Annotated in this window: 51 protein-coding genes and 1 pseudogene (2 of these 52 running past the window's edge); 26 read left to right on the plus strand and 26 right to left on the minus strand. The window is 72.1% G+C overall.

The annotated features are described in order from the left end of the window. The 3 genes and pseudogenes from NW895_RS12960 to NW895_RS12970 form a co-directional block, all read left to right on the plus strand. Positions 1-1,101: pseudogene (locus NW895_RS12960) on the plus strand (OB-fold nucleic acid binding domain-containing protein) (its annotated part extends 684 nt beyond the left edge of the window); the annotation flags it as partial. Then, a complete protein-coding gene (locus tag NW895_RS12965) occupies positions 1,098-2,087 on the plus strand; it encodes a hypothetical protein (RefSeq protein ID WP_289935622.1) in 990 nt (329 codons plus the stop codon). The pseudogene NW895_RS12960 and the gene NW895_RS12965, both read left to right, overlap by 4 nt. A 277-nt stretch (positions 2,088-2,364) precedes the next feature. Beyond that, positions 2,365-3,237 carry an alpha/beta fold hydrolase gene (locus NW895_RS12970; RefSeq protein WP_289935623.1) on the plus strand — a complete coding sequence of 291 codons (873 nt, stop codon included), beginning with the start codon at positions 2,365-2,367 and terminating at the stop codon, positions 3,235-3,237. Between the two features lie 41 nt (positions 3,238-3,278). Here the strand turns inward: NW895_RS12970 and NW895_RS12975 are convergent, their stop codons facing one another. Further along, positions 3,279-3,413 carry a hypothetical protein gene (locus NW895_RS12975; protein ID WP_289935624.1) on the minus strand — a complete coding sequence of 45 codons (135 nt, stop codon included), beginning with the start codon at positions 3,411-3,413 and terminating at the stop codon, positions 3,279-3,281. A 138-nt stretch (positions 3,414-3,551) separates the two neighbouring features. Here NW895_RS12975 and NW895_RS12980 point away from each other — a divergent pair, with 138 nt between their 5' ends. After that, the gene (locus NW895_RS12980) at positions 3,552-4,181 is read left to right on the plus strand and encodes a class I SAM-dependent methyltransferase (RefSeq protein ID WP_289935625.1); all 630 of its coding nucleotides are present in this window, start codon (positions 3,552-3,554) and stop codon (positions 4,179-4,181) included. 2 nt (positions 4,182-4,183) lie between these two features. Here the strand turns inward: NW895_RS12980 and NW895_RS12985 are convergent, their stop codons facing one another. Beyond that, positions 4,184-4,684 (minus strand): DUF402 domain-containing protein, encoded by a 501-nt coding sequence (locus NW895_RS12985; RefSeq protein ID WP_289935626.1) that lies wholly within the window; start codon positions 4,682-4,684, stop codon positions 4,184-4,186. After that, entirely contained in the window at positions 4,665-5,591 is a 927-nt protein-coding gene (locus NW895_RS12990; RefSeq protein ID WP_289935627.1) for a GNAT family N-acetyltransferase, read from the minus strand. The genes NW895_RS12985 and NW895_RS12990 overlap by 20 nt, the downstream gene beginning before the upstream one ends. 72 nt (positions 5,592-5,663) lie before the next feature. Here NW895_RS12990 and NW895_RS12995 point away from each other — a divergent pair, with 72 nt between their 5' ends. Then, positions 5,664-6,032 (plus strand): GntR family transcriptional regulator, encoded by a 369-nt coding sequence (locus NW895_RS12995; protein ID WP_289935628.1) that lies wholly within the window; start codon positions 5,664-5,666, stop codon positions 6,030-6,032. Between the two features lie 64 nt (positions 6,033-6,096). On the opposite strand, the gene NW895_RS13000 is transcribed toward NW895_RS12995, so the two are convergent. The 6 genes from NW895_RS13000 to NW895_RS13025 form a co-directional block, all read right to left on the minus strand. Further along, positions 6,097-6,867: a DUF72 domain-containing protein gene (locus tag NW895_RS13000; RefSeq protein WP_289935629.1), complete on the minus strand. Its 771-nt coding sequence runs from the start codon at positions 6,865-6,867 to the stop codon at positions 6,097-6,099. Between the two features lie 30 nt (positions 6,868-6,897). Further along, a complete protein-coding gene (locus NW895_RS13005) occupies positions 6,898-7,992 on the minus strand; it encodes a DUF5925 domain-containing protein (RefSeq protein WP_289935630.1) in 1,095 nt (364 codons plus the stop codon). A gap of 114 nt (positions 7,993-8,106) precedes the next feature. Then, complete coding sequence (locus NW895_RS13010; RefSeq protein ID WP_289935631.1) at positions 8,107-8,907, minus strand: polysaccharide deacetylase family protein; 801 nt, start codon at positions 8,905-8,907, stop codon at positions 8,107-8,109. 291 nt (positions 8,908-9,198) lie between these two features. After that, a complete protein-coding gene (locus tag NW895_RS13015) occupies positions 9,199-10,188 on the minus strand; it encodes a glycosyltransferase family 2 protein (protein ID WP_289935632.1) in 990 nt (329 codons plus the stop codon). Further along, positions 10,185-11,003, minus strand: a complete 819-nt coding sequence (locus NW895_RS13020) for a glycosyltransferase family 2 protein (protein ID WP_289935633.1) — start codon at positions 11,001-11,003, stop codon at positions 10,185-10,187. The genes NW895_RS13015 and NW895_RS13020 overlap by 4 nt, the downstream gene beginning before the upstream one ends. 651 nt (positions 11,004-11,654) lie before the next feature. Then, a complete protein-coding gene (locus NW895_RS13025) occupies positions 11,655-12,863 on the minus strand; it encodes a S8 family peptidase (RefSeq protein ID WP_289935634.1) in 1,209 nt (402 codons plus the stop codon). A 314-nt stretch (positions 12,864-13,177) separates the two neighbouring features. Here NW895_RS13025 and NW895_RS13030 point away from each other — a divergent pair, with 314 nt between their 5' ends. After that, the gene (locus NW895_RS13030; protein WP_289935635.1) at positions 13,178-13,984 is read left to right on the plus strand and encodes an SGNH/GDSL hydrolase family protein; all 807 of its coding nucleotides are present in this window, start codon (positions 13,178-13,180) and stop codon (positions 13,982-13,984) included. Positions 13,985-14,001: 17 nt separating this feature from the next. Here NW895_RS13030 and NW895_RS13035 read toward each other — a convergent pair whose 3' ends face one another. From NW895_RS13035 to NW895_RS13050, 4 genes are all read right to left on the minus strand, one after another. Further along, the gene (locus NW895_RS13035; protein ID WP_289935636.1) at positions 14,002-15,615 is read right to left on the minus strand and encodes a serine/threonine protein kinase; all 1,614 of its coding nucleotides are present in this window, start codon (positions 15,613-15,615) and stop codon (positions 14,002-14,004) included. Positions 15,616-15,666: 51 nt separating this feature from the next. Then, positions 15,667-17,457 (minus strand): nickel transporter, encoded by a 1,791-nt coding sequence (locus tag NW895_RS13040; protein WP_289935637.1) that lies wholly within the window; start codon positions 17,455-17,457, stop codon positions 15,667-15,669. Continuing rightward, positions 17,454-19,313 (minus strand): tetratricopeptide repeat protein, encoded by a 1,860-nt coding sequence (locus NW895_RS13045; RefSeq protein WP_289935638.1) that lies wholly within the window; start codon positions 19,311-19,313, stop codon positions 17,454-17,456. The genes NW895_RS13040 and NW895_RS13045 overlap by 4 nt, the downstream gene beginning before the upstream one ends. Before the next feature lie 178 nt (positions 19,314-19,491). Beyond that, a complete protein-coding gene (locus NW895_RS13050) occupies positions 19,492-21,024 on the minus strand; it encodes a DUF4331 domain-containing protein (protein ID WP_289935639.1) in 1,533 nt (510 codons plus the stop codon). Between the two features lie 226 nt (positions 21,025-21,250). On the opposite strand from NW895_RS13050, the gene NW895_RS13055 reads away from it, so the two are divergent. From NW895_RS13055 to NW895_RS13065, 3 genes are all read left to right on the plus strand, one after another. Further along, on the plus strand, positions 21,251-21,793 hold the full coding sequence (locus NW895_RS13055; RefSeq protein ID WP_289935640.1) for a sigma-70 family RNA polymerase sigma factor: 543 nt from the start codon (positions 21,251-21,253) through the stop codon (positions 21,791-21,793). Continuing rightward, a complete protein-coding gene (locus NW895_RS13060; protein ID WP_289935641.1) occupies positions 21,790-22,611 on the plus strand; it encodes an anti-sigma factor in 822 nt (273 codons plus the stop codon). Before NW895_RS13055 ends, NW895_RS13060 begins: the two co-directional genes overlap by 4 nt. Before the next feature lie 126 nt (positions 22,612-22,737). Next, positions 22,738-23,007 (plus strand): hypothetical protein, encoded by a 270-nt coding sequence (locus NW895_RS13065; protein WP_289935642.1) that lies wholly within the window; start codon positions 22,738-22,740, stop codon positions 23,005-23,007. Positions 23,008-23,166: 159 nt separating this feature from the next. Here NW895_RS13065 and NW895_RS13070 read toward each other — a convergent pair whose 3' ends face one another. Genes NW895_RS13070 through hmgA form a run of 3 tightly spaced genes read right to left on the minus strand, consistent with a single transcriptional unit; the run spans position 23,167 to position 26,454 of the window. Beyond that, on the minus strand, positions 23,167-24,324 hold the full coding sequence (locus NW895_RS13070) for a type ISP restriction/modification enzyme (protein WP_289935643.1): 1,158 nt from the start codon (positions 24,322-24,324) through the stop codon (positions 23,167-23,169). A gap of 26 nt (positions 24,325-24,350) precedes the next feature. After that, the gene (locus NW895_RS13075; protein ID WP_289935644.1) at positions 24,351-25,100 is read right to left on the minus strand and encodes a GntR family transcriptional regulator; all 750 of its coding nucleotides are present in this window, start codon (positions 25,098-25,100) and stop codon (positions 24,351-24,353) included. A gap of 28 nt (positions 25,101-25,128) precedes the next feature. Then, positions 25,129-26,454: a homogentisate 1,2-dioxygenase gene (gene hmgA, locus NW895_RS13080; protein WP_289935645.1), complete on the minus strand. Its 1,326-nt coding sequence runs from the start codon at positions 26,452-26,454 to the stop codon at positions 25,129-25,131. Between the two features lie 173 nt (positions 26,455-26,627). Here hmgA and NW895_RS13085 point away from each other — a divergent pair, with 173 nt between their 5' ends. From NW895_RS13085 to NW895_RS13125, 9 genes are all read left to right on the plus strand, one after another. Beyond that, positions 26,628-27,224: a hypothetical protein gene (locus tag NW895_RS13085; protein ID WP_289935646.1), complete on the plus strand. Its 597-nt coding sequence runs from the start codon at positions 26,628-26,630 to the stop codon at positions 27,222-27,224. Then, a complete protein-coding gene (locus NW895_RS13090) occupies positions 27,221-27,835 on the plus strand; it encodes a TetR/AcrR family transcriptional regulator (RefSeq protein WP_289935647.1) in 615 nt (204 codons plus the stop codon). The genes NW895_RS13085 and NW895_RS13090 overlap by 4 nt, the downstream gene beginning before the upstream one ends. Before the next feature lie 92 nt (positions 27,836-27,927). Then, positions 27,928-30,159 carry a molybdopterin oxidoreductase family protein gene (locus NW895_RS13095; RefSeq protein WP_289935648.1) on the plus strand — a complete coding sequence of 744 codons (2,232 nt, stop codon included), beginning with the start codon at positions 27,928-27,930 and terminating at the stop codon, positions 30,157-30,159. A 144-nt stretch (positions 30,160-30,303) separates the two neighbouring features. Then, the gene (locus NW895_RS13100; protein ID WP_354670086.1) at positions 30,304-31,788 is read left to right on the plus strand and encodes a CitMHS family transporter; all 1,485 of its coding nucleotides are present in this window, start codon (positions 30,304-30,306) and stop codon (positions 31,786-31,788) included. A 29-nt stretch (positions 31,789-31,817) separates the two neighbouring features. Then, positions 31,818-33,053 carry an MFS transporter gene (locus NW895_RS13105; protein ID WP_289935650.1) on the plus strand — a complete coding sequence of 412 codons (1,236 nt, stop codon included), beginning with the start codon at positions 31,818-31,820 and terminating at the stop codon, positions 33,051-33,053. Between the two features lie 251 nt (positions 33,054-33,304). Further along, positions 33,305-34,642, plus strand: coding sequence for an ABC transporter ATP-binding protein (locus tag NW895_RS13110; protein ID WP_289935651.1), 1,338 nt, complete (start codon positions 33,305-33,307; stop codon positions 34,640-34,642). A gap of 135 nt (positions 34,643-34,777) precedes the next feature. Further along, positions 34,778-36,166, plus strand: coding sequence for an aldehyde dehydrogenase family protein (locus NW895_RS13115; RefSeq protein ID WP_289935652.1), 1,389 nt, complete (start codon positions 34,778-34,780; stop codon positions 36,164-36,166). Between the two features lie 16 nt (positions 36,167-36,182). Further along, complete coding sequence (locus NW895_RS13120) at positions 36,183-37,265, plus strand: Zn-dependent alcohol dehydrogenase (RefSeq protein ID WP_289935653.1); 1,083 nt, start codon at positions 36,183-36,185, stop codon at positions 37,263-37,265. A 203-nt stretch (positions 37,266-37,468) separates the two neighbouring features. Further along, complete coding sequence (locus tag NW895_RS13125; RefSeq protein ID WP_289935654.1) at positions 37,469-38,791, plus strand: MFS transporter; 1,323 nt, start codon at positions 37,469-37,471, stop codon at positions 38,789-38,791. Here the strand turns inward: NW895_RS13125 and NW895_RS13130 are convergent. The 3 genes from NW895_RS13130 to NW895_RS13140 all read right to left on the minus strand — a co-directional run bounded on the left by NW895_RS13130 (position 38,783) and on the right by NW895_RS13140 (position 41,279). Beyond that, the gene (locus NW895_RS13130; protein ID WP_289936007.1) at positions 38,783-39,739 is read right to left on the minus strand and encodes a DMT family transporter; all 957 of its coding nucleotides are present in this window, start codon (positions 39,737-39,739) and stop codon (positions 38,783-38,785) included. The genes NW895_RS13125 and NW895_RS13130 overlap by 9 nt on opposite strands. Positions 39,740-39,879: 140 nt before the next feature. Further along, positions 39,880-40,590 (minus strand): winged helix-turn-helix domain-containing protein, encoded by a 711-nt coding sequence (locus tag NW895_RS13135; protein ID WP_289935655.1) that lies wholly within the window; start codon positions 40,588-40,590, stop codon positions 39,880-39,882. 47 nt (positions 40,591-40,637) lie between these two features. Further along, a complete protein-coding gene (locus tag NW895_RS13140) occupies positions 40,638-41,279 on the minus strand; it encodes a TetR/AcrR family transcriptional regulator (RefSeq protein WP_289935656.1) in 642 nt (213 codons plus the stop codon). Positions 41,280-41,370: 91 nt separating this feature from the next. On the opposite strand from NW895_RS13140, the gene NW895_RS13145 reads away from it, so the two are divergent. The 3 genes from NW895_RS13145 to NW895_RS13155 all read left to right on the plus strand — a co-directional run bounded on the left by NW895_RS13145 (position 41,371) and on the right by NW895_RS13155 (position 43,558). Continuing rightward, a complete protein-coding gene (locus NW895_RS13145) occupies positions 41,371-42,522 on the plus strand; it encodes an acyl-CoA dehydrogenase family protein (RefSeq protein ID WP_289935657.1) in 1,152 nt (383 codons plus the stop codon). A gap of 59 nt (positions 42,523-42,581) precedes the next feature. Further along, positions 42,582-42,827 carry a YiaA/YiaB family inner membrane protein gene (locus tag NW895_RS13150; protein ID WP_289935658.1) on the plus strand — a complete coding sequence of 82 codons (246 nt, stop codon included), beginning with the start codon at positions 42,582-42,584 and terminating at the stop codon, positions 42,825-42,827. A 107-nt stretch (positions 42,828-42,934) separates the two neighbouring features. Beyond that, positions 42,935-43,558: a TetR/AcrR family transcriptional regulator gene (locus NW895_RS13155; protein ID WP_289935659.1), complete on the plus strand. Its 624-nt coding sequence runs from the start codon at positions 42,935-42,937 to the stop codon at positions 43,556-43,558. Between the two features lie 19 nt (positions 43,559-43,577). On the opposite strand, the gene NW895_RS13160 is transcribed toward NW895_RS13155, so the two are convergent. Beyond that, a complete protein-coding gene (locus NW895_RS13160; RefSeq protein ID WP_289935660.1) occupies positions 43,578-44,039 on the minus strand; it encodes a MaoC family dehydratase in 462 nt (153 codons plus the stop codon). 140 nt (positions 44,040-44,179) lie between these two features. Here NW895_RS13160 and soxR point away from each other — a divergent pair, with 140 nt between their 5' ends. Continuing rightward, a complete protein-coding gene (soxR, locus tag NW895_RS13165) occupies positions 44,180-44,710 on the plus strand; it encodes a redox-sensitive transcriptional activator SoxR (RefSeq protein WP_289935661.1) in 531 nt (176 codons plus the stop codon). Positions 44,711-44,790: 80 nt separating this feature from the next. On the opposite strand, the gene NW895_RS13170 is transcribed toward soxR, so the two are convergent. After that, positions 44,791-45,393 (minus strand): hypothetical protein, encoded by a 603-nt coding sequence (locus tag NW895_RS13170; RefSeq protein ID WP_289935662.1) that lies wholly within the window; start codon positions 45,391-45,393, stop codon positions 44,791-44,793. Between the two features lie 266 nt (positions 45,394-45,659). On the opposite strand from NW895_RS13170, the gene NW895_RS13175 reads away from it, so the two are divergent. Continuing rightward, complete coding sequence (locus NW895_RS13175; RefSeq protein ID WP_289935663.1) at positions 45,660-48,458, plus strand: penicillin acylase family protein; 2,799 nt, start codon at positions 45,660-45,662, stop codon at positions 48,456-48,458. 28 nt (positions 48,459-48,486) lie between these two features. On the opposite strand, the gene NW895_RS13180 is transcribed toward NW895_RS13175, so the two are convergent. Both NW895_RS13180 and NW895_RS13185 read right to left on the minus strand, forming a co-directional pair. Then, a complete protein-coding gene (locus tag NW895_RS13180) occupies positions 48,487-49,803 on the minus strand; it encodes a serine-threonine protein kinase (protein ID WP_289935664.1) in 1,317 nt (438 codons plus the stop codon). An 87-nt stretch (positions 49,804-49,890) separates the two neighbouring features. After that, a complete protein-coding gene (locus NW895_RS13185; RefSeq protein WP_289936008.1) occupies positions 49,891-51,129 on the minus strand; it encodes a DUF1343 domain-containing protein in 1,239 nt (412 codons plus the stop codon). 164 nt (positions 51,130-51,293) lie between these two features. Here NW895_RS13185 and NW895_RS13190 point away from each other — a divergent pair, with 164 nt between their 5' ends. From NW895_RS13190 to NW895_RS13200, 3 genes are read left to right on the plus strand one after another with little or no spacing between them, the layout of a single operon-like run. After that, positions 51,294-52,067: an SDR family oxidoreductase gene (locus tag NW895_RS13190; protein ID WP_289935666.1), complete on the plus strand. Its 774-nt coding sequence runs from the start codon at positions 51,294-51,296 to the stop codon at positions 52,065-52,067. After that, positions 52,064-53,728, plus strand: coding sequence for an AMP-binding protein (locus NW895_RS13195; protein ID WP_289935667.1), 1,665 nt, complete (start codon positions 52,064-52,066; stop codon positions 53,726-53,728). Before NW895_RS13190 ends, NW895_RS13195 begins: the two co-directional genes overlap by 4 nt. 42 nt (positions 53,729-53,770) lie before the next feature. Further along, positions 53,771-54,364, plus strand: a complete 594-nt coding sequence (locus NW895_RS13200) for a TetR/AcrR family transcriptional regulator (protein ID WP_289935668.1) — start codon at positions 53,771-53,773, stop codon at positions 54,362-54,364. A gap of 3 nt (positions 54,365-54,367) precedes the next feature. Here NW895_RS13200 and NW895_RS13205 read toward each other — a convergent pair whose 3' ends face one another. From NW895_RS13205 to NW895_RS13215, 3 genes are all read right to left on the minus strand, one after another. After that, positions 54,368-54,985 (minus strand): DinB family protein, encoded by a 618-nt coding sequence (locus NW895_RS13205; protein WP_289935669.1) that lies wholly within the window; start codon positions 54,983-54,985, stop codon positions 54,368-54,370. Between the two features lie 40 nt (positions 54,986-55,025). Then, positions 55,026-55,316: a zinc-ribbon domain-containing protein gene (locus NW895_RS13210; protein WP_289935670.1), complete on the minus strand. Its 291-nt coding sequence runs from the start codon at positions 55,314-55,316 to the stop codon at positions 55,026-55,028. Positions 55,317-55,454: 138 nt separating this feature from the next. Beyond that, positions 55,455-56,279, minus strand: partial view of an acyl-CoA dehydrogenase gene (locus NW895_RS13215; protein WP_289935671.1) — the 3' portion only. 390 nt of this gene lie beyond the right edge of the window; only the last 825 of its 1,215 coding nucleotides appear in the window; its start codon lies beyond the right edge, outside the window; it ends in the stop codon at positions 55,455-55,457.

The raw sequence follows: 56,279 nt of genomic DNA on the forward strand, positions 1-56,279 counted from the left end.
GCCGTGCCGACGTACCAGTCGGCGTGGCTGAAGGCGCATCACCCGGCCGCCTTCTACGCGGGGCTGCTCACGCACGACCCCGGGATGTATCCGAAGCGGCTGCTGCTGGCGGACGCGCGGCGGCGTGGGGTGCCGGTCCTGCCGTTGGACGTGAACAAGTCGGGGGTCGCACACAGGATCGAACTGGTGTCTGAATCAGGTGTCTGGGGACTGCGGTTGGCCCTCTCCGACGTGCACGGCATCAGTGAGGCCGAGGCGCAGCGGATCGCCGACGGGCAGCCGTACGCCTCGCTGCTCGACTTCTGGGAGCGGGCCCGCCCCAGCAGGCCGCTCGCACAAAGGCTCGCGCAGGTCGGCGCGCTGGACGACTTCGGCGCCAACCGCCGCGACCTGCAACTGCACCTGACCGAGCTGCACCGGGGCGCGAGGGGTGCCGGTGGCGGCCAGCTCCCGCTCGCCGGCGGGCGGAAGACGGCCCCGGCCGGGCTGCCCGACCTCACCTCGGCGGAGCGGCTCAGCGCCGAGCTGGGCGTGCTGTCCATGGACGCCTCGCGCAACCTCATGGACGACTACCGCGCCTTCCTCGACGAGCTGGGCGTGACCTCGGCGCGACGGCTGCGCGAGGCGCGGCACGGGGAGACGGTGCTGGTCGCGGGCGCCAAGGCGGCCACTCAGACGCCACCGATCCGCTCCGGCAAGCGGGTCATCTTCACCACCCTGGACGACGGCACGGGCCTGGTCGACCTCGCCTTCTTCGACGACTCCCACGACGCCTGCGCCCACACCGTCTTCCACTCCTGGCTGCTGCTGGTGCGCGGGGTGGTGCAGCGCCGCGGCCCGCGCAGCCTCAGCGTGGTGGGCGCCGCCGCCTGGAACCTCGCCGAGCTGGTCGAACTGCGCGTCGAGGGCGGCCTCGACGAGGTGGCGGCGCGCCTGGCGGAGCCGCTGCCGAAGGGCGAGGACAGCGATGCGACCGGAGGCCGGCGCGTCCGGATGCCCACCGGATACGAGATGCATCCGTGGGCCGATCTGCGTCCCGCGGGCGAGGAGCCCGCGAAGGTACGGAAGTTGTGGCACCAGAGTCCGGGGAGTGCGGGATGACCATTCTCTGCGTACGTTTCCAGCTGCCGACGACGGACGAGGCGGCCCTGCCTCGGCTGCTCGGGCTGCTGGAGGAGTTCACCCCGGTCGTGGAGGCGCTGCCCCCGGACGGGGCGCTGGCCGATCTGGGCGGCGCCGAGCGGTACTTCGGGCGCAGCGCCCTGGAGCTGGCCTCGGTGATCCGCGTCCGCGCCCTCGCCCTGCACGGCGTCGACTGTGCGATCGGCGCCGGTCCGGGGCCGATGCTGGCGCGGGTGGCGGTGCGGGACGCCGAGCCGGGAGTGACCTGCGCGGTTCCCGAGGGCGCAGCCCGCGAGTTCCTCGCCGAGAAGCCCGTGTCCGCACTCCCCGGCATCGGTACGGCGACCGCACGCACCCTGGGCGAGTACGGCCTCGACACCCTCGGCCTGGTGGCCGCCGCGCCCCTGTCCACCCTCCAGCGCCTGGTCGGCGCGAAGGCCGGCCGCGAGCTGCACGAGAAGGCGAACGGCGTCGACCGCGGCCGGGTGGTCCCGAACGCCGTGTCGCGTTCTCTGGCCACCGAACGCCCCTTCGGCCGCGACGAGCTGGACCCGGACCGGCACCGCCGCGCCCTGCTCTCGGCCGCCGAAGAACTGGGCACCCGGCTGCGCGCCCTGGACAAGGTCTGCCGCACCCTGACCCTCACCGTGCGCTACGCCGACCGCTCCGCCACCACCCGCAGCCGCACCCTGCGGGAGCCGACCGCGCACTCGGCGGAGCTCACCCGGGCGGCGTACGGCATGTACGAGGCGCTCGGCCTCCAGCGCGCCCGGGTCCGCGCGATCGCCCTGCGCGCCGAGGGCCTCGACCCCGCAGAACAGGCCTCCCACCAGCTCACCTTCGACGACGTCGACGACAAGTCCCGCCGTGTCGAGGAGGCCGCCGACCGGGCACGGGCCAGGTTCGGACCGCGCGCGGTGATGCCGGGCACGCTGGCGATCGGGGTGGCGTGGCTGGCGGCGTAGGCGTCAGTCGGCCACGGGGGTGCGATGCGGGTGCCGTCGGCGAGGTGGTGCTGCGCATCGCACTTGATGGGCCGGTCTGACCTGCCTGGTGACGGTTCGTCACTCTCTTTATCAGCCGCATCCGGCTGTCATCGGCTATCTCTGCAAGTTTTTACTGACGCGTAACTTCACGTGTGCACTACTCACCCGTAACTTCACAAGTGAACAGCATCCTCGTGATCCGGATCACAGGGCGTAGAGCCGTCGCACCTCCCCTGAGCCGCAAGGAGATCACCCGATGCTGCCCTGGAAACGAGTGCTCAGACCGCTGGCCGCGCTCCTGCTGACCGCAGCGGTCGCCGTCGTCCCCGCCGCCGCCACTGCCCAGGCCGCCGACACCGCTGTGACCTCCAGCAGCGGCTGGAACGACTACTCCTGCAAGCCGTCCGCCGCCCATCCCCGCCCCGTCGTCCTGGTCCACGGCACCTTCGCCAACTCCGTCGACAACTGGCCGGCGCTCGCGCCGTACCTGAAGGACCGCGGCTACTGCGTCTACTCCCTGGACTACGGCCAACTGCCCGGCGTCCCCTTCTTCCACGGTCTCGGACCCGTCGACAAGTCGGCGGAGCAGCTGTCCGCATTCGTCGACAAGGTGCTCGCCGCCACCGGCGCCGCCAAGGCCGATCTGGTCGGCCACTCACAGGGCGGCATGATGCCCCGCTACTACCTGAAGTTCCTCGGCGGGGCCGCCAAGGTGAACGCCCTCGTCGGCATAGCCCCCAGCAACCACGGCACCGACCTGAACGGCCTCACCAACCTGTTGCCGTACTTCCCGGGCGCCGCGGACCTGCTGTCCGAGAACACCCCCGCCCTCGCCGACCAGATCGCCGGCTCCGCCCTCCTCACCCGGCTCAACGCGGGCGGCGACACCGTCCCCGGCGTCAGGTACACGGTCCTCGCCACCAAGTACGACGAGGTCGTCACGCCGTACCGCAGCCAGTACCTGAGCGGGGCGAACGTACGCAACGTCCTGCTGCAGGACCTGTGCCCGGCCGACCTGTCCGAGCACGCGGCGATCGGGCTGTTCGACCGCATCGCCTTCCACGAGGTGGCCAACGCCCTCGACCCGGCGCACGCCACCCCCACCACCTGTGCGTCGGTGCTCGGTTGACCAACGCACCTGTTGACGCGCCTGGTGAGCGTGCCGGCCCGTCACCCGTCCGGCCACCACGTACGGGCGATGTCCTTGCGGACCTCCGGGCGGCCCGCGGGACGCTCGTCGGCCTCCTCGCGGAGCCGGCGGGCGTCCGTCTTCTTCAGGGGCTTGTGCACGGTCACTCGGCGCATGGCTGCCTCCTTCGGGTCCACCGGGTTCCGCGTTCTCACGGAGGTAGACCCATTTCGCGAGAGTTCCTTATCGGCGCAGGTCTGTCAGTGGTGGCTGTCACGATTCGACTGTCAGTGGTGGGTGTCACCCTTGGGTGCATGACTGAGCGCACGGCGAACGACAGTGACGGTACGACTGCGGCGGGTGTCGACTGGGACGCGGAGGCCGCCGTCTTCGACGACGAGCCGGACCACGGCCTGCGCGACCCGCAGGTGCGCCGGGCCTGGGCCGACCGGCTGCGCTCCTGGCTGCCCGGCCGGCCGAGCGATGTCCTCGACCTCGGCTGCGGAACCGGCAGCCTGTCCCTGCTCGCGGCCGAGCAGGGACACCGTGTCACCGGCGTGGACCTGTCGCAGGCGATGATCGAGCTGGCGCGGGCGAAGCTCGCCGGGCGTGACGCCGCGTTCCTGGTCGGTGACGCGGCGGCGCCGCCGGTGGGGGAGCAGCGCTTCGACGTCGTGCTCGTCCGGCACGTGCTGTGGACGCTGCCCGACCCCGCCCGTGTCCTGAGGCGCTGGGCGGGGCTGCTGCGCCCGGGAGGGCGGCTCGTCCTGATCGAGGGCGTGTGGGGGACCATCACCCCGGTCGGCATACCCGCCGGTCACCTCACCGACCTCCTCGCACCACTCACCGGGCACGCCCGCGTGGAGCGGCTGTCGGACGACCCGGCGCTGTGGGGGAGGGCCGTGGAGGACGAGCGGTACGCGGTCATCGCGGTGAGGGACTGAGCTCAGGCGAGCAGCGCCTCGAAGTCGCCCCCGAAGGCGAGTGCCTCCAGCTCGTCGAGGGCGGCCACGGCGGCCGTCGCGGCCTCAGGGTCCCGCTCCGCCAGCCCGCTCTCGGCGAACTCGTCCTCGTCCAGGCGCCGTACGTCCGTGCCGTCGGCCGAGCGCCACAGGTCCAGGTCGAGGTCCTCGACGACCAGTTCCGCACCGGAGAGCACGGCCGGGCGGGTGATGTCGCAGTACCAGCCCTTCAACGCGCCCCGGGCGTCGCGGACCTCCTTCACGGCGTACCACCGGTCGCGCCAGTAGTACTCCGTGAAGACGTCACCGGCCTCGAAGCGGACGAAACCGAAGTCGCGGACGCCGGTGCCGGACCAGGGGGCGCGTACGGCGATCCGGGTGCCGTTGTCGTGCAGCAGCGCGCTCTCGTAACGGATCTTCGTCCGGCCCGCCTTGACCAGGACGACGTCCACGCGGCGTTCCCGGTCAGCCCAGTTCGCGGACATACCGCACCTCCGTCGCGCAGATCTCGTAGCCCAGCCACTTGTTGATGGCGAGCATCGGCCCGTTGCCGGTGTCGTTGCCCGTGAACGCCTCCGTGTACCCGGCGGCACGGGCGCGGTGCAGGGAGGCGTTCTTGGCCAGCTTGGCCAGGCCCCGGCCGCGGTGGGCGCGGGCGGTGCCGGTCATGGCGGTGCCGTAGCGGGTGCCGTCCGTGTACGCCACGCTGAAGGCGGCGGGGCGGCCGCCGACGACCGCGACGGTGGTCAGGTCCAGATCGAGGAGCGGGCGCTTCCAGGTCTCCTCGATCCAGGCCTCGTAGTCGGTGAACTCGGTGTCGATGTCGCTCGGTTCGTCCGACGCCGTCTCCGCGTCCAGCTCGAACAACGGCCGCGGGTCATCCGCGAAGTCGGCCGCCGTGCGCAGCTCGACGCCCGGGGGCAGGTCCTGGAGCGGCGGCAGGGTGCCGTCCGCCAGGTCCAGACGGAGGAAGTGGGCGGAGCGAGCGCCCTTGTAACCACGCCGTTCGGCGAAGGCGCGGTTGGCGGGTTCGTCCAGGACCCAGCTGAACAGCCTGGTCGCGTCGTTGGCGGCCAGATGCTCCTCGGCGGCACGGACCAGCAGCGAGCCGGCGCCGCGACCCGTCCGCTCCGGGTGGACGTACACGTTGACGTTGCCCTGGCCGGGCTCAGGGCTGTCGTGGGCGAGGTGCACCTGGGCTGTGCCGATCACTTCGCCGTCCTCCACGGCGACCAGGGGACGGTACTGGGCCTCGGGGCGCATGTGGGTGAGGTCGTGGGCGAGGGACTCCGGGGACATCAGAAGGAAGGGAAGGGCGTGGTGCCGGACCCGGACGAAGCCCTCCAGGTCGGCTCGGACTTCGGGGCGGAGTTCGCGCACGGTGATGGTCATGGAGGCGCAGGCTACGTGGCGGCGGGTGTGGGGTGCCTCTCAATTTTCCGACGGGTACGGGACAATCACCCCGTGACCTTGAAGATCCACATCGATGACGGCGCTCCGCCGTACGAGCAGGTGCGGGCGCAGATCTCCGAGCAGGCGCGGTCGGGCGCCCTGCCGGTGGGGTACCGGCTGCCGACCGTGCGAGGGCTGGCCGAGTCGCTGGGGCTCGCCGCGAACACGGTCGCCAAGGCGTACCGGGCGCTGGAGGCGGACGGGGTGATCGAGACGCGGGGGCGCAACGGAACGTTCGTGGCCGCCGCCGGCTCGGCCGCGGAGCGTGAGCTCGCCTCGGCCGCCCAGGCCTACGTCGAGCGGGCTCGACGGCTCGGACTCGCGGAGGCCGACGCGCTGGCGGCCGTGCGGGACGCCCTGCGGGCGGCCTACGGGGAGTAGGGCCGCGTTGCCGGGCGGGCCGGCGGGAGTACCTCGCCGCCGGCCCGGGCCGGCGTGGCTGTCGCTACGCCCTCGCCAGGTGCCTCGGTGTGCGCGTGACCTCCAGTCCCGCCCTCCTGGCCAGCCCCGCGAACGTCACCGCGTCCTCCACCGCCGCGCCGTGCGGGTCGTTGTTGAAGTAGGCGTACACGTTCTCCCCGTCCGGCCACGCGGTGACGACGCGGCGGATCCAGGTCGCGAGGGACTGGCGGCCGTAGCGCGGCCAGGGCCGGGCGCGGCCCTGGTGGAACCGGACGTAGCCCCAGCCGGTGGTGCGCCACAGCGGTGTAACGGGGCGGGCCAGGACGTCGGCCCAGCACAGGGCGGCGCCGCGGGACACGAGGACCTCACGCACCGCCGGCGTCCACCAGGAGTCGTGGCGGGGCTCCACCGCCACCCGGGTGCCGACCGGGAAGCACGCCAGGCAGGCGTCCAGGAGGTCCGGATCGGCGCGCAGGGTCGGCGGCAGCTGCAGCAGCACCGGGCCCAGGCGGTCGCCGAGACCCGTGGCGTGGGTCATCAGGCGGTGCACCGGCTCCTCCGGCTCCCGCAGCCGCTTGATGTGGGTCAGGTACCGGCTGGCCTTGACCGCGACGACGAAGCCCGGCGGGGTGCGCTCGCGCCACGCCTCGAAGGTCTCCCGGGACGGCAGCCGGTAGAAGGCGTTGTTGTTCTCCACGGTCGCGAAGCGCGCCGCGTACTCCTCCAGCCACAGCCGCATCGGCAGCCCGGAGGGGTACAGCACGTCGCGCCAGTCCTTGTACTGCCACCCCGAGGTCCCGACGAACAGGGTCATACGCCCATCAAAGCACCCCCCGCGCTCCTGTCAGAGGTACAGCCCCGCCTCCGCCCCGCCCCGCGGCTCCGGCAGCGCCGTCGGTGACGTGCCGCGGCGCAGCGCGTACAGCTCCGCGAGCGTCGCGCCCTCGCGGCCGATGCCCTCCTCGCGGCCCAGCCAGTTCACGGCCTCCTGGCGGGTCAGCGCCCCCACCTCGATGCGGGCCAGGCAGCGGCCGGGCCGGACGACGGCCGGGTGGAGGCGTTCCAGGTCCTCGTTGGTCGTTACGCCGACCAGGACGTTGCGGCCCTGGCCGAGCAGTCCGTCCGTCAGGTTCAGCAGCCTCGACAGCGCCTGGCCCGCCGTGTGCTTGGCCTCGCCGCGGATCAGCTCGTCGCAGTCCTCCAGCAACAACAGCCGCCAGCGGCCCTTGCCCGATGTGTCGTCCTCGCCGATGGCGATGTCCATCAGATAGCCGACGTCGGAGAACAGCCGCTCGGGGTCCAGCACGCAGTCCACCTGGCACCAGTCCCGCCAGGACCGGGCGAGCGTGCGCAGCGCCGACGTCTTGCCGGTGCCGGGCGGGCCGTGCAGCAGGAGCAGCCGGCCCGCGATGTCCTCGGGGGTCGTCTTCATCAGGCGGTCCATGGCGTCCGCCACCGGCGCGGTGTAGTTCGCGCGTACCTCGTCCCACGTGCCCGCCGAGATCTGCCGGGTCGTGCGGTGCGGGCCGCGGCGCGGCGAGACGTACCAGAAGCCCATCGTGACGTTCTCCGGCTGCGGCTCGGGCTCGTCCGCCGCGCCGTCCGTCGCCTCGCCGAGCACCTTCTCCGCCAGCTCGGCGCTGGTCGCCGTCACGGTGACGTCGGCGCCCCGGTTCCAGCGGGAGATCAGCAGTGTCCAGCCGTCGCCCTCGGCCAGCGTCGCGCTGCGGTCGTCGTCGCGGGCCATGCGCAGGACGCGGGCGCCGGGCGGCATCAGCGTCGCCCCGGACCGTACCCGGTCGATGTTCGCCGCGTGCGCGTACGGCTGCTCGCCCGTCGCGAAGCGGCCGAGGAACAGCGCGTCGACGACATCGGACGGGGAGTCGGAGTCGTCGACGTTGAGCCGGATCGGCAGAGCGTCGTGTGGGTTCGCAGACATGCCGCCATGATCCGGCACGCGGGCGCCGCGTGCACCCGTTTTCCCGGGTGCGCGCGGCGTCCGCTCACCACGCCGGTGCCGGGCAGCCCGGTCGGCGCCGGCGTGGTCGCCCGGTCAGGCACCGGAACGGAGTATCCGCCCGCGGGCCTGCCGCGCCCTGCGGACCACGGCGTACCCCTTGGTGAGGGCGCGGTCCCGGGCGAAGGTGCGGGCGATCGCGCGCCCCTCGACCAGTCGTTCGAACTCCGCCAGGTGCGTGCTGCGGCGCACGGTGACGCGCCGCAGGGCGTACGGCCCCTGGCGCCGCCGTGCCAGACCGTTGCCGACGGCGAGCGCCTGGGCGTACCCCGCCTCACGCACCGCCTGCCGCACCCGGCGGCTGGAGTAGCCGTACGGGTAGGCGAACGAGGCCGGGGCGGCGCCCAGCTGGTCGGAGACGATCTCCTTGCAGAGGATCAGCTCGGAGCGCAGCCTGCCGTCGTCGAGCTGGTCGAGCTGCGGGTGGCTGTGGCTGTGCCCGCCGATCTCGACGCCCGCGCCGGCCAGCTCGCGCACCTGGTCCCAGTCGAGCATGGTGTCCAGGGCGCCCCCGGTGTCGTACGGGCCCCGCAGCCAGCCCGTCGAGACGAACAGCGTGGCCGCGAAACCGTGCTTGGCGAGCACGGGCAGGGCGTGGCGGTGTACGCCCTCGTAGCCGTCGTCGAAGGTGATCAGCACCGGCCGCAGCGGCAGCGGGCGGCCGGAGCGCCAACAGGCCGCCAGATCGGCCGTGCTGACGGGTGCGAGGCCCCGGTCCGCGATGACCGCCATCTGCTCCGCGAACGCCTCCGGCGTCACCGACAGGGCGCGGGTGGCGTCGTTCGGATCGCTTGCGACGGCGTGGTACATCAGGATGGGCACGGGCACGTCGCTCATGGGCACCCCCGAGCCGTGGACGCGTTGTGGATCAGGGGCGCGCGAGTCGAGCGGGCGTTGTCGGTCGGGCGCGCGCGGATCGTGTACGCGCCCTCGGCCGAAGGCGGCCCAGGAATGTGGGCGCCCTCGGCCAGAGCCGCCCTGCCCACGCAGCGGTCCCCAGTCAGTGGCGTCCCGCGCGGATGCCGGGGTCCAGTCAGAGCCGCCGCGCCCAGGCAGTGGCCTTCAGTCAGAGCCGCCCCGCCCACGCGGTGGCTCCCAGACAGGAGGGCTCCGGTCATGAGTGTGCCCTCACCCATGGGCACCCCGCTCGACCGGTGGCACCGAGAACGTCGCCCCGCCCCTGCGTGCCCGCACGCTCCCCACCACATAGCCGCCCGCCGCCGTGAGCACCCCGGCGACGATCGCAGCCGCCCGGCCCGCACCGCCCGGCCGGGACAGCAGGGCGTCCCGCAGCCCGCGGGCCACCCCGGCCGGCAGGACGCGTGTGGTGTAGCGGCGCTCCGACTCCAGTCCCTTGCCGGCGCCGACACTGCGCGCCACCAGCGCCTTGGACAGGCCCTCGGCGTAGGTGCGGGTGCGGAAGTACCCGAAGTGCTCGCGCGCCTCGGGCACCCGGTGGTGGATGACCGCCCGGTCGTCGATCAGCAGGACCGCGTCCGGCCGGGCGCGGGTGAGCCGGATGCACAGCTCCGTCTCCTCGCAGCCCAGTGGGCGCTTGTCGCCGTCCCGCCCGATGCCGGTGGCGAAGCCGCCCGCCGCGTCGAACGCCGTACGGCGGAACGAGGCGTTGCCGCCGAGTACGTTGCGGACGCGGACGCGGCCCGGTGGCAGACCGCGGTACGTGCAGCCCACCACCCAGTCGAACTCCTCCGGGAACCAGGTGGGCCGGCGGCCCGACGCCCAGATCGGCACCGTACGCCCGCCGACCGCCATGACCTCCGGGTGCGCGTAGCCGGAAGCGAGGTGCTTCAGCCAGTCCCGCTCGGCCACGGCGTCGTCGTCGAGGAAGGCGATGACCTCGCCGCGCGAGGCGGCGACGCCGGTGTTGCGGCCGGCGGACAGGCCGCGGGGGCCCGCGTTGGCGAGCACCCGCACGTCCCCGGCCTCCTTGTACTCCTTGGCCAGCCGGTCCTGGAGCGCCTCGTTGTGGTCGACGACCAGCAGCGTCTCCAGGGCCGGGTGGGACTGCGCCCGCACCGAGGAGACCGCCGCGAGGATGTCCTCCCAGCGGTCCTCGGTGTAGACACAGATCACGACGGAGATGCCGGGACCGCTCAAGACACCTTCCCCCGGACCGTGTCGAGCATCGGTGAGTGCGAACGGCTGCGCAGGGCGCGGCGGTTGGAGCGCTCCTGCAGGATCACTCTCAGCACGCGCAGCCCGTCCCGCACGGCCCGCAGGTTGCTCGTGCCGTGGATGCGCAGGTACTCGTGGCTGGGGATCTCCTGCACCTTGAGCCCGGCCTTGACGACCCGGATGTTCATCAGGGTCTCCACCTCGAAGCCCGTGCAGTCGAGGTCGATCTTGTCCAGGCAGTGCCGCCAGAACGCGTTGTACCCGTAGCAGAGATCGGTGTAGCGGGCGCCGAACTTACGGTTGACCACCGCACACAGGGCCCGGTTGCCGAGCTTGCGGATGAAGGTCATGTCGTCGGTGCCGCCGCCGTTGGCGAAGCGGGAGCCCTTGGCGAAGTCCGCGCCCGAGACGAGGGCGGAGACGTACGACACGATCTCCTGGCCGTCGGCCGAGCCGTCCGCGTCGACCATCACGATGATGTCTCCGGTGCAGGCCTGGAACCCGGTGATCAGCGCGTCCCCCTTGCCCTTGCCGCGCTGCTCGACGACCTTGACGTCCGGCCACAGCTCCCGGGCCACCTCCACGGTGTTGTCGGTGGAGTTGCCGTCCACCAGGACGACCTCGTGTATCCAGTCGGGCAGCGTCTTGAAGACGTACGGGAGATTCTCCGCCTCGTTCATGGCGGGGATGACCACGCTCACCGGTGGCGCGATGGCCAGGTGAGAGGAGATGGGCCGGTAGGCGCCGGCGGTCGATGGGTCTTTCCCCGTACTCGCCGGGGGCAGAACTGAGGTCATGAGTCTGGTCCCTCTCGTCCGGTGGACCGCCCGCCCCTGGGCGGCCCGGTTGTGTGTCCGGTTCGAAAGGGGGGTTCTCACGCACGGCACGACGGGATGGAACTCCGTGCACGCCGGGTGAGCTGGCAAAGCTGGCCGGCCCCTGAGAACGGCAGCCGACCGCGCGGCACGGCTCGGTCACAGTTGCGGTCACCGAGCACGGCACCCCCCTACCGCGCCCCGCCCGGGCCGTCGCGGTCCCTGAGCCCTCCCCTGGAGCCGCTGACCGACGGACCGATGCGGGTAGTTGTATGACGGTATTGACGATTGAACAACTATGGCAAGACCTGACGCCAGGCCTCCCCTTTTTGCTGGTTTGCCCGTCCGGCACCGTTTCTTCGGAGGTCTCGCGCGGGCGTGCCAGGTTCCTCCCCGGTCCTGGCCGCGCCCGCCCGGCGCCGCCCGTTGCGGCTGGCTTGATACGTATGGCGTGCATGGGCGACTTTGCCCCCGAAGCGCCGGATGCCGGGCTTCAATGTGGCGCAGTCGCACGGTAACCGTCAAGACGCTCTCTGTGGTCGTGCCGGTTTCTCGGCCGCTCCCGAACAGATGTGCCCCGGAGGCTCAAGCAGCCTCCGGGGCACCGGAATTCAGGACGAGCTCAGGGCGATGTCACGGCACGATCTTCAGCAGCCGGTTCGGGGAACCGGTGCCCGCGCTGGTGACCTTGCCGGTCGTCGCGCCGTTCACCAGGGCCGTGGCGACCTGGGCCGGCGTGGACGAGGTGTGGTTCGCCAGGTAGACGGCGGCCGCGCCCGCGACGTGCGGAGTCGCCATCGACGTACCGGAGATGGTGTTGGTCGCGGTGTCGCTGGTGTACCAGCCGGCCGTGATCGAGGAACCGGGCGCGAAGAGGTCCAGGGACGAACCGTAGTTCGAGTAGCTGGCCTTGGCGTCGGTGCTGGTGGTGGCGCCGACCGTGATGGCCTCGGAGACGCGCGCCGGGGAGGACGAGGAGGCCGTGGTGCTGCTGTTGCCCGCCGCGACGGCGTAGGTCACACCGCTCGCGATGGAGTTGCGGACCGCCGTGTCCAGCGTCGTGGAGGCGCCGCCGCCGAGCGACATGTTGGCGACCGACGGGCCGGAGTGGTTGGCGGTCACCCAGTCGATGCCCGCGATCACGCCCGCCGTGGTGCCGGAGCCGCTGTTGTTCAGCACCCGGACCGCCACGATCTTCGCCTTCTTGGCGACGCCGTAGGTCGTGCCCGCGACCGTGGTGGCCACGTGGGTGCCGTGACCGTTGCCGTCGGAGGCGGTGGTGTCGCCGTCGACGGCGTCGTAGCCGTAGGAGGCGCGACCGCTGATCTGCTGGTGGGTGATGCGGACGCCGGTGTCGATGACGTACACCGTCACGCCGCTGCCCGCGCTGTCCGGGTAGGTGTAGGTGCCGGAGAGCGGCAGGGAGGTCTGGTCGACGCGGTCCAGGCCCCAGGGGGCGTTGGACTGCGTGGTGTCGGCGAGCTGGACGCGCTGGTTCTGCTCGACGGAGGCCACCGCCGGGTCGGCGGCGAGGCGCCCCGCCTCGGTGGCGGAGAGGGTGGCCGTGTAGCCGTTCAGCGCCTTGCTGAACGTCTTCTTCACCGTGCCGCCGTACTCCTCGACGAGGTCCTTGCCCGCGGCCGAGGAGGCCTTGAGGCCGGCGCTCTTCTTGAGCGTGACGATGTAACTGTCCTTGATCGCCGTGGGGGAGTCGGCGGCGAGCACCCTGCCCTCCGCCGGGGCGGCGTGGGCGGGGAGGGAGGTGAGCCCGCCCGCGAGGGCGACGGTCGCCACGCCGGCTATCGCGGCGATCCGGATTCTCTTGCTACGCAGTTGTGCCATTACGAGGGAGTCCTCCTCTAGGCGGCGCGCGCTGGGTGGTGCGCGCGTCTGTGGGGGTGTGCACGTGATCGCGCACACGCCCGGCAGCGCCGCGTTCCGCTCCCGGGCCGGGGTAAAGCCTGGGCCAACTACAGGGGTAGAACAAGAGAGTTGAGCACTCGTCAACAAATCTGTCATGAGCACGTAACAAAACAAGCGATCAGCGCCTGGTGAGCATCGGGGAAAGGGGCGAAAAGTCTTGGCATGGACACTTCCTGTCAACACGCGTAGCTGCTACGACGGTTACAGCAGAGATCCTGCTAAAGGGAGGTTCCATGAGACGTTCCCGACTTGTCGGCTTCATGAGCTCGCTCCTCCTCGCCGCCGCCACCGCCCTCACCGGGGCCGCGACGGCGCAGGCTTCCCAACTCGCCGCCGCGGGCGGCTACGTGGCGCTCGGCGACTCCTACTCCTCGGGGGTCGGGGCGGGCAGCTACATCAGCTCCAGCGGCGACTGCAAACGCAGCACGAAGGCCTACCCGTACCTCTGGGCCGCCGCCCATTCCCCCTCGTCGTTCGACTTCACGGCCTGCTCGGGCGCCCGAACGGGTGATGTTCTGAGCAGTCAGCTCGGCCCCCTCAGCACCTCCACCGCCCTGGTCTCCCTCACCGTCGGCGGCAACGACGCCGGTTTCGCCGACGTCATGACGACGTGTGTGACCCAGTCCGACAGCGCCTGCCTGTCGCGGATCAACACCGCGAAGGCGTACGTCGACTCGACCCTGCCCGGCAAGCTGGACAGCGTCTACTCGGCGATCCGCTCCAAGGCGCCCAACGCGCACGTCGTCGTCATCGGTTACCCCCGCTTCTACAAGCTCGGCACGTCCTGCCTAGGCCTCTCCGAGACCAAGCGGAAGGCGATCAACGACGCGGCCGACTACCTCGACACCGCCATCGCCAAGCGCGCCGCCGACCACGGCTTCAGCTTCGGCGACGTCCGTCCCACCTTCACCGGCCATGAGATCTGCTCCGGCAGCTCCTGGCTGCACAGCGTCAACTGGCTCAACATCGGCGAGTCCTACCACCCCACCGCGCCCGGCCAGTCGGGCGGCTATCTGCCGGTGCTCGACAGCGCCGCCTGAGCCTGCCGCCCGGTCCCTCACGGGGATCCGGAAACGGAAGGAGAAGGGGAGGCCCCGCCCGTCGGGGTCTCCGTCTCGCACGTCACCGAGAACGGCACCGAGTCGGACGTCGTGCGCACCGGGGAGCGCACCTCGACGCTGATCTCGTCCTCGAACGTCCCGCTGTCGTCGTGCGTCGTCACGACCACCGTGTCCTGCTTCGAGCGGTCACCGCCCTCCGGGAAGGACAGCGTCTTCCATCCCTGGTCGGCGACCGAGCCGTCCTGCGACACCCAGCGATAGCTCACCTGCGTCGGCAACCGTCCCACCGTGAACGTCGCCGTGAAGGCGGGCGCCTGGTCGCGCGGCGGTGGACAGGTGCCGGAGTACTCCGTGTTGCTCCCCGCCAGGTTCACGCTCACCGACTGAGCCGGGGGAGTGCTCGCCGGGCTGCTGCTCCGGGTGGGGGACGGCGTCGGCTCCTCCTCGCTCTGAGACGTCCGGCTCGGGGCGGGCGAACTCACGCTCGCGCCCCGGTCGTTCGCGGTGCCGTTCCCACCGTCACCGCCACCGTCCCGGTTCAGCAGCGCGTACGTCAGTCCCGCCGTGGCCAGCGCCAGGGCTGCCAGGCCGGCGATCAGGACGGCGGCGGCGCGTCGGTTGCGTTCCGGTGGGGTGGTGGCCGTCGGGGCGGCACGCCCGGAAGCGGTCGGTGTGGCGTACGGCGGTGTCGAAGGGTGCCGGCGAGGTGGTGCCGCGGCCGTCGGTGTGTACGGAGCCGTGGGCGCCGTGTCCGCGCGGGGGGTGTCTCTCCCGGAGGGGGTGCCCCCGGCGCCGATGACCCGCAGGTCCCGCTCCGCCTGCTCGGCGGGCAGCCGCTCGGCCGGGTCCTTGCGCAGCAGGCCCTCGATGACCGGAGCGAGCGGGCCCGCCCGGTGCGGCGGCGGAAGCTCCTCGTCGACGATCGCTCGCAGGGTGCTCAGCGGGGTGTTCTGACGGAAGGGGGAGGTGCCCTCGACGGCCGCGTACAGCAGCACGCCCAGCGACCACAGGTCGGACTCGGGACCCGGCGTGCGGCCGAGCGCCCGCTCCGGGGCGAGGAACTCGGGGGAGCCGATGACCTCCCCGGTCATGGTCAGCGCGGAGCTGCCCTCCACCATGGCGATGCCGAAGTCGGTGAGCACCACCCGGCCGTCGTTGGCCAGCAGGACGTTGGCGGGCTTCACGTCCCGGTGCAGCACCCCGGCCGCGTGCGCGGCCCGCAGCGCGCCCAGCACCTCGGCACCGATGTGCCCCGCGTGCTGCGGCGACAGCGGGCCCTCGGCCTCCAGCAGGTCGGCCAGGGACAGGCCGCGGACCAGCTCCATGACGATCCAGGGGCGGCCGCCCTCCATGGCCACGTCGTACACCGTGACCACGTTGTGATGGGCGACCCGGGCAGCGGCCCACGCCTCGCGCTCCAGCCGGGCGTACATGCGCTCGACGTCGGAGTTGGCCAGCCCGGCGGGCGCGCGCACCTCCTTGACGGCGACCTCCCGGTGCAGCACCTCGTCGCGGGCGCGCCACACGGTCCCCATGCCGCCCTCGCCGAGCGGGGACAGCAGACGGTAGCGGCCGGCGATCACACGCTCACGGCCCGGTTCTTCGGACACGGTGCCCCCATTCGCATCCGGGTGATTCTTCCCTTTCCTCATGAAAGTAGCTCAGCCGAGTGCGGATGCCGCCCCCTTGAACACCAGTCCCGCCCCAAGGACGAGGACGGCGAACGCGGATCCCAGCGGGGCGGTCCTGCGGACCAGCCTCGCCATGGGGCCCGTCGTCCAGCGGGGGCCCCGGTCCAGGAGCCGGGTCACTCCGCTGCCCGCCTTGACGACGGCGTAGCCCGCCGCGGTGAGGGTGAGAGCGAGCCCGGCGCCGTACGCCACGACGAGCAGCAGCCCGAACCAGGCCTTGCCCAGCGCCGCGGCGCCGACGAGCACCACGACGGCGGAGGGGCTGGGCACGAGGCCGCCGGCGAAGCCGAGGAGGATCGTGCCGCGGAGGGTGGGGGCGACGGCGTGGGTATGGGTGGAGCCGCCGTGGGTGTGCTCGATGCCGTGGGAGTGCGGGTGGTGGTGCCCGTGGCCGTGCTGGTGGTCGTGGTGGTGACCGTGCTCGTGCTCACCGCTGTCGCCGTGGTCGTGAGCGTGGTGGGGGTGGGGGTGGGGCCGGCCGTCGGGGGACGGGGCGTGGCCGTCTGCTGTGGCAGGGGCATGGCTGTGGGCGGCGACCAGGACGGGGGCGCGGTCGGGGTCGGCCTGCCGCGAGTGCTCGTGTCCGTGCGGGTTCTCGTGTGTGTGGTCGTGTCCGTGCTCGTGGTCGTGCCCATGGCCGTGGTCGTGCCCATGGCCGTGGGTGTGCCCGTGGCCGTGCGCGGGGGAGTGGCCGTGGCTGTGTGCGTGTCCGCGGTTGCGCCAGGCCCGGCGTACGAGGTTCGCCCCCGCCAGGGTCACCAGGACGCCGCTGGCGATACCGAGCCATGCGATCACCGAGGGAGCCGCCGCCGAACCGGCCGTGACCAGGACGCCGAGGGCGACCACGCCCAGGGTGTGGGTGACCGTCACGGAGGCGGCCATCGGCAGCACGTCCTTCAGCCGGGCCCTGCCGCCCCGGGCGGCCGCGGTGGCCGCCATCAGGGTCTTGCCGTGGCCCGGTGCGAGGGCGTGCATCGCGCCGAGCCCGACCGCGATGACGAGGGCCAGGGCGGCGAAGCCGACGGTGAGGTCGTGGCGGGCGACCAGGGAGTCCAGCGCCCTGGTCCAGCGGTCGGCGCCGCGCGGCAGGACGGAGGAGGCGGGAGCGTCCCCCCGGTCCTCCCGCGACCCCTGCGTGTCTGCCAGGGCCGGGCCGCCGGGGCGCACACGCAGGGACGCGGTGGCGGTGTCGGCGGGGGAGGAGAGCAACTCCTCCGGGTAGCGGGTCAGCTCACGGGAGACCGACGTCTTCGGCACGTCCGACGCGGCGAGCGTCATGCGGTCGCCGCGCGCGGTGATCTCCCGCCAGCCGGGACCGGAGTCCGCACCGGCGCCGTGGAAGCCGAGGGCGACCGTGTCGCGCTCGGGCAGCGGAGCCTTCAGCCGGCACTCCACCCGGAGGGTGTCGAGTCCCGCCTGACCGGGCCGCACGCGCGCGTGGCTGCTCTCCACGGTGAGCGCGGCCGTACGCCCGTCGACGGTGACCTCGCTGTCCTCCGCCGCCCTCGCGCACCGCTGCCGGGCCCACATGGTCATGCCCAGCCGCGCGACGTCCGGTTCGGCCTGCGTAGCCGGGATCTCGGCGAGGTCCTCGACGTGGTCCACGCGCAGCTCGCCGGGGGCGGCGACGAGGCCGTCGTAGCGGTTGACCGTGAAGTTGCCGAGGGGGTGCGCGCCGGCGGTGGCGGCGGGGAGCAGCGCGAGTGCGCCGGCGGCCGTGAGGACGGCCGCTCCGGAGGCGAGCAGACGGTGGGGGGTCACTGGGCCGCCTCCAGGTCTTTCAGGGCCGTACGGGCCTCCTGGGCGCCCAGGGTCGAGAAGCCGGAGTTGAGCTTCAGGGCCGCCTTCAGATGGTCGCGTGCGTCCTTCTCGTGGCCGGTGGCGCGTTCGATCATGCCGCGGTGGTAGAGGAAGGCGGCGTTGCGGTAGCCGCCGGCCGTGGCCGTGCGCGCGTACGGCAGGGCCTCCTCGTCGCGGCCGTTGACGTGCAGCGCCCAGGCGAGGGCGTCCGCGGTGTGCACGGTGTGGCGGCGGTCCCATTCGGCGCGGGCCGCGCGCAGGGCGGCCGCCTTGTCGCCGTGGTCGGCGGCGGCGAGCGCGGTGTCGAGGTCGGCGTTGACGCCGTTGGCGCGGGCGAGGGCCGTCCAGGCGTCGACGAGGGCGTACTGGTTCCCGGCCTTCGCCCGGTCGCCCTTCGCGCCGCGGGCCTCGTACAGCTCGCCGAGCTCGACGAGCGGGCCGGGGAGCGGGGAGCGGGCGACGACCGCCTCCATGCCCTCGATGGCGGCCGCCCGGTCGCCGCTCGCGGCCTGTGCGCGGGCCCGGCCCTCCAGGGCGGGGAGGTAGGTGTCGTCGGCGGCGAGGGCCCGGGCGTAGTGGTGGAGCGCGGCCTTGTGGTCGCCCTGGTTCCAGGCGAGCTGGCCCAGCTGGGTGGCGACGTACGCCACGTCTCCCGGGGAGGTCGCGGTGGCGAGCGCCTGCTCCAGCACCCGTCGTGCGGTGGCCACGTCGCCGCGCAGCTCCCGTACGTACGCGTACCGGGTGAAGACCGGGACGCCGGGCCGCCTGGCGTCGGCGGTGTCGGCGGCCTTCGCCGCGTCGTCGTAGCGGCCGAGTTCGACGAGGGCGTCGATCCGGGAGGACAGGGCGCGTTCGCTGTAGGGGTTCTGCTCCAGGGCCTGGTCGGCGTATTTCAGGGCGCCGGGGAAGTCATGGCGGGCGGCCGCGAGGGCGGCGCGGCCTGCGAGGGCCTGGTCGTTGCCGGGCTTCAGGTCGAGGGAGCGGTCGAGGGCGCGCTCGGCCTGCGGGTAGCGGGAGGGGTCACCCTTGGTGCGGGCCTGCTCGACGTAGGCGAGCCCGAGGGTGGCCCAGGCGCCGAAGTCCTTCGGCTGGCTGCGGAGATGGCTCTGCAGGGCGCGGATGCTCGCGTCGAGGTCCCGGCCGGCGAGCAGGGCCGGTGACACGGCAGCGGGCGCGGCGGCCACGGGTGCGCTGCCGCTGTCCCGAGCGCCCCCGAGGGCGATGGCCCCGCCGGTCATCGCGACGGCCAGCAGCGCGGCACACCCGGCGAGTCGAGCGGCCCGCCAGCGCCGCCCGGCGGCAGCGACACGACGAACAGCGGCGACACGCTGCTCGGCGGAGGCGACGCCCGCGGCAGCACGCACACCGGACACTGCGCCGAGGCGCAGCTCTGCGCCGCGGGTTTCCCCGGCTTCGCCGGTCGCCTTCGCGTCGCGTCGGTCCTGTGGCTCGCCGGTCGGCTTCGCGTTGGGTCCTTCTTCGGGTCGGGGGCTGGGTTCCGCGTCGCGGGTTTCCCCGGCTTCGCCGGTCGTTTCCGCGCCGCGCCGACCTCCTGGCTCGCCCGCCTGCTTCGCGCCGCGTCCTTCTTCGGGTCCGCCAACCGGCCCCGCGCCGCGCCGACCTGCAGACTCGCCGGTTGCCTCCGTGCCGCGGGCTTCCCCGGACTCGCCGGCGGACTGTGTGCCCTGCGCTTCTCCGGCTTCGCCGTGCGGTTCCGTGCCCTGCGCTTCCCCGGACCCGTCGTCCGGCTCTGCGCGGCGCGCTTCCCCGGACCCGCCGGTTGCCTCCGGCTCGCTGTCGTTCGTACGCGGGGCCATGCCCTCTCCTCAATCGACGTGCATCGACGTGCATCGACGTGCAGTGAACGCACCTTGTGGTGGTGCGGCGCGGCCCGCGCCGTGGGGGATGGGTGCGCGGGCCGCGCCAGTCGGTGGGGCGGTGGGCCGGAGCCCGGCGGGTCGGGCGCCGTGGCCCGACCCGCCGGCCGGGCCGGGCCTAGTACGCCCGGTTCCGCATCCGGCGCCACCACATCAGGCCGCCGCCGATCAGCAGGATCCCGGCCGCGCCGGCGCCCGCGGAGGCGGCGATCAGGGTGGTGTCGTCGGTACCGGCGGCGCCCGCCGGCTGCAGCGCGTCGCCCAGCTGGCTGCGGACGTCGTTGCCGCCGTCCACGCCCTTGGCGAGCGGGCCGCGCGACCCCTCCGTCGGGTTGGCCAGGTACGGGAAGGACTTGCCGAACTTCTTGTCGTTCTCGTCGACCGCGTCACCCAGGTCGTTCTTGGCGCCCAGCAGCTCACCCTCGACGACCTGCAGCGAGGCGTCGATCACGTCGTCCGTCAGCCGGCGCCCGTTCGGGAAGCCCGCGTTGTCGCCGTCGAGCACACCGAGCCGCTTCGGCTTGGCGGCCGGCTTGATCGAGGTGTTGAGGCGCAGCTGCTCCGACGGCGTCACGTGCGGCGGCTGGTTGAGGCCCTCGACGCCCTTGAGGAAGACGTCGACGAGGTCGTTGCGCGGCTCCTTGGGGGCCGGGATCTTGTAGATCGCCTCGATGAGCTTGGGCAGCTCGGGGTTGGTGACGTTCTCCAGGAACTGCGCGTCGTCCCGCGGCGCGGACGCGTTGAACTTGTCCTTGTCCTTCAGCGGGTTCACGACCTCGTTCACCAGCGGGCTGCCGAGACGCGACACCTGCGAGAAGTAGCCCTGCGCGTTCTTGCGCTGCGTCGTCGACCAGATGCCGACGACGGGCTGGTCGTGCGACTCGGTGATGAAGCTGTTGGGGACCTGCAGGGCGATCGAGTTGACGTTGTAGCCCTTGAGCGTGTCGTTGCCGACCTCGGACAGGTTCCCGCCGTACAGCAGGTCGAAGACGCGCAGGTCCAGGAAGAACGGGTCGTCGGCCTGCCCGGCGAACGTCTGGGCGCCGCCGGCGAGCTTGTGGATCGCCTGCTCGCGCAGCGTGTTGTAGTCCGGCATCGACGCCTTGCCGACGTTCGACGGGGCCACCGGCACATCGTCGGCGACCTTCGTCTTCGACACCGCCTTCAGGTGGCGCAGCTTGATCAGCTCGATGTCGTACGTCTGCGTGATGTTGAGGTCCGGGTCGTCGAGGCTGGTGACCGGGCCCGTGTTGTACAGGAACGTCTTGTCGTTCTTCGTGTGCGTCTTGAACGTGTACCGGAACAGCAGGTCTTCCTGCGCGTCACCGTTGCTGTCGATGCGCAGGTCGTACTGGGCGTCCTCGGCGAACGTGAAGAAGTTCGGTCCGCCGGCCGGATCCTCCATCGGGATCCAGTTCGCGACGATCGTCGTCGTGTCCGGCTTGTCCGGGCTGACGAACGCGTACACGTCCGTGTTGTCGTACTGCGGGGTGCCCGAGATCAGCGGGGCCTCCCGGTGGCTGGAGGCGGAGGCCTCCCCGGGGTCCAGCGCGGTCACGCCGGCGGCTGCGAGCCCCCCGGCGGCCAGCGCACCACAGATCAGGGTCGCGACGCTCCTGCGACCCGTACCGCTCTGGGAGATAGGTGTCATGCCGTCCGTCCTCTGTGCCAACTTGCCTGACACACGCCATTCGGAGCGGTCGGCAGGGTGGATTGGTCGAATCTCAAACGTTCTTACGGAGCAGTTGAAAACTTGTTTCATCGGCTGGGACCCGCGTTTTCGCCACGCTGATCCGTAAGCCCATCCGGAGGTGTGTTCGTTGCGAATGCCTTGCGGGAAGGGACAGGCCCTGTGGGGCCGTGGAGAGGGGGACCGAGTGGAGGCGGACGAGCTGCTCGTGCTCGTGGCAGGCGGCGACCAGAACGCATTCGAGGAGTTGTACGGACTGGTGTCCGGTCCGGTGTACGGGCTCGTACGGCGCGTGGTGCGCGACCCGGCCCAGTCCGAGGAGGTGGCTCAGGAGGTGCTGCTCGAACTGTGGCGGTCGGCCGCGCGGTTCGACCCGGGGCGGGGCAGTGCCCTCTCCTGGATCCTCACCCTCGCCCACCGGCGTGCCGTGGACCGCGTGCGCAGCGCCCGCGCGGCAGGCGAGCGTGAGCAGCGCGAGGCACTGCGCGCCGGAGGGCCCGCCTTCGACCAGGTCGCCGAGGAGGTCGAGGCCGGACTCGAACGGGAGTGGGTACGCCGCTGCCTGGACCGCCTCACCGCGCTCCAGCGGCAGTCCGTCACCCTCGCCTACTACGAGGGCTACACGTACCGTGAGGTGGCCGAGCGGCTCTCCCTGCCGCTGGGCACGGTGAAGACGCGGATGCGCGACGGACTGACCCGGCTGCGCCAGTGCCTGGGAGGCGTCGCATGAACCTCGTCGACCGACTGCTGCGCCGCGAGGACCTGCACTCCCTCGCCGCCCCCTACGCGCTCGACGCCCTGGAGCCCGCGGAACGGGTCCGCTTCGAGAAGCACCTGAAGGACTGTGGCCGCTGCGCCGCCGAGGTACGGGCCCTGTCCGAGGACGCCGTCCGCCTCGCCTGGTCGACGGCCGCCCCGCCGCCGGCCGCCCTGCGCGACCGGGTCCTGGCCGCCGTACGCACCACCCCCCAGGAGCCCGTCCGGCAGGACGAGGGGCGTGTGCGCGCCCCACAGTTGCCGCCGCACGTGTGGGGCACCCGGCCGCCGCCCGCCCGCTCCCACAGGCCTCGGCCGCGCCCCCTGCTGGTGCCGTTCGCCACGGCCACGGCCGCCGCGGCCCTCGTCGTCGCCTCGCTCTTCGCCGTCCAGGCGAACCGGACACAGGACCAGCTGAACGCCGAGCGCGCCCAGGCACGTGAGATCGCCCACGTTCTGTCAGCTCCCGACGCCCGCGCGGCCGGTGACGGGGACGCCCGGGGCCGCAGTATCGGAGTGATCGCCTCCGCATCCGAGAGGCGTGCGGTGGTCACGTTGAGCGGCTACGGCGACCCGCCGAGCGGCCGCGTGCGCCAGCTGTGGCTCATGCGCCCCGATGCGCAACCGCGCTCCCTCGGGCTCTTCGTGGGCGACACGCCGCTGGTCGCGTCCGGTCTCGACATGTCCGCCACATCGCTGGCCGTGACCGTCGAACCTGACGGGGGGTCGGCACAGCCCACCACTCAGCCAATTGTCCAACTCGCCCTGAAATCAGTCGGATTCGGAGAGTGATCGTAGAGTTATCGCCAACCCCCTTACGGGGAAAGTGAATCCTGTGACCGCGATACACGCGTGCCCCATGGGGGCGATAGGGTTACTCTGCCCGGGCCGGGTGGACTCGTACGGGTGGGGAGTGACATGGAACAGATAACAGTGCGCAGCAGGGCCAGGGTCCCTGCGATCACCTGCGGGAGCAGCGCGACCAGCTCGCGTCTCGACCGCCATCTCTCGGTGCTGGGCGGGCCTGCCGTCCCGCAGCGGGAGACCGTCGAGGCGACCTCGCTGATGCGTGAGCTGACCGCGCGTGACACCACGCAGGAGCGCAGCGGCAGGGGCGCACGGGTACGCCGGGTCTCGCTCTTCGCACCACTGCGCCGACTGCGCCGTTCGCTGTTCGGCGGCAACTGAGACCCGCGCTCAGGCGACCACACCGTCCCGGCACGGCGCTGCCCCTCTGTCGTCCGTCATCCCCACGGCACGCGGCAGCGCCCCGGTGTGTTCCCGAGCGCGGGCTTGTCCCCCATCCGTACCGCCTCCCCGCCCGGCGGTGATGGGGGACTTCTGCGTTCACAGGAGCGTCAGCTGTCCCTCGGGGCCCTCTTCGTGGCCGTCCAGCACCGAGGCGGGCCTGCGCGCCGACTCCGGCACCGGAAGCACGCCCGCCTTCCTCAGTTCCGCCGCGGTGATCTGGGCCGTCACCGTCAGCTCCTCCCGCCGCGGCCGCAGTTCGGCCAGCAACGCCAGCACGGTGATCAGCTCCAGCAGCTCCGACGTCCAGGCCTGCGGCCATGTCGCCGGGCGGATCGCCGACAGCGTGCCCGGTTCCGCTCCGGCCGTGCGGGCCGTGAACCACTGCTCCAGGACGCGCACTCCGCCGGCTTCGAAGTCCCACGCCTCCTGCGGCACCGGTGAGATGCGGCCCCCGTCCAGATGCAGGGCCTCCTCGTCGGGGTCGTAGTGGAGGGTGAGCGGGCGGGACGGCAGCGGAGCGCGCACGTACGGGCGGCGGCCGCCCGGGAGTCTGGGGCGTTCGCCGTCGCGGCGCATGAGCCACAGCATGCGACGGCCCAGTTCCACGCCCCGCGCCCACAGTGCGGAGTCCTCGGTGAGGGGGACGGCGTGGCCGGGGCCGACCGTCGCCACGATCCAGGCCAGGACGTCCAGCGGAGCGGGCGCGTGGCCCAGGCGGGTGGCCAGGTGGTCGAGCAGGCCCGGCGCCAGGTTCGGCTCCTCGCCGCCGGGGCGGCGGTACAGCGGGCGGATGCGGCCGGGACGGAGCAGGGGGAGCCGGGACGTGGCGAGGAGGTGGGGCCCGGGCGGACCGTCCGTCTCGACGACGAAGACCTGATGCTCGTCCGCCACCCGCCACAGCTCGGGACGGGCCGCGTCGATCAGCCGGTGGTCGGGGATGAGCCACTGCTCGTCGAAGGGCGCCCGCAGCACGCGCACCGGCTCCGGGCAGGGGCCCGAGGCGCGCGCCAGCTTCTCGGTGCCGGCGGTCCGGCCCGGCAGCCCGCCGACCGCGGTGTGCAGCGTGCGTGAGCGCGTCGGCTCCAGCAAGGCCTCGCGGTCGGGGCCCTCCGCCTTTATGAAGGCGTCCCAGCGGGCTCTGAGGGACACCGCGTCGGGGGCCGCCGGCCACCCCCGGCCGAGCCGCGGCGGTGCGACGGACCACGGCATGAGGTCCGCCAGCAGCGGAGCGTCGTCGTGCGTCACGCTGGGCATCGTACGGCCTGATACGGACAGCGGAGTCAGGTGGCGTCCAGCGTCACCGTGAAGGAGAAGCGGTCCCCGCGGTAGTGGATGACCGCCGCGTCCAGCACCCGCCCGTCCGCGTCGTACGTGACGCCCGTGTAGTGCAGGATCGGGCTGAGCAGCGGGACTTCGAGCAGCCGGGCCGTCTCCGGGTCCGCCAGGCGTGCCTCCACGGTGTCCGTGATGCGGCTGATGTCCGCCCCGAGGACGTCCCGCAGCACCTTGGTCATCGGCCAGCGGGTCAGGTCGTCCAGGTCGATACGGGCGGCCAGCTCGGGACGGACGTAGTTGCGGGCGTGGTTGGTCGGCTCGCCGGTCTTCTCGTCGCTGCGCAGGCGGTGGTACGTCGCGACCTGAGCCAGGTCCGGGAAGTGCTCGGCGAGTTCGGCCGGCACGGGCGCGTGGCCGTGGTCCAGCAGCTCGGTGGTCATGCCGGACTGCTGCGCCACGATCGCGTCCACCGAGCCCAGCAGGCGTACCGGGGTGCCCCTGCGCGCGTGCGGCTCGATGAACGTGCCGCGCCGCCGGTGGCGGGTGATCAGCCCCTCGTCCTCCAGCTCCTTCAACGCCTGCCGCATGGTCAGCACGCTCACCCCGTAGTGCCCGGCCAGCTGCTCCTCCGTGGGCAGGCGCAGCGGGTCCCGCGGCGAGCGGCCGAGTATCGAGGCGCGCAGCGACTGCGACACCTGGTACCACAGGGGGAGCTTGCGGTTCAGGACGATGGAGTCCGGGGCGAAGGAGGTCACGGCTGTCATCCGTACCGGCCGGGACGGATCAGTGCAAGGGGCCGAAATGCCGTTCGAGGCCCTGCCAGACGTCGTCGTACCGCCGCTGCAGGTGCTCCGCCCGCGCCGCGTGCGGTGTCAGCGTCACCGGCCAGCGGGTCTCGAACATGAACGCCAGCCCGTCGTCGATCTTCTGCGGCCTCAGCTCGGCCGCGCTCGCCTTCTCGAACGTCTCCCGGTCCGGTCCGTGCGCCGACATCATGTTGTGCAGCGAGCCGCCGCCCGGCACGAAGCCCCCTGGACCAGCGGCCTTGGCGTCGTAGGCGCCCTCGATCAGGCCCATGTACTCGCTCATCACGTTCCGGTGGAAGTACGGCGGCCGGAAGGTGTCCTCGCCCACCAGCCAGCGCGGCGCGAAGACCACGAAGTCGACGCCCGCCAGGCCCGGGGTGTCCGACGGGGACGTCAGCACCGTGAAGATCGACGGGTCCGGGTGGTCGTACGAGATCGTCCCGATGACGTTGAAGCGGCGCAGGTCGTAGACGTACGGGACGTAGTTGCCGTGCCAGGCGACCACGTCGAGCGGCGAGTGGTCGTAACGGGCCGTCCAGAGGTTGCCGCAGAACTTGTTCACCACCTCCACCGGGCCCTCGACGTCCTCGTACGCGGCCACGGGGGCCTTGAAGTCCCGGGCGCCTGCGAGGCCGTTGGCGCCGATCGGGCCGAGGTCGGGGAGGTGGAAGGGCGCGCCGTAGTTCTCGCAGACGTAACCGCGGGCCGAGGCGTCCAGGAGCTCCACGCGGAAGCGGACCCCGCGCGGGACCAGCGCCACATGGCCCGGCTCCGCGTGCAGCAGCCCGAACTCCGTGCGCAGCAGCAGGCCGCCGCGCTCCGGGACGATCAGCAGCTCGCCGTCGGCGTCGCTGAAGACGCGGTCCATCGACGCCGTGGCGTGGTACAGGTGCACGGCCATGCCGGTGCGCTGGGTGGCGTCGCCGTTGCCGCCGAGGGTCCACAGGCCCTTCACGAAATCCGTGTCCGCCGGCGGTTCGGGCAGCGGGTTCCAGCGCAGCCGGTTCGGGTCGGGCACCGTCTCCGTGAAGGGAGCCGTGCGGATCGCGCCGTTGTGTGTCCTGGTGAACGCCGGGTGCGCGGCCGACGGGCGGATCCGGTACAGCCACGAGCGGCGGTTGTGCGCCCTCGGTTCCGTGAACGCCGTGCCGCTCAGCTGCTCCGCGTACAGCCCCAGCGGGGCCCGCTGGGGTGAGTTGCGGCCCTCGGGCAGTGCGCCCGGTACGGCTTCGGAGCCGTGCTCGTTGCCGAAACCCGAGAGATAGGTCAGTCCCTCCGCGGTCTTCCGCGCGTCGCCGCTCATGATCGCTCCCTCGCCCTCTGATTCCTATGTAACACCGTAGGATTGCGGTTTCCCGCGCGCAAGAGGACGGCCGGAGGATGATCCATGACCTCCGTGACCTCCTCAGGGAGGAGGAGCGGAACCCGACCACAGGGGGATCCGAGGCGCCGGGCCGGTGTCCTACGCTCCCCGGCATGTCGTGGACACGGGGACTTCGGGCCGTGCTCGCGGTCTGTGTCCTGCTGCTGACCGGATCCGCGGGCTGCGGCGCCGGCGATGCGCGGGAGCAGAACATCGGGGCGACGCCTTCGCCGATGGGCAGGCTCCTCGACGACACGGACCAGGACGGGCGGCAGTACCGGGACATGGGCGACCGGGGCGCGCCCGGCGTCGGCATCGAGGTGCAGCCCGGCGCCGACGGCGCCTGGGAGGTGCGGCTGACCGTCCGCGACTTCCGCCTCTCGCCGACCGGTACGAAGGCGGAGGCCGGCCGGGGCGTGGCGTACCTCTACGTGGACGGCGACCTGGTGGCCAGGCTCCGCACCCCCGAGTACCGCCTCGCCGCCCGCCTCGTGCCCCGCGGCACGCACCACGTCACCGCCCGCCTGTACGCCGACGACGGCACGGTGTGGGCCGTCGACGGAAAGCCGGTGGAGTGCACGGCCGACATCACGGCGTCCCGGACGGGGCCGGAACCGGAGGCGACCGGGAGCACCGCCGGAAGTGCTGCGGGTGTGCGGTCCCGTGCAGGGGGTCACCGTTCACCGGACCGCGGCGGAAAGGCATCATGAACACCGTGCCCGACGCGACCTCGCTACGCCGTGCGCCCGTGCAGCGGCGCAGCGCCGAACGCCTGACCAGGATCCTGGACGCCTGTGCCGACCTCCTCGACGAGGTCGGCTACGACGGCCTGAGCACCCGGGCCGTCGCCGAGCGCGCCGGTGTGCCCATCGGCTCCGTCTACCGCTTCTTCGGCAACAAGCGGCAGATGGCGGACGCGCTCGCCCAGCGCAACCTGGAGCGCTACACGGAGCGGGTCACCGAGCGCCTGAGCGAGACCGGCGACGGCTGGCGTGCCGCGCTGGACGCGGTGCTCGACGAGTACCTGGCCATGAAGCGGACCGCGCCCGGCTTCTCCCTCGTCGACTTCGGCAACCAGATCCCGGTCGGCGCCCGCGGCGGCGAACCCAACCACCGGGTCGCCGAGCGTCTCACCGAGCTGCTCTCCGGCTATCTCGACCGCGAGCCCGACGAGGATCTGCGCCGTACCTTCCTCGTCGCCGTGGAGACCGCCGACACCCTCGTCCACCTCGCCTTCCGGGTCGATCCGCAGGGTGACGGCAAGATCATCGAGGAGGCGCGGGAGCTGCTGCGGGCGTATCTGGCGCGGGTGCTGGACTGAGACCTCGGAGGGGCTCCCCACGGTGCATACCGGTCGGTATGCTCGGCCGCACGCTCGCGCGTCACCGTTGCCGCCGTCCCCCGGGAGGACCCGTGTCCCGCACCGCCCTGCGAATCTGCCCCCTGTGCGAGGCCACCTGCGGCCTGACGCTCACCATCGAAGGAACCCGCGTCACCAGCGCCCGCGGCGACCGCGACGACGTCTTCAGCAAGGGGTTCATCTGCCCCAAGGGCGCCTCCTTCGGCGCCGTCGAGAGCGACCCAGACCGGCTGCGCACCCCGCTGGTGCGCAAGGACGGCGACCTGCGCGAGGCCACCTGGGAGGAGGCCTTCGACGCGGTCGCCGCCGGCATCCGGCCCGTCGTGGAGCGGTACGGCGGGGACTCGGTGGGCGTCGTCCTCGGCAATCCCAACGTGCACACCATGGCCGGGGCCCTCTACCCGCCGCTCCTGATCGGCGGCCTGCGCACCCGCAGCCTCTTCACCGCGTCCACCGTCGACCAGATGCCCAAGCACGTCTCCAGCGGCCTGCTGTTCGGCGACGCCAACGCCATCCCGGTGCCGGACCTGGACCACACCGACCACCTGCTCCTCATCGGCGCCAACCCCCTGGAGTCCAACGGGAGCCTGTGCACCGCCCCGGACTTCCCCGGCCGGCTCAAGGCCCTCAAGGCCCGCGGCGGCACCCTCACCGTCATCGACCCCCGCCGCACCCGCACCGCCAAGCTCGCCGACCGGCACATCGCCGTCCGCCCCGGCACCGACGCGCTGCTGCTCGCGGCGATGGCGCAGGTGCTGTTCGCGGAGGACCTGGCCGACCTCGGCGACCTCGCCCCACATGTCCAGGGCGTCGAGGAACTGCAAGCCGCCGTACGGGACTTCACCCCCGAAGCGGTCGCCGCGGCCTGTGACGTGGAGGCCTCCGTCATCCGCACCCTGGCCCGCGAACTCGCCGCCGCCCCCACCGCCGCCGTATACGGCCGCATCGGCAGCTGCACCGTCCCGCACGGGACCCTCGCCAGCTGGCTCGTCGACGTCCTGAACATCCTCACCGGCAACCTCGACCGCCCCGGTGGCGCCCTCTTCCCGCAGGCCGCCACCGACAAGACCCCGCGCCCCGCCGGGCCCGGCCGCGGCTTCGCGCTCGGGCGCTGGCACTCCCGGGTCAGCGAACACCCCGAGGCCAAGGGGGAGTTGCCGCTCTCCGCGCTCGCCGAGGAGATCGACACCGCCACCGACCAGGGCGAGCCGATCCGCGTGGTCATCACCGTCGCCGCCAACCCCGTGCTGTCCGCACCCGACGGCGACCGGCTCGACAAGGCCCTGGGCTCGCTCGACTTCATGGTCTGCGTCGACCCGTACCTCAACGAGACCTCGCGCCACGCCGACGTCGTGCTGCCGCCGCCCCCGCCCTCGCAGAGCCCGCACCACGACTTCGCCTTCAACACCCTCGCCGTACGCAACCAGGTCCGCTACACCCGCCCCGCCGTTCCGTTGGAGCCCGGCCGGATGGCCGAGACCGAGATCCTGGCCCGGCTGATCCTGGCCGTGACCGGTATGCAGGGTGCCGACCCCGCCGCCGTGGACCAGATGGTCATCGACGGCACCCTCGGCAAGGCGGTGACCGAGCCGCACTCCCCGGTGCACGGCCGCGACCCGCGGGAACTCGCCGCGCAGCTCACCGGCGAAAGCGGCCCGGAGCGGCGGCTCGACATGATGCTGCGCCTCGGTCCCTACGGCGACGGCTTCGGCGTACGACCCGACGGGCTGAGCCTGGCCAAGCTGCTCGCGCACCCGCACGGCATCGACCTCGGCCCGCTCCGGCCCCGCCTTCCGCAGCCGCTGAAGACACGGAGCGGCAAGGTGGAGCTGCTGCCGCAGCCGATCGCCGGCGACCTGCCGAGGCTGCGGGAGGCGTTGCGGGAGCGTTCCGACGGGCTGGTCCTCGTCGGCCGCCGGCACCTGCGGTCCAACAACAGCTGGATGCACAACGTGCCCGCTCTCACCGGCGGCTCCAACCGCTGCACCCTGCACATCCACCCCGAGGACGCCGAGCGGCTCGGCGTGCGCGACGGGGCCGCCGTACGCGTCAAGGGCGCAGGGGGCGAGGTGACCGCCCCCGCCGAGGTCACGGACGGCGTGCGTCCGGGCGTGGTGAGCCTGCCCCACGGCTGGGGTCACGACCGGCCCGGCACCCGCCTGAGCCACGCCTCCACCGACCCCGGCGTCAACGTCAACCAGCTCCTCGACGGCAGCCTCCTCGACCCGCTGTCGGGCAACGCCGTCCTCAACGGAGTGCCCGTCGACGTCGCCCCGGCGGAGTGAAAAGAGGGGTCCGGATGACCGAAAAGCTCATGCCTCTGACCTGAGCAAAGCTGTGACCAGCAGTTTTGCGCTTATTGCTCGCACGTCAACGTCTTGTTAACGCTGCTTAAAGGCGCCTAACGTCTCGTCGCACCGCCGGCCCTGGTGGGATGTTCAAGGGCGAACGTTAGGTATCCACTCATGCTGACCATCCTCGGCTTCGCCATGATCGCGACCTTCCTGGTCCTGATCATGATGAAGAAGATGTCGCCGATCGCGGCGCTCGTGCTGATTCCCGCGCTGTTCTGCGTGTTCGTCGGCAAGGGCGCCAAGCTCGGCGACTACGTCATCGACGGCGTGACCAGTCTCGCCCCCACCGCGGCGATGCTCATGTTCGCGATCGTCTACTTCGGTGTGATGATCGACGTCGGTCTCTTCGACCCGATCGTCCGCGGAATCCTCCGCTTCTGCAAAGCCGACCCGATGCGGATCGTAGTCGGCACCGCGGTGCTCGCCGCGATCGTGTCGCTGGACGGCGACGGCTCGACCACCTTCATGATCACGGTCTCGGCGATGTACCCGCTGTACAAGCGCCTGAAGATGAGCCTGGTCGTGATGACCGGTGTGGCCGCCATGGCCAACGGCGTGATGAACACGTTGCCGTGGGGCGGCCCGACCGCCCGCGCCGCCACCGCGCTGAAGGTGGACGCCAGCGAGATCTTCGTCCCGATGATCCCCGCGCTGGGCGTCGGCCTCCTCGCCGTCTTCGTCATGGCGTACTTCCTCGGCCTGCGCGAGCGGAAGCGGCTCGGTGTGCTGACGCTCGACGAGGTCCTGGTGGAGGAGAAGGCCGAGGAGTCGGAGACCGTCCTGGTGGGCGCCGGCTCGAAGCCGGGCAAGGGCGCCGGCAAGGGGACCGGACGCACGGGCGGCGCCGGGTCCGGCACCGACGCCTCGGACGCCTCGGACGGCTCCGAGGGCCCCGAGGACTCCGCCGAGGACAAGGCCATGCAGGTCCTCGACCCGAACCGCGCCACCCTGCGACCCAAGCTGTACTGGTTCAACGCGCTGGTCACGGTGGTGCTGCTCACCGCCATGATCATGGAGTGGCTGCCGATCCCGGTGCTGTTCCTGCTCGGCGCCGCGCTCGTGCTCACCGTCAACTTCCCGCACATCCCGGACCAGAAGGCGCGGCTCGCCGCGCACGCCGACAACGTCCTCAACGTCTCCGGCATGGTCTTCGCCGCGGCCGTCTTCACCGGCGTGCTGCAGGGCACCGGCATGGTCGAGCACATGGCCAAGTGGCTGGTGGACATCATCCCGGGCAGCATGGGCCCGCACATGGCCTTCGTCACCGGCCTGCTGAGCCTGCCGCTGACGTACTTCATGTCGAACGACGGCTTCTACTTCGGCGTCCTGCCGGTCCTCGCCGAGGCGGGCGCCGCGCACGGTGTCTCGCCGCTGGAGATGGCCCGCGCCTCGCTCGTCGGCCAGCCGCTGCACATGTCCAGCCCGCTCGTCCCGGCCGTGTACGTCCTGGTCGGCATGGCCAAGGTCGAGTTCGGCGACCACACCAAGTTCGTCGTGAAGTGGGCCGCGCTCACATGCCTCGTCATCCTCGGGGCAGGAATGCTCTTCGGGATCATCTGACGGCCTTATCCCAACAGGAGGACAGACCCATGGGGCCCGGTGGGAACCGCGGCTGGCTGCTTCGCCTCGTCATCGCCTTCAGCTTCGCGCAGGGGGCGGTGTCGATGGCCCGGCCCGCCGTCTCCTACCGGGCCCTCGCGCTGGGCGCCGACGAGCGGGCCGTCGGCGTCATCGCGGGCGTGTACGCGCTGCTGCCGCTGTTCGCCGCCGTGCCCCTGGGCCGCCGTACCGACCACGGCCGGTGCGCGCCCCTGCTGCCCGTCGGCGTGGTCCTCATCTCCGGCGGCTGCGCGCTGAGCGGCCTCGCGAACTCCCTGTGGGCCATGGCCCTGTGGAGCGGGGTGATGGGCCTCGGCCACCTCTGCTTCGTCATCGGCGCCCAGTCGCTGGTCGCACGCCAGTCCGCGCCGCACGAACAGGACCGCAACTTCGGTCACTTCACCATCGGCGCCTCGCTCGGCCAGCTCGTCGGCCCCATCGCCGCGGGCGCGCTGATCGGCGGCCGGGACATGGCGGGCACCAGCGCGCTGGCCCTGCTCGTCGCGGGCGCGGGCGCCGCGGTGGCGTTCACATCGCTGTGGCGCATAGAGCAGCGTCGTACCACGCACAAGTCCCCTGCGGAACAAGCGGAACGCGTCCCCGTCCGCCGCATCCTGCGGGCCCGGGGCGTTCCCGCGGGCATCTTCATCAGCCTGGCCGTGCTCTCCGCGACCGACATCCTCACCGCCTACCTGCCCGTCGTCGGCGAGGACCGGGGCATCGCCCCGTCCGTGATCGGCCTGCTGCTCAGTCTGCGGGCGGCGGCCACCATCGCCTGCCGCCTGGTGCTCACACCGCTGCTGCGGCTGCTCGGCCGGTCCCTGCTGCTCACCGTGACCTGTCTGCTGGCGGCCCTGCTGTGCGCGGGCATCGCGCTGCCGGTGCCGGTGTGGGCGCTGGCCCTGATCCTCGCCGTCCTCGGCTTCTGCCTCGGCGTGGGCCAGCCGCTGTCCATGACGACCGTCGTCCAGGCCGCCCCCGACGACGCCCGCTCCACGGCCCTCGCGCTCCGCCTGACCGGCAACCGCCTCGGCCAGGTCGCCGCCCCCGCCGCCGCGGGCCTCATCGCCGGCATCGCGGGCGTGGCCGCGCCGTTCGTGATGCTCGGCGCACTGCTGCTGCTGTCGTCAGGCATCGCCCGGCGCTCACCGGGCCGGCCCACCGAGGACCAGCCGGCCCCCGAGGACACCGACCGGACACGGCGGCAGAGGGACAGCGCCCGCTGAGACGCGCAGCCCGCGGAGCAGGGCCGCCGGACATCCTCACGGCCCCTCGGTTGCCCCACGGCCGCCGACCCGCCCCGTGAACCCGGGTGTCCGCCTTCTCACCAGCTGGACCGGATAGCCCGATCTCGCCCGGCATCTTCCCCCACCGCACACATTCCGTTAGTTTCCGTGCCCCACACGCCCCATGCGACCCGCACGAGGCGTTCCACCGCGGAGCACCAGCGCTCAGTGAGCCCCCGGGGGGCACCCTCATGACACGCGCCATCTCGCTGCACGACGTCAGCAAGACCTACACACGCGGCGCCCGCGTGGTGGACCGGCTGTCCCTGGACATCGCGCCCGGCGAGTTCCTCGTGCTGCTGGGGCCCTCCGGCTGCGGCAAGTCCACCGTGCTCAGAATGATCGCCGGCCTGGAGGAGATCACCGAGGGCCGACTGCTGCTGGACGGCGAGTACGCCAACGGCCTGCCCCCCTCGGAACGGCGCATGGCGATGGTCTTCCAGAACTTCGCCCTGTACCCCAACATGACCAGCCGGGGCAACATCGGCTTCCCGCTGCGCCTGGAGGCCCCCGGCGAGGACCCGAGCCCCCGCGTGGACGCCACCGCCCGCATGCTCGGCATCGAGGACCTCCTCGACCGCTTCCCCGGCCAGCTCTCCGGCGGCGAACGCCAGCGCGTCGCCATGGGCCGGGCCATCGCCCGCCACCCCTCCGCCTTCCTGATGGACGAACCGCTGTCCAACCTGGACGCCAAGCTCCGCAACCACCTGCGCGCCGAGATCTCGGGGCTCACCCGCGAGCTGGGCGTCACCACGGTGTACGTCACCCACGACCAGGCCGAGGCCATGTCGCTCGGCGACCGGGTGGCCGTCCTGCGCGGCGGCGTGCTCCAGCAGATCGGCACCCCGCGCGAGGTGTACGGGCTGCCGAGCAACGTCTTCGTCGCCGCCTTCGTCGGCACCCCGCGCATCAACCTGCTGCGCGGCATCGTCCGCGCGCCGCTCGACGGGGCGATGACCATCAGCCTGGGCAAGCAGTTCCTGCGCCTGCCCGAACCGCTGTCCCTGGACCACCAGCTCCTGCGGGTACAGCAGGGCCGCGAGGTCATCGTGGGCCTGCGCTCGGAGGCCGTGCGGATCGCCAAGCCCGCCGCAGCCCGTCCCGGCGAGGTACTGATCACCGGCCTGGTGGAGCACCTGGAGTACCAGGGCCACGAGGTCCTCGTCCACTTCGACACCGGCTCGCGCCCCGCCGTCGTACCGGAGCTGGAGGCCCCGCACGCGGCCTCCCGGGCGGACCGCCGACGGCGCCGCGAGGGCACGGTCCTGAACCGCCTCCGGGAGCGGGCGGGTTCCCTGCGGTCCGGTCCGGTGGCGACCCTTGAGCATCCGGCGGACACGGTCCGGGCGCCCGCGCCGCCCGAGGGGCGTCTCCCCGGCGACCTGATCGTCCGCACCACCCCCGACATCGACCTCCGCCACGGCATGCAGGTCCCGCTCCTCGTCGACCTGGCCCACCTCTTCGTCTTCGACCAGCACGGCGAACGGGTCTGCCCCACCCCGGACCGTCTGCCCGACCTGGAGGAGTGAGGCGCGGCACAGCCCGGGCACACCCGGTTCGTGCTGTGATGTCCGGCGTACGGCGACCGTGATGTCTGGCGCGCAAAAACTAACGCCGCTAGTTTGTGTGCCGGACGACGCAGCTCCGCCCGGAGAGGAAGCACGATGAAGGCACACGACGGCATGTACATCGACGGCGCCTGGCGCCCCGCCGCCGACCGGGACGCGATCGAGGTCGTGAACCCGGCCGACGAGCAGGTGATCGGGCAGGTCCCCGCGGGCACCGCAGAGGACGTCGACGCCGCCGTACGGGCCGCCCGCGCCGCCCTGCCCGGCTGGGCCGCGACCCCGCCGTCCGAGCGGGCCGCGCGCATCGCCGCCCTCAGGGACGTCCTCGCGGCCCGCAAGGAGGAGATCGCCGAGACCGTCACCGCCGAGCTGGGCTCGCCCCTGGAGTTGTCGCAGAAGGTGCACGTGGGCCTGCCGATCACGGTCGCCGGTTCGTACGCCGAACTGGCGGCCACGTACGCCTTCGAGGAGAAGGCCGGCAACTCGACCGTCCTCCACGAGCCGGTCGGCGTGGTCGGCGCGATCACCCCCTGGAACTACCCCCTGCACCAGGTCGTGGCCAAGGTCGCCCCCGCCCTCGCCGCAGGCTGCACGGTCGTTCTGAAGCCCGCCGAGGACACCCCGCTCACCGCCCAGCTCTTCGCCGAGGCGGTGCACGAGACCGGCCTCCCGGCGGGTGTCTTCAACCTGGTCACCGGCCTCGGCCCGGTCGCCGGCCAGGCCCTCGCCGAGCACCCGGGCGTCGACCTGGTCTCCTTCACCGGCTCCACCGCCGTCGGCCGGCAGATCGCCGCCACCGCCGGCGCCGCCGTCAAGAAGGTCGCCCTGGAACTCGGCGGCAAGTCCGCCAACGTCATCCTCCCCGGCGCCGACCTGGCCAAGGCGGTCAAAGCCGGTGTCGCCAACGTCATGTCCAACTCCGGTCAGACGTGCAGCGCCTGGACGCGGATGCTGGTGCACCGCTCCCAGTACGACGAGGCCGTCGAGCTGGCCGCTGCCGCCGCCGCGAAGTACGGCGACCGCATCGGTCCCCTCGTGAACGCCAAGCAGCAGCAGCGGGTGCGGGGTTACATCCAGAAAGGCGTGGCGGAGGGTGCCCGCCTGGTCGCCGGCGGTCCCGAATCCCCGCGCGAGCGGGGCTACTTCGTGAGCCCGACCGTCTTCGCCGACGTCACGCCCGAGATGACCATCGCGCAGGAGGAGATCTTCGGCCCGGTCCTGTCGATCCTCCGCTACGAGGACGAGGACGACGCCCTGCGGATCGCCAACGGCACGGTCTACGGCCTCGCGGGTGCGGTCTGGGCGGGGGAGGAGGGGGAGGCGGTGGCCTTCGCCCGCCGTATGGAGACCGGCCAGGTCGACATCAACGGCGGCCGTTTCAACCCGCTGGCCCCCTTCGGCGGCTACAAGCAGTCGGGCGTGGGCCGGGAACTCGGCGTGCACGGCCTGACCGAGTACCTCCAGACCAAGTCCCTCCAGTTCTAGGGGAGTCGCCTCCGTCATGGCTGTCCGCGCCGCCGTCCTGCCCGCCATCGGCTCACCACTGGAGATCACCTCCATCGACCTGCCGGACCCCGGCCCCGGCCAGGTCCGCGTCCGGCTCGCCGCCGCCGGCGTCTGCCACTCCGACCTGTCCCTGACCAACGGCACCATGCGGGTCCCGGTCCCCGCCGTCCTCGGACATGAGGGCGCGGGCACGGTCGTCGCCGTCGGCGAGGGCGTCACCCGGGTCGCGCCCGGCGACCGGGTCGTCCTCAACTGGGCGCCCTCCTGCGGCACCTGCCACGCCTGCACCCTCGGCGAGGTCTGGCTGTGCGCCAACGCGCTGAACGGCGCCGCCGGCGTGTACGCCCGTACCGCCGACGGCACCGACCTGCACCCCGGCCTGAACGTCGCCGCCTTCGCCGAGGAGACGGTGGTCTCCGCGTCCTGCGTCCTGCCCCTCCCGGACGGTGTCCCGCTCACCGACGCGGCCCTCCTCGGCTGCGCCGTCCTCACCGGCTACGGCGCCGTCCACCACTCGGCGCGGGTCCGGCCGGGCGAGACGGTGGCGGTGTTCGGCGTCGGGGGAGTGGGGCTCGCGACGCTGCAGGCCGCCCGTATCGCGGGCGCCTCGCAGATCATCGCGGTGGACGTCTCCCCGCAGAAGGAGGAACTGGCCCGCGCGGCAGGCGCCACCGACTACGTCCTCGGGTCGGAGGACACGGCCCGCGAGATCCGCGCCCGCACCGGCAAGCAGGGCGTCGACGTGGCCGTCGAGTGCGTGGGCCGCGCGGCCACCATCCGCACGGCCTGGGACTCCACCCGGCGCGGTGGGCGGACCACGGTCGTCGGCATCGGCGGCAAGGACCAGGAGGTCACCTTCCACGCCCTGGAGATCTTCCACTGGGGCAGAACCCTCTCCGGCTGCGTCTACGGCAACTGCGACCCGGCACAGGACCTGCCGGTGCTGGCCGGCCACGTCCGGGCCGGCCGCCTGGACCTGGCCGCCCTGGTGACCGAACGCATCGCCCTGGACGGCATCCCGGCGGCCTTCGAGAACATGCTGGCCGGCAAGGGCGGCCGGGCGCTGGTGGTCTTCTAGGCCAGGACCAGCGCCCACCGGTGTGTGCCCCGGCGTCCGAGCGACGCCGGGGCCCGAGTCGTGCCCGCGCACCGCTACCGGTGCCACGTACAGGTAAAAGTCCTGCCGCACGACCCGTTGACGGCCATACCGTCCGGTCAGTACGTTCCCGGAACCCAAGCCACCCCCCGGCTCCGTCCCCGCACCCACCGGAGTGTGCACGTATGGACACGGCCCCTTCCGCTCAGCCGCTGACCCCCACCGCTCTTCCCACGGGCAACCGCCGCCGCGTCGCCACCGCGGCGGCCCTCGCCTCGGCGGTGGAGTGGTACGACTACTTCGTCTTCGGCATAGCCGCCGCCCTCGTCCTCGGCGATCTGTACTTCCCGGCGGGCAGCCCCACCGCCGGGGTCCTCGCCTCCTTCGCCACCTTCGCCGTCGGCTTCCTGGCCCGCCCCCTCGGCGGCATCGTCGCAGGCCAGCTCGGCGACAAGCGGGGCCGCAAGCCGATGCTGGTCCTCGCCCTCACCCTGATGGGCCTGGCCACCACGGGAATCGGCCTGCTCCCGACCTACGACACGATCGGCGTCGCCGCGCCGATCCTGCTGGTCGCCTTCCGCGTCATGCAGGGCATCGCGGTCGGCGCCCAGTGGGGCGGCGCGATGCTGCTGGCCACCGAGTACGCCCCCGAGGGCAAGCGCGGCGTCTACGGCAGCGTCGTCCAGCTCGGCGTCCCCATCGGCGTGGTCAGCGCCAACACCGTCTTCCTGGTGGCCGGCGCGCTCACCACGGACTCCGCGTTCGCGGCCTGGGGATGGCGCGTCCCGTTCCTCGTCGGCCTGTTCGTCCTGGCCCTCGCCTGGTACATCCACACCCGCGTCGAGGAGACGCCCGCGTTCCGGGAGGCCGAGAAGGCGCTGGCCGAGAAGGAGAAGGCGGAACAGACCTCCCCGCTGCGCACGATCCTGCGGGACCACCTCGGCACGGTCCTGCTCGCGGGCGGCTCCTTCGCCGTGAACACCGCGGCCTTCTACATCCTCATCACCGGCGTCCTCGACTACACCACCCGCGCACTCGGCATGGAGCGCGGCGCTGTCCTCACCGTCTCCCTCTGCGTCAGCCTCACCCAGCTGGTGCTGATCCCGGCCGCCGCCGCGCTCTCCGACCGCATCGGCCGCATCCGGATCTACGCGCTCGGCGCGGTCGGCATCGCCCTGTGGGCCGTACCGATGTTCCTGCTGATCGACACCGGCTCGCTGCTGTGGCTGGCGGTCGGCACGTTCGTCGCCAGCTGCTTCCTCAGCATCATGTACGGCCCCCAGGCCGCCCTGTTCGCCGAGCTGTTCACGCCCGAGATGCGCTACACCGGAGCCTCCCTCGGCTACCAGATCGCGGCCGTCTGCGGCGGTGGGCTCGCGCCCTTCGTGATGGTGCTGCTCCTGGAGGCGACGGGCACCTCGATGGCCGTGTCCGGCTACATCATCGTGCTCGCCGTGATCGCCCTGGCCTCCATCAAGGTGCTCGCCGGCCGGGCCGGTTCACGCTGACCGCGAACCCGACGCCCGCTCGGGCCGCGGCTCCGGAACGTCCTCCGGCGCCGCGGCCCGCGCCCGCGACCGGGACACCGCGACGCCCGCCAGGCACAGCGCACCCCCCGCCAGCGTGAGCAGCCCCGGCACCTCGCCGAGCGCCAGCCACGACATCAGGACGACCAGGGCGGGGACGGCGTACGTGGTCGCGCCCATGCGACTGGCGGTCGTACGGGCCAGGGCGTACGCCCACGTCGTGAAGGCCAGCGCGGTCGGGAACACGCCCAGGTAGACCATGTTGAGCGTGGCGGAGACCGGCGCGTCGGCCGCCTCCTGGACCAGCTGACCGGCGAACGGCAGACAGACCACCGCCCCGACGAGACACCCGAACGTCGTCACCTGCAGCGCGCTCGCCCGGCCCAGCGCCGGCTTCTGCGCGACGACACCGGCGGCGTAGCCGACGGCGGCCAGCAGGCACAGCACCACCCCGAGCACCGAGGAACCGCCCTCGCCCGACATCGACAGCCCCACGGTCACCGCTCCGGCGAACGACACCGCCATCCCCGCCAGCAGCCGCGGCGGCATGGCGTCGCCGAGCAGCCTGGCACCGAGCAGGGCGATCAGGATCGGCCCGATGTTCACCACCAGGGCGGCCGTACCGGCGTCCACCTGCTGCTCGCCCCAGTTGAGGGCCACCATGTAGAAGCCGAACCACAGCACGCCGGATATCGCGATGCCGCGCCAGGCCGACCGCGGCGGCCACCCCTCCCGCCGTACCAGGCAGATCACACCCAGCGCCAGCGCCCCGGCCGACAGCCGCCCGAGCGCCAGCGCACCCGGCGAGTAGGAGGCGCCCGCACTGCGGATCGACACGAACGCGGAGGCCCAGAGCACCACGGTGACCGTGGCGGCACCGGCAGCGAGCAGCTCGGGACGACGGGACGGGCGGGCGGGGGAGGCGTTCATCATGCTCCAGAGGCTAGGTGGGAGGCGGATGCGGCCGCTCGCGGATTTCGGACGACCGGGTCGGGGATGCGCGGTCCTCGCCACCGGCTGGGGCGGCCGGCGGCGCAGGCACCGGGCACCCGTGCCCGGCGTCGGCCCGGCTAGCGCAGCGACCGCGTTTCGATGCCGAGCAGTTCCGACAGCGCGCGTTCGCCGGTCGCCGTCACCTGCACCGCCCGTTCGGAGCCGATGCGTACGCACCAGCCCGCGTCCAGGGCGTGCCGGCACAGGGCCGCGCCCGCGACGCCCGCGAGGTGGGGGCGGCGTTCGGTCCAGTCGAGGCAGGCCCGGGCCAGGGGCCGCCGGCCGGTGCGGTCGAGGCGGATGCCGACGGTGTCGAACCAGGCCAGCCCCGCGTCGGTGAGTGCGAAGCCCGTGTCCTGGCGCAACAGCTCCAGGCCGGTCAGCGCGTCCGTGACCGCGATGCCGAGCCGCCCGGCGAGATGGTCGTAGCAGGTGCGGCCGCGGGCCATCGCCGAGCCGGCGCTGGACTCCCGCAGATTCCGTGGCCGTACGACCGCATCGGGGGAGACCTGCGCGGCCAGGTCCTCCAGCAGCTGGGCGAGCCGCGCGTCGGCCAGCCGGACGTACCGGTGCCGCCCCTGCCGTTCCTCGGCGAGCAGACCGCCCGCGACGAGTTTGCCCAAGTGCTCGCTGAGCGTGGACGCCGCCACCCCCGCGTGCCGTGCCAGCTCACCGGCGGTCCACGCCCGCCCGTCGAGCAGCGCCAGCAGACACGCGGCCCGCGTCTCGTCGGCGATCAGCCCGGCGAGCCGGGCCACGTGCGGCGCCTGGGGGTCCCTGGTCGTCATGCGTCCCAGGATGGGCCACGCACGCTTCGGCACCCACCGAAGCGTGCCTACACCGTCCGCTTGACCTGCTCGTACTGCCGGGCCAGCCCGTCCAGCAACGCCGTCAGTCCGGTCTCGAACGCCCGCTCGTCGATCTTCTCCTGCTGCTCGGCGAGGAGATGGGCCTGCCCGAGGTGCGGGTAGTCGGCGGGGTCGTACGCGCTCGCGTCGTCCACGAAACCCCCGGCGAAGGAGCCGAGGGCGGAGCCCATGATGAAGTACCGCATCAGCGCGCCGATGGAGGTGGCGTGCGCCGGCGGCCAGCCCGCGTCGACCATCGCGCCGTAGACGGCGTCGGCGAGGCGCAGCGCGGCCGGGCGGCGACCGGGCCCGCTGGCGAGGACCGGGACGATGTTCGGGTGGTCGCGCAGGGCGGCGCGGTAGGAGACGGCCCAGTCGTGGAGCGCGGTCCGCCAGTGCCGGCCGTCCTCGAACATCGACAGGTCGACCTGGGCGCTCACCGAGTCGGCGACCGCCTCCAGGATCTCGTCCTTGGTGCGGAAGTGGTTGTACAGCGACGGCCCGCTGACCCCCAGCTCCGCCGCGAGCCGGCGCGTGGAGACGGCCGCGAGGCCCTCCGCGTCCACCAGCGTGCGCGCCGTCTCGACGATCCGGTCGGTGCTCAGCAGGGGCTTGCGCGGTCGGGCCATGGCGCACATAGTAGGGCTGCGGCCGGAAACTAGCAGTGCTAATTTACCGTTCGGCATCCAACTCAACTGCGGTGATCAGACGAGGTGACGCGTGAACCTGGAGCTCAGTGAGGAGCAGGAGGCCGTCCGCCGGCTCGCCGAGGACTTCGTGACGCGCGAGATCGCTCCGAACGTCGTCACCTGGGACCGCGCCGAGGAAGTGGACCGGTCGATCGTCAAGAAGCTCGGCGAGGTCGGTTTCCTGGGGCTGACCATCGACGAGGAGTACGGCGGTTCGGGCGGCGACCACCTCGCCTACTGCCTGGTGACGGAGGAACTCGGCCGCGGGGACTCGTCCGTGCGCGGGATCGTGTCCGTCTCGCTGGGTCTTGTCGCCAAGACCGTCGCCGCCCGGGGGAGCGAGGAGCAGAAGCGGCACTGGCTGCCGGGGCTCACCTCCGGCGAGCTGGTGGGCTGCTTCGGCCTCACCGAACCGGGGACCGGATCCGACGCCGGCAACCTCGCCACCCGCGCGGTCCGCGACGGCGGCGACTACGTGATCAACGGCACCAAGACGTTCATCACCAACGGCACCTGGGCCGATGTCGTCCTGCTGTTCGCCCGCTCCACGGACGCCCCCGGCCACCGGGGCGTCTCCGCCTTCCTCGTCCCCACCGACACCGCCGGTCTGACCCGCCGCATCATCCACGGCAAGCTCGGCCTGCGCGGTCAGGCCACCGCCGAGCTGGTCTTCGAGGACGTACGGGTCCCCGCCTCCGCGATGCTGGGCGAGGAGGGGCGCGGCTTCTCCGTCGCCATGTCCGCCCTGGCCAAGGGGCGGATGTCGGTCGCGGCGGGCTGCGTCGGCATAGCCCGGGCCGCGCTCGAGGCGGCGGTGCGGTACGCCGGCGAGCGCGAGCAGTTCGGGAAGACCATCGCCCACCACCAGCTGGTGCAGGAGCTGATCAGCGACATCGCCGTGGACGTGGACGCGGCCCGGCTGCTCACCTGGCGGGTCGCCGACCTGATCGACCGCGGGCTGCCGTTCGCCGTCGAGTCCTCCAAGGCCAAGCTGTTCGCCTCGGAGGCGGCCGTCCGCGCCGCCAACAACGCCCTCCAGGTCTTCGGCGGCTACGGCTACATCGACGAGTACCCGGCGGGCAAGCTGCTCCGCGACGCCCGCGTGATGACCCTCTACGAGGGCACCAGCCAGATCCAGAAGCTGGTCATCGGCCGTGCGCTGACCGGCGTTTCGGCGTTCTGAGTACGGCCTGAGTACTTCGGCGGATGTGGCGCGGACCACGTCCGCCGCAACATGACCCCATGAGCGAGACACCGGTCAAGCAGCAGAACACGGCCGCCTTCTACGGGCAGGCCGTGGCCTCCTTCGCGGTCGCCATGGCCGCCACCGCCATCGGCATCTACAACCTCAAGGCCGACGCCTGGGTGCGGGCCTTCCTGGCGATCGCCGTCCTCTACCTGGTCACCTCCGCCTTCACGCTCGCCAAGGTGATCCGGGACCGGCAGGAGCCCTCGGCCCGGGTGTACGGCCCGTTCGAGAAGCACTGACCCGGCAGACACCGACCTCGGTCACTCGTCCCGGCGGGCACGCTAAGCGCTCGCTCAGCCTGGGCGGTATGGTGTTACCCCTGCCAGTGGAGAGGGGCGAGCGAGCGATGAGTACGGCGCAGGACACGGCCGACGGCGAGAGTGAGCCGTGGGGCGAGGTCACCCCGGACGCGGCCCGGCGGCTGCTGCTGGCCGCCGTGGAGGCGTTCGCCGAGCGCGGCTACCACGCCACCACGACCCGGGACATCGCGGGTCGCGCCGGCATGAGCCCGGCCGCGCTCTACATCCACTACAAGACCAAGGAAGAGCTGCTGCACCGCATCAGCAGGATCGGGCACGAGAAGGCGCTCGACATCCTGCGTACGGCGGCCCGGCGCGAGGGCAGTGCCACCGAGCGGCTCGCCGACGCCGTGAGCTCCTTCGTGCGCTGGCACGCCGGGGGCCGCACCACCGCACGGGTCGTGCAGTACGAGCTGGACTCGCTCGGCCCGGACGCCCGCGCCGAGATCCTCGCACTGCGCCGCGAGGTCGACGCCCAGGTGCGCGGGATCATCGAGGACGGTGTGGCGGCGGGTGAGTTCGACGTGCTCGACGTCAAGGGCACCACGCTCGCCATCCTGTCGCTGTGCATCGACGTCGCCCGCTGGTTCAACGTCGACGGCCCCCGCACCCCCGAGGAGGTCGGCGCGCTCTACGCCGACCTCGTGCTGCGGATGGTCGGGGTCAAGTGATCTGCGTGTCCTGGCTGTACTAGAGGTAGTAGCGCGAGACGGACTCCGCCACGCACACCGGCTTCTCGCCGCCCTCGCGCTCCACGGTGAAGGCGACGGTCACCTGGACCCCGCCCTCGACGTCCTCGACACCGCTGATCTTCGCGGTCGCGCGCAGCCGCGAGCCCACCGGGACGGGGGCGGGGAAACGGACCTTGTTGGTGCCGTAGTTGACGCCCATCCGCACGCCCTCGACGCCGATCAGCTGCGGACTGAACAGGGGGAGCAGCGAGAGGGTGAGGTAGCCGTGCGCGATGGTCGTGCCGAACGGGCCCGTGGCGGCCTTCTCGGGGTCCACGTGGATCCACTGGTGGTCGCCGGTCGCCTCCGCGAACAGATCGATCCGCTTCTGGTCGATCTCCAGCCAGTCGGTGTACCCCAGCTGCTCGCCCACCGCCGCCTTCAGGTCGTCGGTGGACGTGAAGATCCTCGGCTCTGCCATGTCCCGGCCTCCCGCGTCACAAGGTCTGGTCGCCCTGGCCGCCCACACCGGGCGACCTTCTAAGCGACTGCTTAGCATGGTCGGCCGCGAAGCGCCTGTCAACGCCACTCGGGCGGGGACGGGTGGGTAGGGTTCGGGGAGTGCCCCAGATTCCAGAGAAGATCCACGAGCTAACGGTCGGCCAGCTCGCCGCGCGCAGCGGTGCCTCGGTCTCCGCCCTGCACTTCTACGAGTCCAAGGGCCTGATCGGCAGCCGCCGCACGTCGGGCAACCAGCGGCGCTACAGTCGTGACGCACTGCGCCGGGTCGCCTTCGTGCGCGCCGCGCAGCGGGTCGGCATCCCGCTGGCCACGATCCGGGAGGCGCTCGCCGAGCTGCCCGAGGAACGCACGCCGACGCGCGAGGACTGGGCCCGGCTCTCCGAGGCCTGGCGGTCCGAGCTCGACGAGCGCATCAAGCAGCTGAACCGTCTGCGCGACCACCTCACCGACTGCATCGGCTGCGGCTGTCTCTCGCTCGACACCTGCGTCCTGTCCAATCCGGACGACGTCTTCGGCGAAAAGCTCACCGGCTCCCGCCTGATGGCGGAACCAGGGAAAGCCGGGGGTTCCCGCCCGAGCGGCCGCCGGGCGCACCGGAAGCGCGAGCTGGAGACCGGGTGCTGCGACTGAGGACCGAACGGTCCCCGGCAAAGGGGGGGGTGCGGCATCCCCGGCGCACCCCCGTCGTGCACCTGTTCCTCGATCGCCGCTCAGGCCGACACCAGCAGCCGTCCGCTCCTGGTGGCCGCCAGGGCCTGCGGTGTGAGCACGGGGCGCGGGACCAGGATTCCGCAGTCCGTGCAGACCGGGCCCGCCGAGGGCTCGTGGTCCAGGTCGTACTTCCAGACGAGCCGCTCCCCGTCGCAGACCGGGCAGGTCGAGCCCGGTTCCCGCTCCAGTGCGGCGATCAGGCGGCGCAGCACCTCGGCCAGCGGTTCACGGGGGTGGACCCGCGGGTCGTCGCACCACGCCACGCCGAAGCCGCCCCAGGTCAGCCGGTGCCAGTCGTCCACACTGCCCGGCCTGCGCAGCCCGTCGTACTTCTCCTTCTTGCGCCGCTCGGCGAACTCGACCTCGTAGGCCAGCCAGACCGAACGCGCCTGTTCCAGCTCGTCCAGTGCGGCCACGAGCCGCGCTGGATCGGGTGACCTGTCCTCGGGACCGAACCCCCATCGGGAGCACAGATGGTCCCAGGTAGCTCTGTGCCCATAAGGAGCGAACCGCTCAAGGCACTTGCGCAGCGAGTACCGCCGCAGCGCCAGGTCGCACCGCGGATCGCGGACCTGTCTCGCCAGACTCCGGAAACCGGCCATCGCCCTGCACCTCCGTCACACCTGCACCTGTCATCCGGTCACTTCGGCGTCGTCGTACGGACGTCGCCGAATAGACGTATCGACAAGCGAATCGGCTCCATCCGATTTCCGATGGCCCCCATAAGCCGGCCGAGGCGACTCCGCTGTGTCGACTGCCTTTGATCCGTGTGGCTGTTGTGCTGACTCCAAAAAAGTGACGCATGTTCATCTTCAATCCCGGGGATACCGGCGGTAACCTCGGCCCACCCCCGTCGCAAGGAGCTGCCATGCCACGGCGCACCTCACGCAACGCTCTCTACAGAGTGAGAACTCCCCGGAGATTCCCCGGGTTCCTGAAGTCGGCATCGGTATGCGCCCTGATTGCCGGTCTTTTGTCGCCGTTTTCCCCCGCGGTGGCGGCCGAGCCCTCGGCGGCCGAGGCGACGGCGGCGGCGAACGACCACTGCGGCGGCCGGTGTTCGGACATCCTGCCGCCCGGTCAGAACGGCAACGCCACCCTCGCCCAGATCCTCCTCAACCAGGCGTTCGGCACCCAGCCCGAGCACGCCGACGACCAGCTCGGCCCCTACGCCAACCTCGCCACGGGATACTCCGGACTCACCGACGAAAAGATCAACACCTTCTTCAACGACGCGTCCTTCGGAGTTCCCGCCGATCAAGTCGCCTCCACCCTCAAGCCGGCCGGCCGCAGCGACGTCACGATCGTCCGCGACAAGAAGACGGGCGTCCCGCACATCACCGGTACCACCAGATACGGCACGGAGTTCGGCGCCGGCTATGCGGCGGCCCAGGACCGGCTGTGGCTGATGGACGTCTTCCGCCACGTCGGCCGCGGCCAGTTGACCTCCTTCGCGGGCGGCGCCCCCGCCAACCAGGGCCTGGAGCAGCAGTTCTGGCGCAACGCCCCCTACACCGAGGCCGATCTGCAGGCCCAGATCGACAACGCGGTCGCCACCAACGGCGAACGCGGAAAACTGGCCCTGGCGGACGCGCGCGCCTACCTCGACGGCATCAACGCCTACATCGACGCCTCCGACAGCGGCCGCTACTTCCCCGGCGAGTACGTCCTCACCGGCCACAAGGACTCGATCACCAACGCCGGCACCATCGAGCACTTCAAGATCACCGACCTGGTCGCGCTGGGCTCCGTCATCGGCGCCCTCTTCGGCTCCGGAGGCGGCGGCGAGGTCGACAACGCGCTGTCGCTGCTCGCCGCGCAGGAGAAGTACGGCGTGGCCGAGGGCACCAAGGTCTGGGAGTCCTTCCGCGAGCGCAACGACCCCGAGGCGGTCCTCACCGTCCACGACGGCAGCTTCCCGTACGCCTCCAAGCCCGACGACCCGCAGGGCGAGGCCCTGCCCGACGCCGGCTCGGTGGTCCGGGAGCCGCTGGTCCACGACCGCACCGGCAGCGCTGCCACGTCACGTGCGACCAGCGCTTCCTCGGCGGCGGCGAAGACGGCCGTCACCTCGGCCAAACGCGGCATGTCCAACGCCCTGGTGGTCAGCGGCAAGCACACCGCCAGCGGCCACCCCGTCGCCGTCTTCGGCCCGCAGACCGGCTACTTCGCACCGCAGCTGCTCCTGCTCCAGGAGATCCAGGGCCCGGGCATCAGCGCCCGTGGCGCCTCCTTCGCGGGCCTGAGCATGTACGTCGAGCTCGGGCGCGGTCAGGACTACTCGTGGAGCGCCACGACCTCCGGCCAGGACATCATCGACACATACGCCGTCGAACTGTGCCAGGACGACTACCACTACCTGTACCGCGGTGTCTGTACGCCCATGGAGAAGGTCGAGCAGAAGAACGCCTGGAGGCCCACCACGGCCGACGGCACCGCCGCCGGTTCCTACACCATGCGGGTCTGGCGCACCGAGTACGGCCCGGTCGAGTACCGCGCGACCGTCGGCGGCAAGAAGGTCGCCTACACCACCCTGCGCTCGTCCTTCCTGCACGAGGCCGACTCGATCATCGGCTTCCAGATGCTGAACGACCCCGGCTACGTCAAGGGCCCGCAGGACTTCCAGCGCGCGGTGCAGCACATCAACTACACCTTCAACTGGTTCTACGCCGACTCCGAGCACACGGCGTACTACAACAGCGGGAACAACCCGGTACGGGCGGACGGAGTCGACGCCGAGTTCCCGGTGTGGGCACGGCCGGCGTACGAGTGGCGCGGCTGGGACCCGACGACCAACACGGCCGCGTACACGCCCGCGTCCGCCCACCCCAACTCCATCGACCAGGACTACTACGTCTCCTGGAACAACAAGCAGGCCAAGGACTACACCGCTGCTCCCTGGGGCAACGGCTCGGTCCACCGGGGCAACCTCCTGGACGACCGGGTGAGGAAGCTGGTCGCCGCGGGCGGGGTCACACGGGCCTCGCTGGTGAAGGCGATGGCCGACGCGGGGCTCGCCGACCTGCGGGCGGAGGACGTGCTGCCGAAGCTGCTGAAGGTGATCAACAGCTCGCCGGTGACCGACTCCACGGCCGCCGCGGCGGTGAGCAAACTGCAGGCGTGGGTGACCGCGGGCGCCAAGCGCACGGTGACGTCCGCCGGCTCGAAGACGTACGCCAACGCCGACGCCATCCGCATCCTGGACGCCTGGTGGCCGCTGCTGGCGAAGGCCGAGTTCGAACCGGGTCTCGGCAGCGCCCTGTACACCGCCTTCACCGCCAACCTGCCGGTCGACGAGTCCCCGTCCGCCGGGCACGGCCCGACCGGTTCGCACGCCGGAAGCTCCTTCCAGTACGGCTGGTGGAGTTATGTCGACAAGGACATCCGCGCGGTGCTCGGTGAGCCCGTGCAGGGGCCGCTGGCGCGGAAGTACTGCGGCGGCGGCAGCCTCAGCGCCTGCCGGGACGTCCTGATCAGCACGCTCAAGGAGGCGGCCGGCAAGACCGCGGCCCAGGTCTACCCCGGCGACGACACCTGCCCGGCGGGCGACCAGTGGTGTGCCGACTCGATCGTCCAGCGCACCCTCGGCGGCATCAAGCACAGCAACATCAGCTGGCAGAACCGGCCGACGTACCAGCAGGTCGTGGAGTACACGTCGCACCGGTGACCCCCGGGTGACATGACCTGGCGGCGGGTCAGCGGATCCGGCCCGCCGCCACCACCAGCTGCGCCAGTTCCCGGTGCACGATGTCGCTGTGCGCCCCGGCCGGTGGCCCGCCGCGTCTGACCACCGCCGCGGCGTCGACGTTCACGCAGCCCGACGCGGGCAGCTCCGCCCGCAGCGCCTCGGCGAGGGTGTACGCGCGCGTACCCGGCACCGCCTGCACCCCGTCGTAGCCCATGGCCCCCCACTTGGCGCCCAGCGCCCGGCCCACGTCCAGGGCCGCGACGCCCCGCGCGTCGCCCGCCATGCGGGAGGCGAGCGGATACATCGTGCCGAGGGCCGAGTCGTGGCGGGAGTGACAGCACACCAGGGGCCCGTCGACGCGGTTGTGCTGGCCCTGGAGCACGCCTCCCGCGCGCGGGTCGTGCGGCAGCCGCGCGGCGAACGCGTAGTGCGAGAAGGCTCCTTGCAGCAGCGTCACGGACTTCACCGTACGCACCCCCTCGGGCAGCCCCCGCAGCGCGAACGACACCAGCCGCCCGCCGAAACTGTGCCCCACCAGATGCACCCGCACCCCGGGCGCCACCCCGGCGAGCTGCCCGACCACCCGGCCGAGTCCCCGCTCGCCGACGGTCCCCGCACGCCGCTTCATCGCGTAGTACGTCGCCTGGCGCAGCAGCTCGTGCGCACCCTTCCACGGGTTGGGCAACGCGAACCCGGCCGTGCCCCGGGCGGATTCGACGTACGCCAGCGCCCGCGCGAACTCCTCGCAGACCACCGCCGCCGGGCCCGAGAACATCTCCGGCTCGCTCTGCGGCACCCCCTCCACGAGCGTGTCCGCCGCGAACAGTGCCTGCGGCCCCGGCGGCACCACCTCCACCACCAGCCGCACCAGCCGCCGGAACTCCTCCAACTCGGCCTCTTCGCGCGGCTGCTGCTCAAGCAGCCGCGCGATCTGCTCGATCATGACCGCGCGGCCGGGGAAGGCCTCCAGCAGCGCGTGCCGCGTGTCCTTGTCGAGTGCGGGACGCCGGGACGTCCCGGCCGTCACGGACCGGGGGAAGTCGGGGATCGGCTCGTCGGAGAACCGCATCGACGGCCACACCACACCCACGTACCCGATCCGGGCCGCCGGGACGAGGTCCGGGAACGGCGCGAAGAAGCGGCTGCAGAGCCGGGTCGCGCCGGAGCGGTCGCTGTTCCAGCCGTGGGCGAGGACGACGAGGTCACGGACGCCGCGGTCGGCCACCCCGGCGAGCAGCCGGTCCCGTCCGCGGACGTCGGCGTCCCCGTCCGCGTCGAAGGTCAGCTCCCAGTAGGGAGTCACGCTCATTGCCGGATCCGCCATGACAGGCCCCCTCGTCCCCCGAGCGGTGCGATGTGGCGCATCGTCCTGCTGCGGGGCGGAGTTGGCCATACCCGTGGCTCACCCGGCTCACCTGTAGAGAAGGTATTGCCTGCGCACCCTCCGGAACGCCGCCAGCTCCTCCTGCCAGGCGCCCACCACCGCGTCGGTGTCCGCTCCCGCGTCGATCATCGTGCGCACCCGCGCGGAGCCGGTGAGCTTGTCGATCCAGTGGTCGGAGCGCCAGGCGAAACCGCCCCAGACCCGCCTGGCGGTCACCAGCAACGCGATCCCGGTGCGTACGGGGTCGAACGCGGCCCGGTCGTGCACATGGATCTGGACGCCCCCGACGGTCTTCCCCTGGAACTTGGAGAAGGCGGGCGCGAAGTACGCCTCTCTGAAGCGCACACCCGGCAACCGGAGTTCGTTCGCGGCTCCGGCCCACCGCCCGTCGATCCCCTCCGCGCCGAGCAGTTCGAACGGACGGGTGGTGCCGCGCCCCTCCGACAGGTTCGTCCCCTCGAACAGACACGTCCCCGCGTACACCAGAGCCGTGTCCGGCGTCGGCATGTTCGGGCTCGGCGGCACCCACGGCAGTCCCGAGGCGTCGTAGAACCCCGACCGCTTCCAGCCCGACATCCGTACGGTCTCCAGCGGCACCGGCGCCGTCAGGAACTCCTCGTTGAACAGCCGCGCCAGCTCGGCGACCGTCATGCCGTGCGCCTGGGAGATGGGCTGCCTGCCGACGAAGGTCGCGAACTCCTTGTGCAGCACCGGCCCCAGCGCAGCCCGCCCGGTCACCGGGTTCGGCCGGTCCAGGACCACGAACCGCTTGCCCGCGAGCTGTGCCGCCTCCATGCAGTCGTACAGCGTCCAGATGTACGTGTAGAAGCGCGCGCCCACGTCCTGGATGTCGAAGACCACGGTGTCCACGCCGGACGCCGCGAAGATGTCGGCGAGCGGCCGTCCGCTCTTGAGATACGTGTCGTAGACGGGCAGCCCGGTCGCCGGATCGTCGTAGCGGCCCTCCGAGCCGCCCGCCTGCGCGGTGCCGCGGAAGCCGTGTTCGGGGCCGAAGACGGCGGTCAGCCGCACGCGGTCGTCGGCGTGCATGACGTCGACGATGTGGCGAACGTCCCTGGTGACGCCCGTCGGATTGGTGACGACGCCGACGCGCTGCCCGGCGAGGATCGCGTAACCGTCGCCGGCCAGGCGCTCGAAGCCGGTACGCAGCCGGCGGTCGCCCGCCGCCGGGGCCGCCTGCGCCGGTCCGGCACCGGCCGCCGCGGCGGCCGTGGTCGCGAGCAGGGTGCGTCTCGACAGCTTCATTGCGGCGACCTCCGTGAACGCGGCGGGTGTCATGCCCACGCACGCTAGTGTGCGCCGGGGTGCCGCGTAACGCCCCGTACCGGCCTGACCGAGGACACCTCTTCCCCCTCACATACCGACCGGTTAGTCTGACGCTGCAGCAGAGCCGCAGTCGAAGGAGACCGATGGTGGAAGCCGTACAGGACGCGGGAGTGGTCGTCACCGGGGCCGGAGGCGGCATCGGCGCCGCGCTGGCCCGTCGCTTCGCCGCCGAGGGGGCCCGGGTGGTCGTCAACGACCTGGACGCCGGGCGGGCCAGGACCGTCGCCGACGAGATCGGCGGCATCGCGGTCCCGGGCGACGCCTCCGCGATCGTCGCCGAGGCCCGTGAGGCCCTGGGCGGCACGGTCGACGTCTACTGCGCCAACGCGGGCGTCGCCTTCGAGGGCGGCCATGCGGGCGGGCCGCTCGACGAGGCGAGCTGGTCGCTGTCCTGGGACGTCAACGTCATGGCGCACGTCCGCGCGGCCCACGAGCTGCTCCCGGCCTGGCTGGAGCGGGGCAGCGGCCGTTTCGTCTCCACCGTCTCCGCCGCCGGGCTGCTCACCATGATCGGCGCCGCGCCCTACGCCGTCACCAAGCACGGCGCGTACGCCTTCGCCGAGTACCTGTCGCTGACGTACCGCCACCGTGGCCTGAAGGTGCACGCCATCTGCCCCCAGGGCGTCCGCACCGACATGCTGGCCGCCACCGGCAGCGCGGGCGACCTGGTGCTCCAGCCGACCGCGATCGAGCCGGAGGACGTCGCGGACGCCCTCTTCAAGGGCATCGCGGAGGACCGCTTCCTGATCCTGCCGCACCCCGAGGTCGCCGAGTACTACCAGGCCCGCGCCGCCGACCCCGACCGCTGGCTGACCGGCATGAACCGCATCCAGCAGCAGTGGGAGGCGACCCGGTGACCGGCTCCCGCTACGCGGCCCAGCCCTGGCTGGCCCTCCTCGACGACGCCCAGCGCGCCCCGATCAGCCCCGCGGCATCGCTGGTGCACGCCCTGCGCCGGGCCGCCGCCGAGGCCCCCGACCGGGTCTTCCTCGCCTACTTCGACGGCCGCCTGACCTACCGCGAGGTGGACGAGCTGAGCGACTCCGTCGCCGGTCACCTCGCCGCCCGAGGCCTGGAGCGCGGCGACCGGGTCGCGGTCCTGCTGCAGAACTCCCCGCACTTCGTGCTCGCCGTGCTCGGCGCCTGGAAGGCCGGCGCGACCGTCGTGCCCGTCAACCCCATGTACAAGTCGGGGGAGGTCGGTCACGTCCTGCGGGACGGCGAGGTCGCGGCACTGATCTGCTCCGACCGGGCCTGGGAGACCTACCTGCGCGAGACGGCCGCCGACTCGGCCGTACGGATGGTCCTGACCGGCTGCGAGCTGGACTTCCAGACGCGGGGCGACGCACGCGTGCTCACCTTCGAACGGCTGCCGCAGGCCGCCGACGCCGACGACCTCACCACCGTGGCCCGCGCCGCCCACAAGGCGCCCGAGGGCCGCGATCCCGGCCCCGACGACATCGCGCTGATCAGCTACACCTCCGGCACCAGCGGCACGCCCAAGGGCGCCACCAACACGCACGGCAACATCATGTTCAACGCCGAGCGGCAGCGGACCGGGCTGGCCCTGCCCGAGGCGCCGGTCTACTTCGCGATGGCGCCCCTGTTCCACATCACCGGCATGGTCTGCCAGCTCGGCGCCTGCCTGAACAGCGCGGGCACCCTCGTCCTGGCGTACCGCTTCGAGGCGGGCGTCGTCCTGGACGCGTTCGCCGAGCACCGGCCGCACTACACGGTCGGCCCGTCCACCGCCTTCATGGCGCTGGCCGCCCATCCGGCGGTCACCCGCGATCACTTCTCGTCGTTCGTGAACATCTCCTCCGGGGGCGCCCCGCTGCCGCCCGCCCTGGTGGAGAAGTTCCGGGCGGGCTTCGGTCCCTACATCCGCAACGGCTACGGGCTGACGGAGTGCACCGCCCCCTGCGCCTCCGTCCCACCGCACCTTGAGGCGCCCGTCGACCCGGTCTCCGGGACGCTGGCCGTGGGCGTGCCCGGCCCCGACACGGTCGTCCGCATCGTCGACGACCAGGGCGAGGAAGTGCCCTTCGGGGAGCAGGGCGAGATCGTCGTACGGGGGCCGCAGGTCGTGCCCGGCTACTGGCGGCGCCCCGACGCCACCGCGGAGACCTTCCCCGGCGGCGAGCTGCGCACCGGGGACATCGGCTTCATGGACGCGCAGGGGTGGCTGTACGTCGTCGACCGCAAGAAGGACATGATCAACGCGTCCGGCTTCAAGGTGTGGCCGCGCGAGGTCGAGGACGTCCTCTACACCCACCCAGCGGTGCGCGAGGCGGCCGTGGTCGGCGTCCCCGACGGATATCGCGGGGAGACCGTCAAGGCGTACATCAGCCTGCGTCCGGGCGCCGAGGCGGACCCCGATACGCTCGCCGCCTACTGCAAGGACAGACTGGCCGCCTACAAGTACCCGCGGCAGGTGGAGATCCTGCCCGACTTGCCGAAGACGGCCAGTGGGAAGATCCTCCGTCGGGAACTGCGTTCCCGTGTGCACGACGACTAGCGGACAGCACTCAGCGAAAGATCGGAAAGGCAGGTGGCGGCAGTGCCCAGAACCATGGAAGGGGACGGCACTCCGGTGCCGCAGCGGCTCCTGGCCGCCGCCACCCGGCTCTTCGCCGAGCAGGGATACGACCGTACCTCGGTGCAGGAGATCGTCGAGGCGGCCGGCGTCACCAAGGGGGCGCTGTACCACTACTTCGGCTCCAAGGACGACCTTCTGCACGAGGTGTACGCGCGCGTGCTGCGAGTCCAGCAGGAACGTCTGGACGCCGTCGCGGAGGCCGACGAGCCGGTGGAGAAGCGCCTGCGGGACGCGGCGGCGGACGTCGTGGTCACCACCATCGAGAACCTCGACGACGCGATGATCTTCTGGCGGTCCATGCACCACCTCAGCCCGGAGAAGGACAAGCAGGTGCGCGCCGAGCGCCGGCGCTACCACGAACGCTTCCGTGCGCTCATCGAGGAGGGCCAGGAGGCCGGCGTCTTCTCCGAAGCGACCCCGGCCGACCTGGTGGTCGACTACCACTTCGGCTCCGTCCACCACCTGTCCACCTGGTACCGCCCCGACGGCCCGCTCACCCCGCAGCAGGTCGCCGACCACCTCGCGGACCTCCTGCTGCGGGCCCTTCGCCCATGACGGTCAGCGCTGCCGCGCGCGGTACAGATCGCGGAGCAGGGCGATCTCGGCTCCGTGGTGCAGAACCTCCTGGTTGACCCACCACACGATGTCGAGGAACGGTTCCTCGGAGTCGCTGCCGTGGGGGTAGGTGCAGTGGCCGACGGCGTCGAGCGCGGCGTCGTCGGTGCTCAGCAGCGCCTTGCGCCAGGCCGTGGCACCCGCGTCGAAGGCGGCGACCGCGCCCGCCGCGTCCCCGCTGATCACATAGTCGTCCCGGGTGAGGGTGTGGCCGCCGGCTGTGTGATCGGCGCGGAGGAACAGCATCTCGCTCAGGTGGCTCAGCCGCCACGCGATGGTCGTGAAGGGCGGCGGCCAGGGGTGCGGGTAGGGCGCGGCGTCGCGCCCCCAGTCGCCGGCGCCGGCCAGGAAGGCCGCGCGCGGACCCGGTCCGTCCGCACGCCGCCGGACCGACCAGCACTCCGGCACCGGCTCCCAGAAGTACTCCTCGTCGGTCATGGGACCCACCTCGGTCCGCGCACCGTCGCCGCTGTCCATCACCGGCCCTCCCATACGGCCGGCCAGGCGCTCGCACGCGAAGTCGAACTGCTCCAGTAACGGGGCCAGACGGGGTGATGTCACCGACCCTCCCTCGTTTTCCGTTTCCGTTCTCCGGGCGGGTTCAGGACTGGTACGGCTGCTGCTGCGGCTGGCCGTAGGGCTGACCGCCGGGGCCGCCCGTGGCCTGGGTCTGGAGCTGCTCCGCCTGCTCCTTGGTCACCTTCTGCTCCGCGCCGCAGAACGTGCACTGCGTCCCGTACTTCGTCGAGATCGGGAACAGGGGCACGAAGAACAGCGTGAACTTCGTGACGCGCTTCCTCAGCGTGTGCGCGGCGGGATTGCCGCACCGGCCGCACACCAGCGTCAGTATCGCGAGCTGGTAGAGGTATCCCTTGGTGCCGAAGATGATCATGTCGATGGTCCTTCCCGGGTCGGTGCGGGCGAGCGGTGGAGGCGCTCCCAGGAGCATTCGTAATGCATGGGGGGCAGGGCGGGAAAGTGAAAACCTCCCCGGGCTCGGAGCCCGGGGAGGTTCGGCGTGGGTCGGAGGTCAGAGGTACCGCTTCAGTTCCCGCCGTGCCAGCGACCGCTGGTGCACCTCGTCCGGACCGTCGGCGATCATGAGGGTGCGGGCGCCGGCGTAGAGCTCGGCCAGCGGGAGGTCCTGGCTGACGCCGCCCGCGCCGTGCAGCTGGATCGCCCTGTCGATGATGTCGACGACCGTGCGGGGCGTGGCGATCTTGATGGCCTGGATCTCCGTGTGGGCGCCCTTGTTGCCGACGGTGTCCATCATCCAGGCCGTCTTCAGCACCAGCAGACGGAGTTGCTCCACCGCGACCCGCGCGTCCGCGATCCAGTTGTGGACCACGCCCTGCTGGGCCAGCGCCTTGCCGAAGGCCGTGCGGGACACCGCCCGCCGGCACATCAGCTCGATCGCCCGCTCCGCCATGCCGATCAGCCGCATGCAGTGGTGGATGCGGCCGGGACCCAGGCGGGCCTGGGCGATCGCGAAGCCGCCGCCCTCCTCGCCGATCAGGTTCGACACCGGCACACGCGCGTGGTCGAAGATCACCTCGGCGTGGCCGCCGTGGTAGTGGTCCTCGTACCCGAAGACCTGCATCGCGCGCTTGACCGTGACGCCCGGGGTGTCGCGCGGGACCAGCACCATCGACTGCTGGCGGCGGATGTCCGGGCCGTCGGGGTCGGTCTTGCCCATCACGATGAAGATCTTGCAGTCCGGGTTCATCGCCCCGGAGATGTACCACTTGCGGCCGGTGATGACGTACTCGTCGCCGTCGCGCTCGATGTGCGTGGTGATGTTCGTGGCGTCCGAGGAGGCCACCTCCGGCTCGGTCATCGCGAACGCCGAGCGGAT

Source organism: Streptomyces sp. S.PNR 29, assembly GCF_030386795.1.
GTDB lineage: Bacteria > Actinomycetota > Actinomycetes > Streptomycetales > Streptomycetaceae > Streptomyces.

What these genes read in the sequence shown, in the direction of transcription:
- NW895_RS13190 (WP_289935666.1), top strand. Translation starts at nt 51,294, where the DNA reads ATGGTGGAAGCCGTACAGGACGCGGGAGTGGTCGTCACCGGGGCCGGA.
- NW895_RS13020 (WP_289935633.1), bottom strand. Translation starts at nt 11,003, where the DNA reads ATGACCTCAGTTCTGCCCCCGGCGAGTACGGGGAAAGACCCATCGACC.
- NW895_RS13050 (WP_289935639.1), bottom strand. Translation starts at nt 21,024, where the DNA reads ATGACACCTATCTCCCAGAGCGGTACGGGTCGCAGGAGCGTCGCGACC.
- NW895_RS12975 (WP_289935624.1), bottom strand. Translation starts at nt 3,413, where the DNA reads ATGCGCCGAGTGACCGTGCACAAGCCCCTGAAGAAGACGGACGCCCGC.
- NW895_RS13155 (WP_289935659.1), top strand. Translation starts at nt 42,935, where the DNA reads ATGAGTACGGCGCAGGACACGGCCGACGGCGAGAGTGAGCCGTGGGGC.
- NW895_RS12970 (WP_289935623.1), top strand. Translation starts at nt 2,365, where the DNA reads ATGCTGCCCTGGAAACGAGTGCTCAGACCGCTGGCCGCGCTCCTGCTG.
- NW895_RS12990 (WP_289935627.1), bottom strand. Translation starts at nt 5,591, where the DNA reads ATGACCATCACCGTGCGCGAACTCCGCCCCGAAGTCCGAGCCGACCTG.
- NW895_RS13150 (WP_289935658.1), top strand. Translation starts at nt 42,582, where the DNA reads ATGAGCGAGACACCGGTCAAGCAGCAGAACACGGCCGCCTTCTACGGG.
- NW895_RS12980 (WP_289935625.1), top strand. Translation starts at nt 3,552, where the DNA reads ATGACTGAGCGCACGGCGAACGACAGTGACGGTACGACTGCGGCGGGT.
- NW895_RS13115 (WP_289935652.1), top strand. Translation starts at nt 34,778, where the DNA reads ATGAAGGCACACGACGGCATGTACATCGACGGCGCCTGGCGCCCCGCC.
- NW895_RS13070 (WP_289935643.1), bottom strand. Translation starts at nt 24,324, where the DNA reads ATGCCCAGCGTGACGCACGACGACGCTCCGCTGCTGGCGGACCTCATG.
- NW895_RS13160 (WP_289935660.1), bottom strand. Translation starts at nt 44,039, where the DNA reads ATGGCAGAGCCGAGGATCTTCACGTCCACCGACGACCTGAAGGCGGCG.
- NW895_RS13030 (WP_289935635.1), top strand. Translation starts at nt 13,178, where the DNA reads ATGAGACGTTCCCGACTTGTCGGCTTCATGAGCTCGCTCCTCCTCGCC.
- NW895_RS13045 (WP_289935638.1), bottom strand. Translation starts at nt 19,313, where the DNA reads ATGGCCCCGCGTACGAACGACAGCGAGCCGGAGGCAACCGGCGGGTCC.
- NW895_RS13005 (WP_289935630.1), bottom strand. Translation starts at nt 7,992, where the DNA reads ATGTCTGCGAACCCACACGACGCTCTGCCGATCCGGCTCAACGTCGAC.
- NW895_RS12985 (WP_289935626.1), bottom strand. Translation starts at nt 4,684, where the DNA reads ATGTCCGCGAACTGGGCTGACCGGGAACGCCGCGTGGACGTCGTCCTG.
- hmgA (WP_289935645.1), bottom strand. Translation starts at nt 26,454, where the DNA reads ATGAGCGGCGACGCGCGGAAGACCGCGGAGGGACTGACCTATCTCTCG.
- NW895_RS13210 (WP_289935670.1), bottom strand. Translation starts at nt 55,316, where the DNA reads ATGATCATCTTCGGCACCAAGGGATACCTCTACCAGCTCGCGATACTG.
- NW895_RS13180 (WP_289935664.1), bottom strand. Translation starts at nt 49,803, where the DNA reads ATGGCGGATCCGGCAATGAGCGTGACTCCCTACTGGGAGCTGACCTTC.
- NW895_RS13085 (WP_289935646.1), top strand. Translation starts at nt 26,628, where the DNA reads ATGTCGTGGACACGGGGACTTCGGGCCGTGCTCGCGGTCTGTGTCCTG.
- NW895_RS13025 (WP_289935634.1), bottom strand. Translation starts at nt 12,863, where the DNA reads ATGGCACAACTGCGTAGCAAGAGAATCCGGATCGCCGCGATAGCCGGC.
- NW895_RS13175 (WP_289935663.1), top strand. Translation starts at nt 45,660, where the DNA reads ATGCCACGGCGCACCTCACGCAACGCTCTCTACAGAGTGAGAACTCCC.
- NW895_RS13170 (WP_289935662.1), bottom strand. Translation starts at nt 45,393, where the DNA reads ATGGCCGGTTTCCGGAGTCTGGCGAGACAGGTCCGCGATCCGCGGTGC.
- NW895_RS13105 (WP_289935650.1), top strand. Translation starts at nt 31,818, where the DNA reads ATGGGGCCCGGTGGGAACCGCGGCTGGCTGCTTCGCCTCGTCATCGCC.
- NW895_RS13060 (WP_289935641.1), top strand. Translation starts at nt 21,790, where the DNA reads ATGAACCTCGTCGACCGACTGCTGCGCCGCGAGGACCTGCACTCCCTC.
- NW895_RS13120 (WP_289935653.1), top strand. Translation starts at nt 36,183, where the DNA reads ATGGCTGTCCGCGCCGCCGTCCTGCCCGCCATCGGCTCACCACTGGAG.
- NW895_RS13110 (WP_289935651.1), top strand. Translation starts at nt 33,305, where the DNA reads ATGACACGCGCCATCTCGCTGCACGACGTCAGCAAGACCTACACACGC.
- NW895_RS13065 (WP_289935642.1), top strand. Translation starts at nt 22,738, where the DNA reads ATGGAACAGATAACAGTGCGCAGCAGGGCCAGGGTCCCTGCGATCACC.
- NW895_RS13140 (WP_289935656.1), bottom strand. Translation starts at nt 41,279, where the DNA reads ATGGCCCGACCGCGCAAGCCCCTGCTGAGCACCGACCGGATCGTCGAG.
- NW895_RS12965 (WP_289935622.1), top strand. Translation starts at nt 1,098, where the DNA reads ATGACCATTCTCTGCGTACGTTTCCAGCTGCCGACGACGGACGAGGCG.
- NW895_RS13130 (WP_289936007.1), bottom strand. Translation starts at nt 39,739, where the DNA reads ATGAACGCCTCCCCCGCCCGCCCGTCCCGTCGTCCCGAGCTGCTCGCT.
- NW895_RS13125 (WP_289935654.1), top strand. Translation starts at nt 37,469, where the DNA reads ATGGACACGGCCCCTTCCGCTCAGCCGCTGACCCCCACCGCTCTTCCC.
- NW895_RS13010 (WP_289935631.1), bottom strand. Translation starts at nt 8,907, where the DNA reads ATGAGCGACGTGCCCGTGCCCATCCTGATGTACCACGCCGTCGCAAGC.
- NW895_RS13000 (WP_289935629.1), bottom strand. Translation starts at nt 6,867, where the DNA reads ATGACCCTGTTCGTCGGGACCTCGGGGTGGCAGTACAAGGACTGGCGC.
- NW895_RS13090 (WP_289935647.1), top strand. Translation starts at nt 27,221, where the DNA reads ATGAACACCGTGCCCGACGCGACCTCGCTACGCCGTGCGCCCGTGCAG.
- NW895_RS13135 (WP_289935655.1), bottom strand. Translation starts at nt 40,590, where the DNA reads ATGACGACCAGGGACCCCCAGGCGCCGCACGTGGCCCGGCTCGCCGGG.
- NW895_RS13185 (WP_289936008.1), bottom strand. Translation starts at nt 51,129, where the DNA reads ATGAAGCTGTCGAGACGCACCCTGCTCGCGACCACGGCCGCCGCGGCG.